The organism is Clostridium thermarum (assembly GCF_006351925.1).
Classification (GTDB): Bacteria; Bacillota; Clostridia; order Clostridiales; family Clostridiaceae; genus Clostridium_AU; species Clostridium_AU thermarum.
Genome location: NZ_CP040924.1, coordinates 12501 through 70171, shown reverse-complemented (window position 1 = coordinate 70171; position 57671 = coordinate 12501). Strand labels below are relative to the sequence as shown.

The 57671-nt window shown below is 36.3% G+C and carries 50 protein-coding genes, 5 tRNA genes, 2 rRNA genes, 1 riboswitch and 1 other annotated feature (2 of these 59 cut by a window edge); of the genes, 11 read left to right on the top strand and 46 right to left on the bottom strand.

Going from position 1 to position 57671, the window contains the following annotated elements; genetic code table 11:
* Together FHY60_RS00310 and FHY60_RS00305 are read right to left on the bottom strand one after the other, a co-directional pair.
* Window positions 1–475, bottom strand: partial view of an HD-GYP domain-containing protein gene (locus FHY60_RS00310; RefSeq protein ID WP_139902103.1) — the start only. It extends 593 nt beyond the left edge of the window; 475 of the gene's 1068 nt are visible here — the first part of the coding sequence; its start codon is at window positions 473–475; its stop codon lies beyond the left edge, outside the window.
* A 236-nt stretch (window positions 476–711) separates the two neighbouring features.
* Entirely contained in the window at window positions 712–2175 is a 1464-nt protein-coding gene (locus tag FHY60_RS00305; RefSeq protein ID WP_139902101.1) for a methyl-accepting chemotaxis protein, read from the bottom strand.
* A gap of 314 nt (window positions 2176–2489) precedes the next feature.
* Here FHY60_RS00305 and FHY60_RS00300 point away from each other — a divergent pair, with 314 nt between their 5' ends.
* Window positions 2490–3488, top strand: a complete 999-nt coding sequence (locus tag FHY60_RS00300) for a ketoacyl-ACP synthase III (RefSeq protein ID WP_139902099.1) — start codon at window positions 2490–2492, stop codon at window positions 3486–3488.
* Window positions 3489–3583: 95 nt separating this feature from the next.
* Here FHY60_RS00300 and hypB read toward each other — a convergent pair whose 3' ends face one another.
* The 10 genes from hypB to FHY60_RS00250 form a co-directional block, all read right to left on the bottom strand.
* Window positions 3584–4249: a hydrogenase nickel incorporation protein HypB gene (gene hypB / locus FHY60_RS00295; protein WP_139902097.1), complete on the bottom strand. Its 666-nt coding sequence runs from the start codon at window positions 4247–4249 to the stop codon at window positions 3584–3586.
* Window positions 4250–4316: 67 nt separating this feature from the next.
* Window positions 4317–5075 (bottom strand): energy-coupling factor ABC transporter ATP-binding protein, encoded by a 759-nt coding sequence (locus FHY60_RS00290; RefSeq protein WP_139902095.1) that lies wholly within the window; start codon window positions 5073–5075, stop codon window positions 4317–4319.
* 3 nt (window positions 5076–5078) lie between these two features.
* The gene (gene cbiQ, locus FHY60_RS00285; RefSeq protein ID WP_139902093.1) at window positions 5079–5885 is read right to left on the bottom strand and encodes a cobalt ECF transporter T component CbiQ; all 807 of its coding nucleotides are present in this window, start codon (window positions 5883–5885) and stop codon (window positions 5079–5081) included.
* A gap of 36 nt (window positions 5886–5921) precedes the next feature.
* A complete protein-coding gene (locus FHY60_RS00280; RefSeq protein ID WP_139902092.1) occupies window positions 5922–6974 on the bottom strand; it encodes an energy-coupling factor ABC transporter permease in 1053 nt (350 codons plus the stop codon).
* Window positions 6975–7154: 180 nt separating this feature from the next.
* The gene (locus tag FHY60_RS00275; protein ID WP_139902090.1) at window positions 7155–8009 is read right to left on the bottom strand and encodes an ATP-grasp domain-containing protein; all 855 of its coding nucleotides are present in this window, start codon (window positions 8007–8009) and stop codon (window positions 7155–7157) included.
* A gap of 1 nt (window position 8010) precedes the next feature.
* A complete protein-coding gene (locus tag FHY60_RS00270; RefSeq protein WP_139902088.1) occupies window positions 8011–8904 on the bottom strand; it encodes an ATP-grasp domain-containing protein in 894 nt (297 codons plus the stop codon).
* Between the two features lie 138 nt (window positions 8905–9042).
* A tRNA-Arg gene (locus FHY60_RS00265) sits at window positions 9043–9119 on the bottom strand.
* 122 nt (window positions 9120–9241) lie between these two features.
* Window positions 9242–10507 (bottom strand): sensor histidine kinase, encoded by a 1266-nt coding sequence (locus tag FHY60_RS00260; protein ID WP_139902086.1) that lies wholly within the window; start codon window positions 10505–10507, stop codon window positions 9242–9244.
* A 128-nt stretch (window positions 10508–10635) separates the two neighbouring features.
* Window positions 10636–14172: an AAA family ATPase gene (locus tag FHY60_RS00255; protein WP_139902085.1), complete on the bottom strand. Its 3537-nt coding sequence runs from the start codon at window positions 14170–14172 to the stop codon at window positions 10636–10638.
* Complete coding sequence (locus FHY60_RS00250; protein ID WP_139902083.1) at window positions 14169–15404, bottom strand: exonuclease SbcCD subunit D; 1236 nt, start codon at window positions 15402–15404, stop codon at window positions 14169–14171. Before FHY60_RS00250 ends, FHY60_RS00255 begins: the two co-directional genes overlap by 4 nt.
* 209 nt (window positions 15405–15613) lie before the next feature.
* Here FHY60_RS00250 and FHY60_RS00245 point away from each other — a divergent pair, with 209 nt between their 5' ends.
* Together FHY60_RS00245 and FHY60_RS00240 are read left to right on the top strand one after the other, a co-directional pair.
* Entirely contained in the window at window positions 15614–16531 is a 918-nt protein-coding gene (locus tag FHY60_RS00245) for a ribonuclease Z (RefSeq protein ID WP_139902081.1), read from the top strand.
* Window positions 16528–16734 carry a DUF4250 domain-containing protein gene (locus FHY60_RS00240; RefSeq protein ID WP_243122186.1) on the top strand — a complete coding sequence of 69 codons (207 nt, stop codon included), beginning with the start codon at window positions 16528–16530 and terminating at the stop codon, window positions 16732–16734. The genes FHY60_RS00245 and FHY60_RS00240 overlap by 4 nt, the downstream gene beginning before the upstream one ends.
* Window positions 16735–16831: 97 nt before the next feature.
* On the opposite strand, the gene FHY60_RS00235 is transcribed toward FHY60_RS00240, so the two are convergent.
* On the bottom strand, window positions 16832–17614 hold the full coding sequence (locus FHY60_RS00235; RefSeq protein WP_139902077.1) for an ECF transporter S component: 783 nt from the start codon (window positions 17612–17614) through the stop codon (window positions 16832–16834).
* 176 nt (window positions 17615–17790) lie between these two features.
* Window positions 17791–17894: riboswitch (THF riboswitch) on the bottom strand.
* A 114-nt stretch (window positions 17895–18008) separates the two neighbouring features.
* Complete coding sequence (locus tag FHY60_RS17640) at window positions 18009–18146, bottom strand: hypothetical protein (protein WP_163215910.1); 138 nt, start codon at window positions 18144–18146, stop codon at window positions 18009–18011.
* Window positions 18147–18436: 290 nt separating this feature from the next.
* Between FHY60_RS17640 and FHY60_RS00230 the strand changes: the two genes are divergently transcribed.
* The gene (locus tag FHY60_RS00230; protein WP_139902075.1) at window positions 18437–18658 is read left to right on the top strand and encodes a helix-turn-helix domain-containing protein; all 222 of its coding nucleotides are present in this window, start codon (window positions 18437–18439) and stop codon (window positions 18656–18658) included.
* A gap of 36 nt (window positions 18659–18694) precedes the next feature.
* On the opposite strand, the gene FHY60_RS00225 is transcribed toward FHY60_RS00230, so the two are convergent.
* Window positions 18695–19225: a GNAT family N-acetyltransferase gene (locus FHY60_RS00225; protein ID WP_139902073.1), complete on the bottom strand. Its 531-nt coding sequence runs from the start codon at window positions 19223–19225 to the stop codon at window positions 18695–18697.
* A 1-nt stretch (window position 19226) separates the two neighbouring features.
* Window positions 19227–19967, bottom strand: coding sequence for a DUF2161 domain-containing phosphodiesterase (locus tag FHY60_RS00220; protein ID WP_139902071.1), 741 nt, complete (start codon window positions 19965–19967; stop codon window positions 19227–19229).
* Between the two features lie 151 nt (window positions 19968–20118).
* On the opposite strand from FHY60_RS00220, the gene FHY60_RS00215 reads away from it, so the two are divergent.
* Complete coding sequence (locus tag FHY60_RS00215; RefSeq protein ID WP_139902069.1) at window positions 20119–20991, top strand: DegV family protein; 873 nt, start codon at window positions 20119–20121, stop codon at window positions 20989–20991.
* Between the two features lie 195 nt (window positions 20992–21186).
* On the opposite strand, the gene pepT is transcribed toward FHY60_RS00215, so the two are convergent.
* Complete coding sequence (pepT, locus tag FHY60_RS00210; RefSeq protein ID WP_139902068.1) at window positions 21187–22413, bottom strand: peptidase T; 1227 nt, start codon at window positions 22411–22413, stop codon at window positions 21187–21189.
* 28 nt (window positions 22414–22441) lie between these two features.
* Window positions 22442–22597: a hypothetical protein gene (locus FHY60_RS17635; RefSeq protein WP_180375441.1), complete on the bottom strand. Its 156-nt coding sequence runs from the start codon at window positions 22595–22597 to the stop codon at window positions 22442–22444.
* A 316-nt stretch (window positions 22598–22913) separates the two neighbouring features.
* Between FHY60_RS17635 and FHY60_RS00205 the strand changes: the two genes are divergently transcribed.
* The 3 genes from FHY60_RS00205 to FHY60_RS18155 all read left to right on the top strand — a co-directional run bounded on the left by FHY60_RS00205 (window position 22914) and on the right by FHY60_RS18155 (window position 24565).
* Window positions 22914–23846, top strand: a complete 933-nt coding sequence (locus FHY60_RS00205; RefSeq protein WP_341472538.1) for a patatin-like phospholipase family protein — start codon at window positions 22914–22916, stop codon at window positions 23844–23846.
* A 156-nt stretch (window positions 23847–24002) separates the two neighbouring features.
* A complete protein-coding gene (locus FHY60_RS18160) occupies window positions 24003–24215 on the top strand; it encodes a PDDEXK family nuclease (protein WP_243122185.1) in 213 nt (70 codons plus the stop codon).
* Window positions 24116–24565: a Uma2 family endonuclease gene (locus FHY60_RS18155; protein WP_341472551.1), complete on the top strand. Its 450-nt coding sequence runs from the start codon at window positions 24116–24118 to the stop codon at window positions 24563–24565. The genes FHY60_RS18160 and FHY60_RS18155 overlap by 100 nt, the downstream gene beginning before the upstream one ends.
* Before the next feature lie 297 nt (window positions 24566–24862).
* Here the strand turns inward: FHY60_RS18155 and gtfA are convergent, their stop codons facing one another.
* The 9 genes from gtfA to FHY60_RS00155 form a co-directional block, all read right to left on the bottom strand.
* On the bottom strand, window positions 24863–26332 hold the full coding sequence (gtfA, locus tag FHY60_RS00195) for a sucrose phosphorylase (protein WP_139902066.1): 1470 nt from the start codon (window positions 26330–26332) through the stop codon (window positions 24863–24865).
* Window positions 26333–26351: 19 nt separating this feature from the next.
* On the bottom strand, window positions 26352–27344 hold the full coding sequence (locus FHY60_RS00190; protein ID WP_243122184.1) for a carbohydrate kinase family protein: 993 nt from the start codon (window positions 27342–27344) through the stop codon (window positions 26352–26354).
* An 18-nt stretch (window positions 27345–27362) separates the two neighbouring features.
* Window positions 27363–29042, bottom strand: a complete 1680-nt coding sequence (locus tag FHY60_RS00185; protein WP_139902064.1) for an alpha-glucosidase — start codon at window positions 29040–29042, stop codon at window positions 27363–27365.
* A gap of 35 nt (window positions 29043–29077) precedes the next feature.
* Window positions 29078–29914: a carbohydrate ABC transporter permease gene (locus tag FHY60_RS00180; RefSeq protein WP_139902062.1), complete on the bottom strand. Its 837-nt coding sequence runs from the start codon at window positions 29912–29914 to the stop codon at window positions 29078–29080.
* Entirely contained in the window at window positions 29914–30798 is an 885-nt protein-coding gene (locus FHY60_RS00175) for a carbohydrate ABC transporter permease (protein WP_139902061.1), read from the bottom strand. The genes FHY60_RS00180 and FHY60_RS00175 overlap by 1 nt, the downstream gene beginning before the upstream one ends.
* A gap of 124 nt (window positions 30799–30922) precedes the next feature.
* Window positions 30923–32239 carry an ABC transporter substrate-binding protein gene (locus FHY60_RS00170; RefSeq protein ID WP_139902059.1) on the bottom strand — a complete coding sequence of 439 codons (1317 nt, stop codon included), beginning with the start codon at window positions 32237–32239 and terminating at the stop codon, window positions 30923–30925.
* A gap of 225 nt (window positions 32240–32464) precedes the next feature.
* Window positions 32465–33442 carry a LacI family DNA-binding transcriptional regulator gene (locus FHY60_RS00165; RefSeq protein WP_139902057.1) on the bottom strand — a complete coding sequence of 326 codons (978 nt, stop codon included), beginning with the start codon at window positions 33440–33442 and terminating at the stop codon, window positions 32465–32467.
* A 328-nt stretch (window positions 33443–33770) separates the two neighbouring features.
* A complete protein-coding gene (locus tag FHY60_RS00160) occupies window positions 33771–35210 on the bottom strand; it encodes an MFS transporter (RefSeq protein WP_139902055.1) in 1440 nt (479 codons plus the stop codon).
* Window positions 35211–35317: 107 nt separating this feature from the next.
* Window positions 35318–36277: a 3'-5' exoribonuclease YhaM family protein gene (locus FHY60_RS00155; protein ID WP_139902053.1), complete on the bottom strand. Its 960-nt coding sequence runs from the start codon at window positions 36275–36277 to the stop codon at window positions 35318–35320.
* Between the two features lie 186 nt (window positions 36278–36463).
* Between FHY60_RS00155 and FHY60_RS00150 the strand changes: the two genes are divergently transcribed.
* A complete protein-coding gene (locus tag FHY60_RS00150; protein WP_139902052.1) occupies window positions 36464–37819 on the top strand; it encodes a CCA tRNA nucleotidyltransferase in 1356 nt (451 codons plus the stop codon).
* 1 nt (window position 37820) lies between these two features.
* Window positions 37821–38636, top strand: a complete 816-nt coding sequence (gene proC, locus FHY60_RS00145) for a pyrroline-5-carboxylate reductase (RefSeq protein ID WP_139902050.1) — start codon at window positions 37821–37823, stop codon at window positions 38634–38636.
* Between the two features lie 310 nt (window positions 38637–38946).
* Here proC and FHY60_RS00140 read toward each other — a convergent pair whose 3' ends face one another.
* Window positions 38947–39159, bottom strand: a complete 213-nt coding sequence (locus FHY60_RS00140) for an MBL fold metallo-hydrolase (RefSeq protein WP_139902048.1) — start codon at window positions 39157–39159, stop codon at window positions 38947–38949.
* A 50-nt stretch (window positions 39160–39209) separates the two neighbouring features.
* Here FHY60_RS00140 and FHY60_RS00135 point away from each other — a divergent pair, with 50 nt between their 5' ends.
* Entirely contained in the window at window positions 39210–39416 is a 207-nt protein-coding gene (locus tag FHY60_RS00135) for a VOC family protein (RefSeq protein WP_139902046.1), read from the top strand.
* Between the two features lie 89 nt (window positions 39417–39505).
* Here the strand turns inward: FHY60_RS00135 and FHY60_RS00130 are convergent, their stop codons facing one another.
* The 18 genes from FHY60_RS00130 to FHY60_RS00045 form a co-directional block, all read right to left on the bottom strand.
* Entirely contained in the window at window positions 39506–40036 is a 531-nt protein-coding gene (locus FHY60_RS00130) for an NUDIX hydrolase (protein ID WP_139902044.1), read from the bottom strand.
* A gap of 26 nt (window positions 40037–40062) precedes the next feature.
* Complete coding sequence (locus FHY60_RS00125; RefSeq protein WP_139902042.1) at window positions 40063–40731, bottom strand: zinc dependent phospholipase C family protein; 669 nt, start codon at window positions 40729–40731, stop codon at window positions 40063–40065.
* A gap of 28 nt (window positions 40732–40759) precedes the next feature.
* Entirely contained in the window at window positions 40760–41917 is a 1158-nt protein-coding gene (locus FHY60_RS00120) for a DUF4932 domain-containing protein (RefSeq protein ID WP_139902041.1), read from the bottom strand.
* Window positions 41918–42221: 304 nt separating this feature from the next.
* On the bottom strand, window positions 42222–46034 hold the full coding sequence (gene addA, locus FHY60_RS00115) for a helicase-exonuclease AddAB subunit AddA (RefSeq protein ID WP_139902039.1): 3813 nt from the start codon (window positions 46032–46034) through the stop codon (window positions 42222–42224).
* The gene (gene addB / locus FHY60_RS00110; protein WP_139902037.1) at window positions 46034–49507 is read right to left on the bottom strand and encodes a helicase-exonuclease AddAB subunit AddB; all 3474 of its coding nucleotides are present in this window, start codon (window positions 49505–49507) and stop codon (window positions 46034–46036) included. The genes addA and addB overlap by 1 nt, the downstream gene beginning before the upstream one ends.
* A gap of 316 nt (window positions 49508–49823) precedes the next feature.
* A tRNA-Ser gene (locus FHY60_RS00105) sits at window positions 49824–49914 on the bottom strand.
* Between the two features lie 34 nt (window positions 49915–49948).
* Window positions 49949–50039, bottom strand: a tRNA-Ser gene (locus tag FHY60_RS00100).
* Window positions 50040–50150: 111 nt separating this feature from the next.
* Window positions 50151–50561, bottom strand: coding sequence for a DUF2752 domain-containing protein (locus FHY60_RS00095; protein WP_139902036.1), 411 nt, complete (start codon window positions 50559–50561; stop codon window positions 50151–50153).
* Window positions 50551–50883: a DUF4234 domain-containing protein gene (locus FHY60_RS00090; RefSeq protein ID WP_139902034.1), complete on the bottom strand. Its 333-nt coding sequence runs from the start codon at window positions 50881–50883 to the stop codon at window positions 50551–50553. The genes FHY60_RS00095 and FHY60_RS00090 overlap by 11 nt, the downstream gene beginning before the upstream one ends.
* Before the next feature lie 100 nt (window positions 50884–50983).
* The gene (serS, locus tag FHY60_RS00085) at window positions 50984–52264 is read right to left on the bottom strand and encodes a serine--tRNA ligase (RefSeq protein WP_139902032.1); all 1281 of its coding nucleotides are present in this window, start codon (window positions 52262–52264) and stop codon (window positions 50984–50986) included.
* 49 nt (window positions 52265–52313) lie between these two features.
* Window positions 52314–52510 (bottom strand) — a binding site (T-box leader).
* 72 nt (window positions 52511–52582) lie between these two features.
* Entirely contained in the window at window positions 52583–52840 is a 258-nt protein-coding gene (locus FHY60_RS00080) for a DUF1667 domain-containing protein (protein ID WP_243122183.1), read from the bottom strand.
* A gap of 13 nt (window positions 52841–52853) precedes the next feature.
* Entirely contained in the window at window positions 52854–54248 is a 1395-nt protein-coding gene (locus tag FHY60_RS00075; RefSeq protein WP_139902029.1) for an NAD(P)/FAD-dependent oxidoreductase, read from the bottom strand.
* A gap of 38 nt (window positions 54249–54286) precedes the next feature.
* The gene (locus FHY60_RS00070; protein WP_139902027.1) at window positions 54287–54802 is read right to left on the bottom strand and encodes a transcription repressor NadR; all 516 of its coding nucleotides are present in this window, start codon (window positions 54800–54802) and stop codon (window positions 54287–54289) included.
* A gap of 24 nt (window positions 54803–54826) precedes the next feature.
* The gene (locus FHY60_RS00065) at window positions 54827–55342 is read right to left on the bottom strand and encodes an HD domain-containing protein (protein ID WP_139902026.1); all 516 of its coding nucleotides are present in this window, start codon (window positions 55340–55342) and stop codon (window positions 54827–54829) included.
* A 112-nt stretch (window positions 55343–55454) separates the two neighbouring features.
* A tRNA-Ala gene (locus FHY60_RS00060) sits at window positions 55455–55530 on the bottom strand.
* Window positions 55531–55533: 3 nt separating this feature from the next.
* A tRNA-Ile gene (locus FHY60_RS00055) sits at window positions 55534–55610 on the bottom strand.
* Between the two features lie 3 nt (window positions 55611–55613).
* Window positions 55614–55730, bottom strand: a 5S ribosomal RNA gene (gene rrf / locus FHY60_RS00050).
* Window positions 55731–55776: 46 nt separating this feature from the next.
* Window positions 55777–57671, bottom strand: a 23S ribosomal RNA gene (locus tag FHY60_RS00045) (it continues 1056 nt past the right edge of the window).

The window sequence follows — 57671 nt, the reverse complement described above, 5'->3', positions numbered from 1 at the left end:
ACCCTATCCATTTTCCAAGAATTGTACTGAGAGCGGTTACATTTACACCATGTCTATATATAGTATCGCTTCCGCTGCCATAGAGTACTATGTTCTTTACTACAGAACTTGTGGACTTTAACTCCCCTTGAATTTTGGCAGCGAACCGTCTCACCTCATCAATGCCGGAGATACGCAAATTGTCCACATTCTCTAAAACTTTTTCTACGTCAAAGGTTAGTTCATTAAACCTTTCTTCTATTTGCTCAACAGTTTTTATCTTTTGACGCTCACTGTTTTCTGTTTCCTCATCGTCTTCCTCATAGTAGACCTCAATTTTATTAAAAATATAATGTTCTTTGAGTTTTTTTATAGCATATTCTGTTACAGGAACGCCCTTACCAATAAGCACCTTACCATTAGACTTTATATCGTTAGCTACAACCATACCGGGAACCAAATCATAAACATGTAATTTCTTCTTTTTTTCTGTCATTTTCTCACCTACCACAATCACTGCTTTTAACCCTTATATATAAAATAGAGATAATACATCAATTGATACATTCGACAAGAAAGTTTTTTATCCTTCCCAATATCCAAAACTAATTATTGAAGACTTAAGTTATTTTATCGTCATTTTTCGATTATTATTGCAAAGTACAGCTTAATTTTCATCTCAATATATTAAAATACCTTCTCAACATAATGAAAATAGCCGGTATTTACCGGCTACTCTACTGAATTTAGTTCTTTACATATATCATCAATCTCATTATAACTGGAAGTTATTTCACTAATGCTGCTGCTAAGTTCATCAATGGCTGCAAAGATCTCTTCCATGGCTGCAGCCGTAGTTTCTACGTTCTCACTGATATCATTTACTGAATGTAAAGTGTCTTTTATTGAATTCTCCAATACCATGGATTGTAAATTAACATTTTTTGAGTGACTCAATACTTTTGAAGTATTTTTATTAATATCTTCAAATAGTTTTTTAACATCCTTTGTATGTTTGTTACATACCTCAATAGACTTCTGTTCTTTTAACACTTCATCGGCTACAGCCTTTGTTTTATTAGATATATTATTTAATATTGCTTCTACCTGATCAGTATAAAGCTTTGAGTTTTCTGCCAGCTTTCTTACTTCATCCGCAACTACCGCAAAACCTCTTCCATGCTCTCCTGCTCTCGCAGCTTCAATGGATGCATTAAGGGCCAATAAGTTGGTCTGATCAGAAATATTGTTTATAGTATTGATTATCTGTACTATCTTTGTATTTTCTTGACTTAACTGGTTAATTAAATTTACCACTTCATTAATATCTGAGTGAACCTTGGTCATCTCAGAAGAAAGGATGTCTACTTTATTAGCACTGTTTAAAACTACATTTTCAGTAGAAAGGGATAACTCTTCCATGGTTCTGATAGCGCTTGTAACCTCACTTACCTTTTCTGCACCAACAGCAATTGACTCCTTCATACTATTGGTTATATCAACTTCCTTTGTAGCTCTGTCGGAAACGTCACTGGTGGAGGATATGATTTCCTCGGTTATCTGACCTGTTGCAGAAATCCCAACCTTTATCTTTTCATTTGCCACAGTCAATCTCTTTATCACATCATATATTTTACTTAATAACCTTTCAGCTCTGGATTTAGCTTCTTCTGTTAACTTATAATTTTCTTCCATTTTCTTATAGATGTTTTTTGTCATAAAGGCATTTACGGATAAAACTGCTGACCCTGCTAACACATATAATATGTATAGCACCAACTCATTATATGAAACTGAAGCAAATAAAGTAACTTTTTGACTTATAAAGAAGTACAGCAACAGACCTGAACTGAGTACCGCATTTATAACCATGGCCCTTAAGTCCTGATACACACTTATCAATATAACCCCATAATAGATTAAGATAAAGTTTGCCCAGCAAGGATTTGATATAAACATTATCATTATAGCAAACGGATAAGCAAATACTGAGAAGTACATAGTAGCCATAACATATTTTTTCTTTATTAAGATGCAATATATTAACAATATGGGAATTGCCGCTATTATAAGCACCATAATAGTTTTAAATTCTGTCTTTAGAAAAATATCAAAAACCGTTCTTATAATCACTGATAATAAGAATCCTACAGCCAGTATCATATTTTTCAGCTCGATGTTTTTCCTATAGTCCATTAATATTCCCTCCATCCACATTTGTTCCATATTCTTTCATTATGACTATTTTATTCTATCATACAAAACAACATTTTTCTATATATTTTTGTGATATTTTGTCACTTTATGTTTCTTTATAATATTAAACTGCAAATGTTATAATATTTATTATAATAACAACCAACTTTTCGTTAATGTTGTAGCAATTTTAATAAAAATATATACTTCCTTGTATAAATTTGCTATAATAACCTTAAGTTTTTAAATTCAACCAACAAATCATAAACCAATTATTTTAATACAACTATATATTTGATAAAGGAGGTTGCAAATTGAACGTAAAGATAAACAGAATTGAGTATTATCATCCAAAATCAAAATTCTCTAACGACTACTTTTTAGAACATTTCTCAAAACAAGGGATAGACATTTCCGGCCTTTTGGCAGTAACCGGCAGAGAGCAGAGATACATTTCTGAGGACTTTTACGAGAACTCCTTAACCATGGCTATAAAAGCTGCACAGAAAACAGTTGATAAAGCCCAGATTAATGTCCAGGATATAAACTTAGTTGTATTTGTTTCTTCAACTCCAGAATACCTATCGCCTACTAACTCCATAAAAATTCATGAGGCCCTGGGCCTGGGAAAAAACGCCAATGCCTATGATATGAATGGTAACTGCGCCGGCATGATTATCGCCATGGATCAGGTTTGCCGGGTAATGAAAAGTAATAATTCAATAAAATATGCCTTAATTGTTGGTTCCGATCAGTTGGTCAGATACTCAAGGCCAACTGAAGCAATCACCTATGCCAACTTTGGAGAGTCTGCCTGCGCAATGCTGTTGGAGAATGTTGAAGATGGTGTATCCGACTTTATAGACAGTACCTCCTATGTGGACAGCTCCTTAAGCCCTTATATAAATTTCCCCCCCAAGGGATTTTCAACATTTCTTCCTTCAGAAAAATATATAGACAAGCATAATAGAATAATTGAATGGATAGATTTCAATACAGATGATGCCTTTGCCAGCTCTGTAGACTCAATAAATAAGTTACTGTCCAGGCACAATTTAACCAAGACAGATGTAAAACTATACTGCTTATCACAGTTTGCTAAGAAAAATGTTGATATGATTAGAGAGGCCTTAGAGGAGCCAGAGGATAAATTCCCCTTCATAGGAAACAAATTTGGGTACACTGGTGTAACAAGCCCCTTCTTAGCTCTTACTGAATCTATAGAAAACAATAATTTACAACGTGGTGACTATATAATATTATGGACTGTTGGAGCCGGTGTGGTAGCATCATGCATCCTTTTGAGGTATTAAGAAAAAAACAACTGGAAATTAATAAGGCTGTTGCCAATAGAAGAAAAGTACTACTAACTTTCACTATTGAACAACAGCCTCACTATATATTGAGCTTATACTGCATCCTGCAATTTGGCCTTAATCTTTTCCTTAAGATACTGGGCAAGTTCTCCTACCCCTTCCCCATTCTTTGAGGACACCTTAAATACACTTATATTGTTATTGTATCCCTTTGTAACCCTTTCTACCCTGTCATCATCAAAGTCAAAATACTTTATCATATCCTGCTTGTTTATAACCAGAGTATCCGTCTCGGTGAACATCAATGGATATTTTTCCGGCTTATCATCACCTTCCGGCACGCTGAGTATTGATACTCTCAGGTCTTCACCTATTTGAAATTCTGCCGGACATACCAAGTTTCCTATATTCTCTATAAATATTACATCTAAATTATCTAAGTCAAAATATTCAAGAATATTTTTTATAGACATAGCCTCTATATGACATGCTCCTTCAGTATTAAGTTGAACCACAGGAATACCTAAACTGTCGATTTTTTCAGCATCAATTTGTCCTGCTATATCTCCCTCAATAACACCAACTTTAAATTCTTCTCTCAACTGCTTTATAAGTTCTACTATTAAACTTGTTTTTCCTGCCCCGGGAGATCCCATTACATTTATCATATAGATATTCTTTTCCTTTAATATATCCTTAACCTCATTACTGCAGTCTATGTTCCATTCTAATATTTGTCTCACAACTTTGATTTCCATAAGTCCCACTCCTTTATTTAATCAGGTATTTATACTAAAAGTAATATTTAGCCTCACATTATTTGGTCTAACCTTTCACATTTCCACATAGATTACAATTCTGGACTGAAAGTGGAAGCTCCAAGCCACAGTCATGCATTAATTCTTCATCAGATAAGATTACAGAAGCCTCACCATCCGCAGCAAACTCTCCGTTTTTTATCACAATAACCCTTTTACAGGTATCCAGTACAAGATCTAAATCATGGCTGGTTATTATCTTTGTATGCTCAAAGCTATTTAATAACTTTATAAGTCTCCGTCTTGATTTCGGGTCTAAACCACCAGTAGGCTCGTCCATTATCAGCACGTCCGGCTCCATAGACAAAACAGAAGCAATAGCAGCAGCCCGTTTTTCCCCACCGGAGAGTTTAAAAGGCGCCCTATGCTTTAAGTGGGATATACCCACCAAGTCCAAGGCCCTTACTACCCTTTTTTCAACTTCCTCTTCTTCCAGCTTGTAGTTTCTCGGTCCAAAGGCTACATCATCATATACAGTAGTCATAAAAAGCTGATCATCCGAATTTTGAAAAACCATACCTAATCTTTGACGTATCATAGGCAGGGTCTTTTTTGTAAGGCGTATATCGCCTACAAGCACCTCCCCCTTACTTGGAAATATAAGGCCCATAAGCAGCATAAGCAGGGTGGACTTTCCCGCACCGTTTGCTCCAATAATCCCCACAGATTCACCATGGTGTATTGTAAAGGATAAGTCCCTTATAGCCTCGTATCCATCAGGATAGGAATAATGCAAAGATTTTACTTCAATTTTGTGATGGCTCATATATTAAATCACTCCTGTAAACAAAGAACCTATGATAATAGGTATGTTATAAAGTCTTGCTATTATAAAAAATATACACCATAAGGTCAAATATATATAGTCTTTAACGGCCGTTTTCTCTATACGTCCTAGGTTAATGTCACCGTTAAAGCCCCGTAAGCTCATAGCTTCATAAACTCTTTGTGCTCTGTCCAGGGTTCTCAGAAGAAGCTGTCCCGCAAAAGCCCCCCATGCTTTCATTTCTATGCCTTTCTGGCGGGGAGCTCTTAAGAAGTAAGCTCTCAGCATCCTTGAAACTTCCTCCATGAGCACTGAGATATAGCGGTAGGTCAACAACAGCTGCAAAACAAATATCTTGGGAATACGGAGCATACGCATTGCAGCGGCTAACTTATCCATTCCGGTAGTGGCTACCAAGAGGATACTTGCTGTCACCGTCAATCCGCACTTTATAAATATAGATACAAATGTAATCCAACCTCTGGAGATAGTAATTCCACCAAGCATTACAGTATAGTTATCAAAAATAGGATTTAGTATTCCAATGCCGATAATAAGAGGCTCCACCAGCAGTATTCTTCTTAAAATGGGAGCCATCGGTAGGTCAGCCAGTGAAAATACTAACACGGGATATAAAGCAAAGGGGATAAGCCCCATAACTTCATACCGTCCCATGGATATGAGGGAAGTAAGATATACCAAAGTTGTCACCAGCTTTATCAGTGGATGAAGCCTATGTATAAAGGTATCCTTACTTGCCAGTTCATCCATAAGCCTCATATTATGTATAGTGCTTATAACGTCAGCCATATTTATCAAATCCTTCTATAAGTTTGTCCGTTATAATTAAGCCGAAACCTTCCTTTTCTTTCTTTTAACCGCGCTGATAGCCACTCCTGTAAGTGCTACCAAACCTAGGGTCATGACTCCACCCACTATACCTGAAACACTGGTTCCGGCATCCACGACAGGCCATACCGCTTCGGAAGGCTCCGCTTTCTCTTCATTTCCGGATACCTCAGCCTTAAAGCTGTAATCCGGTAAAAATGCTATCTTGTCCTGAATTTTAGACAAGATTTCATGGATTCCACCCGGAGTTTCTAGCTCTGCAGTCCCTGCAGTTTTTTCCATGGACCATTCCAAGCCATCAGGATTAGTAGAAGCAAACCAGGAGAGTACACCCCCTATCAATATAACTGAAACCATTAGTCCTGTTAGAACTTTCTTCATGGAAATATTACCAAAGGCCTCACCGGCAGCAGATTTTTCAAGAATCTCCGGTCTTGACCTCCAAACAAAAGTTACTACCGCTGCGGTTATAAGCCCTTCACCAATACCAATAGCCAGATGAATTGGCTGCATTAACATCAAAAAGGTTCCAAAAGGCAGCTCAGTCTTTCCTGACAATAGTGTTTCAAGCACTACACTGAAGGACCCCATTTGAAGTGCAAGTACCACAGATATCATGGAAGCTAAGAATATTTTCTCAGCTTTAAAACCTCTACGGATAAACCCTTTATAGACCAAGGGGTAGGCAATAAAACATGTGTAAAAGCCCAGGTTAAATACATTGCAGCCAAAAGCCAGTAGTCCGCCATCCCCAAAGAACAAGGCTTGTATCAACAAAACAGCTGCCATGGTTAAAAAGCCGGCATAAGGACCCAATAATATTGCAAGCAGCATACCACCTCCAATATGGCCGCTGGAGCCTGTACCGGGTATGGAAAAATTGATCATCTGAGCAGCAAAAACAAAGGCCCCCATAACCCCCATCAATGGAATTTTCTTTTCATCCATATCGTTATGTATCTTCTTAACAGAATAGGTAGAAATACCTCCGGTGGCAGCCAGCATGGTACCTCCAACAGCGGCGGAAATCAAAGCGTCTGACATATGCATGATAAGCACTCCTTTACAAATAAAATAACCCACAATGGGTAAGCTTAATAAACTTAACCCTTCGTGGGTTTGAATTACATAAATTAAATATAATAACACTTGAAGCCTTCGTGGCCCAAATTTAATATATCATTGTTTTCTAGCCTTTGTCAACAAATTAACTATGTATAGGAATCACATTTATATATTTTTCCGCATATGTTCAAGATACATCTTTACAATATCTATATCATAGTGCTTATATAGTGTTCTGGTACCAACTACATCCTCTATCTCGTTAAATAGAAACCTATTTTTATTATCTAAAATAAAGTCTATGCCAACAAAATCAAAGTCTAAAATACTTATTATGCTTCTGACAGTTTCCTCTTCCACTGAGTTTAAATTATACTTCTCCGATTCGCCGCCCAAGGAAAAGTTAGCTTTAAAGCCCTTATCTGAATATCTCTTCACAGCTGCTATTATTTCTCTTCCAAGTACAAATACCCTTATATCCTTCCCAGGGTTAGAACAAAGCTCCTGTAAGATAAATTCATCCCTTTTTAACTCCGATACTTTATTATTCAATTGTTCTAAATTATCTAACTTGTATACTTCACTTCCACCATGTCCATCTACAGACTTTATAATTATGGGATAACTCAGGTTAATATTGTTTGTTTTAAAATATTTCTTGTTGCACAACAAGGTTTTCACTGATTTTATGCCCTTACTGTTTACTATTTGATGAGTTTTAGCCTTATTATTGCATATTTCGGTTACCAAGGATGAGTTAAAAACCCTACATCCCATTAATTCAAAATGCTTCCCTATAATACTGTCCCTGCTTCTATTAATGACAAAGGTGGGGTTATCAGCCTCTTTTCCATTTATATCTACCGAAAAGGAACTGTTTTGAATTTCAAGGGATATTTCATCAGTAAACACCAACTCTATATACATATCATATAAGCTGGCATTTTTAATAAACTCATTGGCAAACCAACTATTTTTCCCGTAATCTTCTCTGTTATATATTAAAAGTCCTCTCTTCATTTTAAATTCTCCACAGTATATATTCAAAAATATGTTCAGCTACATCTATGCCTGTACACTGATAAATGTTCTTAATGTGAGCATTGGAATTAACTTCACAAATAATTGGCTCCTCATCTTCACCAAACAATAAATCTACCCCTGAAAAATCTGCCCCTACTAATTTTGAAGCCCTAATTGCCAATTCTTGAAACTTGTCATCCGGTTCATATTGCTGCATCTTTCCCCCATTTGATATGTTGGCCCTAAAATCCGTTTCAGAGGTCCTAAGCATAGAGGCCACCACCTTATCTCCAGCAACATGTATTCGAACATCTCTGCCTTTACTTGTTTCTATAAATTCCTGATATAAATGTGGTATGTAAAGCAGTTCTCTTCTCTTTTCAAGCAGTTCTTCCCTGTTATTTACTAAATAAACTTGTGCTCCAAAGGAGCCGAAGGCCTCTTTAACTACTAGGGGATAGCCGCATTCACTCTCTATAAAATCTATAAATCCTGTGTCTGTTTCTACCGTTCCTTTATACATCATGGGAGAAATTATGGTCTTTGGCATTTTTATATTATTATTAGCAAGAATTTGATAGGTCAGTATTTTATCATCACAGTTTTCAATTGTCTTAGAACTGTTAAAAAGCTTATATCCCAATAGCTCCAGATGTTTAGCCAACCTTATATCCTTATCCATAAACAAGATGAAATCCGGTTCCTTTTTTACCCTCTCAAGCTTTACTGTAGCAGAATTATTTTCAATTGTGCTGTAAACTTCATTGTTTTTTAATAACTCTAATTCTATGCCCATCTTTGCTGCTGATTCTTTATACCAGTTATTTATCTCTTCAAATTTATGGGATATTAAGCCACCGTTATAAATTAACCATCCATACTTACTCTTCACTAAATTGCCCCCCTTGTTACTCATGTCTCTACTTAATAGAAATATTGTAGCAAGATGGGACATATTGTGCAATCCAGCAGTAGATATTAAAAAATACAGGACTTGCATTTCTGCAAACCCTGTATTTTCAATGCTTTATGGTGCAGCGGAGAGGATTCGAACCCCCGACCAACTGGTTCGTAGCCAGCTACTCTATCCAACTGAGCTACCGCTGCATAATTAACATAAATAATATAGCATAAAGGTTAAAAAATTGCAAATTTTTTTAGGTGGAAAATATGACACAATTATACTACTTGATTTTTTCGTATAATTGTGCCCTTAAATATTATTTTCACTATACATTTAAATTATATATGTCAGAAAATTCTATGGATACTCTTTCAACATTATTTTGACTGGGCATTTTGAAGTCTGATCCACTTTCCTTCTCTTCCACCGTATATACCGGCAAGGTTATGATAAATTCACTGCCTTTTCCAAGTTCACTCTTAAAGCTTATCTTGCCGCCATGCAGCTCCACAAGGGATTTAACTAAAGACAAGCCTATTCCGGTACCGGCTCTTTTCTTTTCCATATTACTGTGCCCTTGCATAAATCTTTTAAACATGAATTTCTGCTTTTCACGAGGAATTCCCTCGCCTTCATCTTTTATTGAAATCACTACATTTTCATCTTTATCTTTTACTGTTACATAAACGCATCTGCCCTCTGGAGTAAATTTAACAGCATTAGATAATAAATTTAAGATTATTCTTTCCATATTGTCTGCATCAAAAGCCATATACTTTTCTTCTACATCTGTATCAAAGATTATTCTTATACCAAGACTTTTGGCATAATCCACCACAGACATGGTTATATCCTCAACGGTATTGACAATATTGGCATTCTTCAAATTTAGAATCATATAACCGGATTCTATTTTGGTCATATCCAATACATTATTAATCATTCTCACAAGCCTGTAGCAATTTTGTTTTAGTATTTCATTATACTTTTTATAATTACTCATAACATTGTTAAAGTCGTTGTTTTTATATACGTGATCTTGAAGCTGTATGATGCCCAAAATCACATTTAAAGGAGTTCTGAATTCATGGGATAGATTTTCAAAAAACTCTGTTTTTATCCTATCGCACTCAAGGGCCTCTGCCAGCAGTTTCTTAGTTTTTTCGTTTTCCAATCTGTAAATTTCTTCTTGAGTTTCTTTAGATAAGGGCTTCATAACTTCAAGGTATAGGGTATTACCCTCGCAATATATCTTTCTACTAGAACATTCTAAGGCTATTTCTCTTCCATCACATTTTCTATAAAAGGTAATAGATGTAGGTAACACCTCTATATTAGTTTTTGTTTTTTCAAGATATTCTTCATATGTCTTTTGGTAATCGAAAGTAGGTGTAATCAGTTCACTTATATTCATACCTTCTATTCGTGCTTTGCAACGCTTATAAAGAATTTTCCTGGCTGACGGATTACAAAAGATAATGGTGTCCTCTCTTTTTATAATTACACCATCATTAATCATATCAAAAATACTTGTGTCGAAACTCAAAAGATACTTTTCATCACTATTAATAAAAGATCTTTTACTTTCCATAATAACCCCTCACGAAAAACATCAAGTTGAAATATTGCCTTTACTCCTATGTTTTTCCAACACATAAATATATTCTACATGTTACAGGAAAGTCCTTCAAAAAATTTCAATAAATCTAATTACTTTATTTAACTTAATTCGACCTTTACTTTGCTACCTCTTATTCCGTGCCGGGGCGGATCAACGAGAAGTTTAACCGGAACTCTGGCCTTTAATTCTTCAACATGGCTTATGATACCCACACAAAGCCTGTCAGAATGCAGTCTTTCAAGTGAATCCATTACAACATCCAGAAGATCATTGTCCAAGGTTCCAAAACCCTCATCCAAGAAGAAGAATTCCAGAGGAGCACTGCCCTTTAACTGTATTTGTGAAGACAGAGCCAGGGCCAGGCAAAGTGACGTTAAGAAGGTCTCTCCACCGGACAAGGTTCCGGTAGCCCTTCTGCAACCTCCGTTGAAGTCATCACGCATTATAAAGTTGCCTGAGCCATCTATTTCCAGTGCATATCTCCCGCCAGTAATGTTTTTCAGTCTTTTAGATGCTTCAATACAAATGTATTTCAGCTGATTCAATGCAACAAACTCAACAAACTTATTTCCTTCCACAAGTTTTGCAATATCATCAATATTGCTATAAATATGCTCCAGCTCTTTTTTGTTCTTCAGCAAGGACTTATACTCTGCCAAATTGCTCTCCATTTCTTTTATTCTGTGTGCAACAGCTGCAATCTCCTTGATATTTTCCTCAAAGGTAATGTTTATTTCTTCCCTATGACTGATTAGGGCCTTCCATTCTTCTTCTTTTAATCTCTTATCTCCAATTTTTAAGTGGATTCTGTCTATATTGAGTTTTATTTTATTCCTGCTGTTATCAAAGGATGTAATTTGTTCCTCCATGGCCTTCATAACTTCTTGGCTAAGCAGCTTTTCCTCTATGATACTTACATCTCCAAAACCATGGGTCTTCAGCTGTTCTTCAAGTCTTTCCTTCTGCTCAGCAGCCTGTATTCTCAATATGTTAACGTTGGTAGTCTCCTTTAGAAGAGTATCATTTAGCCTTCTATTCTCCTCACTGCAGCTTTCGTATTCCTTTCTGGCCTTAGCCTCAGCTTCAATGAGTACGGATTTGCTTGTGGTAACTTCTTCTACATACTTCTGCACATCTCTTCCTTCTGATAGCTGCTGTATATACTGATATTCCCTGTCTATAACAGTCCTTTTTTCCTTACCGCTTTCCAATATCCTTGCTATATCTACCTCTAAAGAAGACTTGGCCTTTACAAGCTCTTCCCTGTGATTTGTAATAGCAGTAATCTCTTCATTGATTTTCTTTACCTTAAGTTGAATTTCTCGTCCTTCCTTTTCCTTATCTCTTATTTCCTTCTGAAGCTTATCTGCATCTTCCACCTTATATAAGGCTTTTAGTCTGTTAACTTCATCAACTATTGGCTGCAGCTTGCCTTCATTATCTTTAATATCAGCAGAAATCTCTGAAAGGGCTGTTTTTTCAGCCTTCAGTTTTTCAGTCAGCATGATTTCCTTTTGTTCTACCATAACCTTGCTTTCCTTTACCAGGGTCAGCTGCTTTTCCAAGGTATCCTTGTTTTTATTCCAATTTTCTATGGAAGAACTTATACTTGCAAATTCCTTTTCTGCACCTTCCTTTTCTCTTACAGCCAACTCAAGTTCTAAGCCCCTGTACTGATTCTCAAGAGGTTCTAAGTAGGCTGCTACATAATCCCTGTTTTTCTTCTGCATAGTAATTTCTACTTCTATTTTTCTTATGCTTTCCTCTAAGTCCTTCTGTTTCTTTACAATGGTCTCTTTTTCCTTTATCAGTTCTGAATAAGCATCATTCTCTTCTATGGCCAATGCAGGATGGTGCTTTGATCCACAAACAGGACAAGGCTGATCCTCCTTAAGACCCATTGCCAAGGTATAGGCAGCATGTTTCAATTGCCCTTCAGCAATGTCTTTTTCCAAGGATATTATGTTCTCGGAAATAAACTTACTTTCTGACAACAGCCTCTCGTGTTCTGTATTTAAACCTTCCAGCTTTTTGTCTATATCCGCAAGTTCAGAATTTATCTCTTCCTTTTTAGCCTTAAAGGACTGTAACTCCTCTATGAGCTTTTCTAATTTGAAAATCTTATCCTTTTTTTCGAAAAGTAAGCTGTTATCAGGCGGAGGAGTAGTCATTATTTGGCACATCTTTTCCTCTGTTACAGCTATTTCCTTAAACTTTTCATCCTTTTGTAAAATAACTTCTTTTAGTTCAATCTCCAAACTGCTTATTAAAGATTTTTTTGTGTGAAGTCTTAACTTTAGATCATTTATTGACTTATTAAGCTTTATATGCTCCTGTTGTAAATTTGCCAACTTGTTTATATCATCCCTATAAGCAGGGTCCACGTTTAAGTCTTCTAGTCTCTTTTCTCCAAGCTGTCTCTCTGCAATCAAGGCTTTTAGCCTTTCATCGAAAAGCTCAATCTTCTTGTTGGTATCTGCAAGTACCTTATTCTTTTCACTATATTCCTTTAGTAGGCTCTGTCTATCTACTTCGATTAACTTTAGCTTACTTAATATTTCCATAGCCCTTGTAAGATCAGCTTCTTTCTGAATCAATTCCGGCAGTTCTTTTTCCTTCTTTTCATACCAGTACTTATATTCTTTGTCCTTAGCAGAAAGCTTAGTTGTACTGGCATCCAACTGCAGCCTAATTTTCTGTATTTCTTCTTCTATTTCTCTAACTTTAAATTCCGTAGACTTTAGCTCATCAAAGTAAGGCTTAACCTTCCATGCATTTTGAGCATCTGCAAGCTGCACTCTCTTACTTTCTATTTTAGATTCCTGTTCACTAAGCTCTTTATATTTATTTTCATACTCCGCAAGTTCCAGCTGCAGCTCCCAAACATTCTTATTTAATTCATATTCCTTGTCTAACCTTTCTTTCTCCTGCCTTATGTTTTCTCTCTTAGACTCCAAGGCAGAATACAGTTCCTTGAGCTCCTTATAGTTGTCCTCGCTTATTCCCTGCTCCTCGTAGGTCTTAACCCTGCCGATAACTATATTTAGGCTGTCATTCAATTCCTTCCTTCTGGCTTTTATTCTGTCTCCGAGTTTTTTACCAAACCTCTCTAAGCCAAAGAGCCTCTCCAGCATATTTCTCCTGTCCTTGCCGGTAAGCTTTAGAAATTCACTAAACTTGCCTTGAGGAAGCACTACGGAACGGGTAAAGTCTTCTGAAGTCAATCCAAGTATTCTCTCTACATTTTCCTTAACATCCGTTACACCTTCAGCAATAACAACCCTGCTGTTCTCTTTATCCTGCTCTGTTAATATTACATGCTTTGACTTATAGCTTCCGTTTTTATCCCTATTTAAAACTCTTTCCGCACAGTATACTTTCCTCTGTCCGGAATATAAGATCTCAAATTCATAGCTGACAGAAAGCATATCGCAATTGGTATTCATAAATTCTCTTGTATCCCTTGCAATGCTGCCGTACAAGGCTATGGTCATGGCGTCCAGTACTGTGGACTTTCCGCTGCCCGTTGGTCCAAAGATACCAAAGAGTCCCTTCTCTGTAAGTTGTGAAAAGTCTATTACCTGCTCTTCTACAAAGCTGTTTAAGCCTTTTATCTTCAGCTTCCTTGGCTTCATTCTTCCTCCACCACCCTTTCATCACTTTCTGCTTCATAAGCCAGTTCAGAGAAAAGCTCCATTATTTCTTCTGCAGGCTCAACCCCTCTTTGAACATAATAAAATTCTTTAAAGAGCTCGCCAATACTCTTCTCACCGACATTGTAGGTATGTTCCTCTTCCTCATCCAATCCCCTTATCTTAGGTACAATCTCCACAATATCCTTTTTATAATCATGCATCTGCTTAATATACTCTTGAGAGATATACTCATCCGTTTCTACCTCTAGGTAAACCCATATATCCCTGTCACTGTTCTCCTTGCACATTTCAACCCCTTCTTCGATGCTCTTGCACTTCCATATTTCTATAGGCTTGTAGTTACTCAGGTAAACTTCCTCAACCACCGCTTCACTGCCTGCCTTTACATCCACCATGTACATGGACTTGACATATCCGACTTCACTCTTACTGTATTGAATTGGAGAGCCGGCGTAGTAGGCCTTTAGAGTGGTACCCTTAACCCTCTGCGGCCTATGGAGATGTCCAAGTGCAATATACTGGGCTTTTTGAGGCAGTGCTGAAGGCTCTACAGCCAAAGATCCTCCTATCTCAATCTGTCTCTCGGAATCACTTCTGTCACTGCCAATAACATAAATATGTGATGCTGCTATATTTATGGTATCTTCTCTATAGTTTTCACTGAGCTTCTGGAAGAGCTCCCCTATTTTTTCCGAATAACTCTTCTTTCTGTCCTCATCAGACTCCTTCTCTACAAACACTTCACTGAGCCTTTTTTCACTGGGATAGGGCAGGGCTGCTATTACAACCTTCTCTCCTTTTAGGTGTATCTCTACCCAGCCTTCACCGGAGGCAGCAACTTCAAAACTTCCGTACCTGCCTGCCTCAACCATAGATTTTGGTGTGCCAAGCATCACTATTCCATGCTCGGAAGCCAAAGGTGCAGCTGCAATAAGCCTCTCAGGATTGTCATGATTGCCGGCAATAATCAGCACAGCCCTTTGCCCCTGGGCCGATACTTTTTTTAAGGTCTCATAAAACAGCTTTTCTGCCTTAGCCGGCGGATTACCGTTATCATATATATCTCCTGCAATTATTATCATATCTATATCATTTTTCTCTACAATCTCTGCAAATTCCAACAAAAACTTTTCCTGTTCCTCCAACCTGCTGTTCTTGGTACCGTCTAAGTTCTTTCCAAGATGCCAGTCAGAGGTGTGTAATATTCTCATAACTTAACCCCCTTCTAAAGTGACAAATCTCATTGATTCTCCCTTAATTATATGATAAATATTATTTAGTAAAATTTCTATGGGTAAGATTTAATTGTTGGAGAAAAATATGGTTATGATAAGGAAAAGAAGAAAAAACTTCATAGCGAAACACGCTGAATACACAGAGTGACGCGGATGAGTTTTATTAATTATTTTGAGGTGCGATTATGTTAGATATATGTTTACTAGGCTGCGGTGGTAGTTTGCCTGTACCGGACAGAAGCCTTACCGCCCTATTACTTAATTTCAAAGGTAAAAAGATTTTAATAGATTGTGGTGAAGGTACTCAGGTTTCCATGAAGATGGTGGGCTGGGGCTTTAAGACCATTGATGTGATTTGCTTTACCCACTCTCATGCAGACCATGTAATGGGGCTTCCTGGATTACTGCTGACCATAGCTAATTCCGGAAGAGAAGAAACTCTTACCATTATTGGGCCGCCTGGTTTTGACCGCATTTTATCAGGTCTTATGGTGGTATGTCCTCAACTTCCTTTTGAAGTAAACTTCATTGAAGCAAAACTGGATGGAAGTATTACCTTTAACATGGACGACTTACATATCAGCAGCCTTGGCCTTGATCATACATTAACTTGTGTAGGCTACAGTATATATGTTAAGAGAGGCAGAAGATTTGATCCTGAAAAGGCAAGGTGCCATAACATTCCTGTAAAACTATGGAGTAGGCTTCAAAAGGGTGAAACTACAGAATATGAAGGTGTTACTTATACACCAGATATGGTACTGGGTGAAAGCAGAGATGGTTTAAAGGTGAGCTATTTTACTGATACCAGACCATTTGAAGGCTTAGTAGAATTTATTTCTAACAGTGAACTTCTCATTGGAGAAGGTATGTATGCAAAAGTCAGTGAACTGGATAAAGCTCTTAAGAATAAGCACATGCTTTTTAGCGAAGCTGCAACAATAGCTAAGGAAGGTAAAGCAGGTGAGTTATGGCTTACCCACTTTAGTCCGTCCCTTTCAAACCCGGAAAATTATATTGAAAATGCTACTAAAATATTTAATAATACTATCATAGGAAGGGATAGATTAACCAAGACTTTAACCTTCAAAGATGATAAATGAAAGGAGCTTTGAAGATGGAACCGGACAGAATTTTAGCAATGGACCCCTATATGCTGCTAAGCATGGTAAATATGAAACTTAGAGATTTCTTCTCCTCCCTAGAAGCCTTATGTGAGGACTGGGATGTAGAACCGGCGCTTATCGAAAACAAGCTAAAGTCAATAAATTATACTTATGATAGAGAGACAAATCAATTTAACTAAAATATAAGCTTGCCCTAAACCCTATTGAATTTTCTGGTTTAAGTGCAAGCTTATATATATTTCAGTATATTCCCCGTCTTTGGCGATGGATTATGTTCTACCTCTTTGAACCAAATTTCTCATAAGCATATAATATAAACGGTATTGTATACGCCTGTATTATAGTCTGTCCTATCTGTTCAATAACTCTTGGTATCAAGAATACCACAAAAGCAGGAGTATTTTTTCCTGTCCAAAAGTTTATTATGAGGTAAGTATTGATGGTAGTCTCTATTAATCCCGATATACCTACAGCTATCAATAGCTTTAACGAATACTTGTGTATAAACTCTACCTTATACTTTTTCCTTATCAATGAGTCAATAAGGAATAACAGAATTCCTACCGCTGACAATATCTCAAAACCATAAATCACATTATATTTGTTTTTTCCTATGGAGGTAATTATTTCACCCCAAAAAGACTTCGGAAAAATATCAACGCTGATATGATTTATCAATCCTGCAGCACCTATAAGCACAAATATTACTATAAATAGCTTCTGGAACTTTTCTGCATTAAACCTTTTTAAATATTGCCATAATATGGCCGTCAACACTCCACTTAATACTGCGGTTAATGTATACCATGGTAAATAAGCTCCCATAGGATTCATAAGGAATCCCACAATATCTACAACCGCACCAGATAAGCCCCCAAATAAGGGACCAAAAAGTAAGGCTGGTACCTTGGAAAATATACCGGATATACCAACTCTCATAGCCGGTACGCCCCCGATATAGATCATCTGGCTGAAAGTCCTTACAGCCAACGCCATGGCAATGATAATGCCTGTGAATACAATTTTTCTTGTGTAAGCTTGTATCTTTTCTCTGTCCATGAAAATAACCCCCTTATTATTATAATTGGTGTATAGTAACCAGGTTATAATAATTAGGAATGCTTGCTGTTGCAAAACAAATTTTCAGGACTTCTCGCTTTAGAAATAACAGAGAAAAAAGCCTTTCTTTCCTTTTATCTCTGTTACATTAAAAAGAAAGAAAGACCTTTTAACGTAACAGTGGATGCAATATTACACCGCAAACCTCAATGTCACCGGTTTTTCGTTTAGAGGCTCTACTCCCATCCTCTAACACTTTACGCGTAATACCTGCTCTGCTACAGCTTTTTATTCCTATTTATTTTAACACATCCATATTATAACATAGGGAATCTAGGGATGTCTATGTAAATACAAATAAAAAAAAAAGAGCCTTAACCTTAGGCTCGGAGGGTTATACTTTTATTGGATTTGTAACATATATCCTAAAGGTGTCTCTAAACTCCATATCACTCTGATTCATATTAAATACCAATTTGGGCATAATATTCATACTCAAGGCTATAGCCATTATCATCATTATTTTTTTCATTTGTTTTTCACCTCACACTATTCATAATAGGCGGTTATATTTACTTACTTCTTAATTATATTATATCAAGTTTTAAAGTTATTATACCTTTTTCTAATTTCATTCAACCTTCCACAATATTTTCTCCGTATGATATAATAACTTAAGAAATTATTTTTAGGACAAGTTTTTTAGTAAAAATTGATTTTTGACGTAAACTGGAGACCTTATGTAGTTTTTGTATTGATTTTATAGGCATATTGGGCTTTATTCCTTAATACAATTAAAAATGTAAGGGGGTATAGTTTTTTATGGTAGATGGTTCTAAAATCAGAGAAATAAGACTTAATAAAGGTCTTACTTCACTAGATGTATCTAATCTGTCAAAAAACTTCAGTGTTCCTGTGTCAAAAAGCTATCTTGAGGAACTAGAAAGAGGTGCCAAAAAGAACCCTTCGTTTAATGTCATCGAAACAATTGCACTTGTTTTAGGAGTAACAATAGATGATTTGAGAATTAACATTAGTGTGTAAGTAATACAGTATCGGAAATTTTTCCGGTACTGTATTTTATTTGAAACTAACTTTAGAAATGCTCATGTCATATAAATTCCAGTAACCATCACTTACTTCAACATACTTTTCTGTTAATCTATCGATTTGAAAACCCACATTTTTATAGCAGTCTATGGCAGGCCTGTTAAAATCAAAAACACCTAAGCATATTTTATCGTATTTCAATTTTTCAAAGCCCATTCTGACAACTTCTCTAAGGGCTGCTGTCCCTATGCCCATCCCCCTAACAGATTCTTCTCCGATCAAAAATCTTCCGACCCTTCCGGTATTAGATTCCTTCTCATATTTTCTTATCTCTATCATACCAACCATCTCACCGGAGTTCTCCAGTATTATTTTGAACAAAAGCCTGCTGGTTTCGTTAGGCATATTGTACTCCTTGAAAAATTCCCGAAGTTTATCTTCTGTAAGTGGATATTCAAGGGCCGGTCCTGCCCACTGAACTAGAAATTCCTTGGACTTTCCCTTATTCCACTGAACTACTTTACTGAAATCATCCTCTTTCATAAGTTCTAGTTTAATCATGTTAACACCCCCCTTCTATTTCCTTTGAAACTAGTTGTGACCTATAGTATTCGGTCAGTTCACCATATTCCTGCAAATCCCTTTTGCCTTCTTCGGTAAGACTGTAAATCCCCTTCTCTATCCTTTGAAACCATCCATAGTGGTTTTCATATAATATAGAGTTTGTCTTCTTTTCGTCACAGCCAAGTTCTCTGAGCTTTTTAGGTGAAAGGGCTCCATACTCCTTCAGACAACAAGCTATAAAAATAGCAGCTTCCCGGTAAGCAGTAACAAGCTTTTTACCTCTGCTGCCCCCCTTGTTTAAGTCCCGTTTTCTGCCTTCTATCTCCTTTATCAAAAGATTTCTTTTTTTCTTATTTATCTGCATGCTTTTGTTTCTGTCAAATGGAAGAGGATATTGAACAACTTCAACAATATTCAAGCCTTTTTTAAAGGACACAAATATGAGGCCCAATTCCAACCTTTTCAAGAGATGGAGAGTATCTTTCCACTTAGCATTCAATTTAAATTTTATTGGTTTTGGTATAGCTATATAAACCAGATCTGCAGTTCTTTGCCGGTCAACTGCTTGACTCAACAGTGCTACGGTGAGATTTTTCTTGAGCTCCACTACAATTAGCTGGTCTTCCTTTAATGCTGTTACATCACAGTTTTTAACTTCTCCATTAACCTTATATCCAAACCCCTCAAAATAATCCTTTATAGGAGCGTACAAGTCCTCTTCTTTAATTTCTTTATTCATTTCTTGTATACCTCTGCAAGTTTATTTAACATGCTTTAATTATATATCAAATTATTAATAAAATCTTACCAAAATGGGAAATAATAAAGAAAAATATGGTATAATTAATTAATTTATTTGTACTTTTATTAATTTATAAGGAGAGTTTATTATGAAGACTATATTGATAACAGATTCCTGTTCTGACTTACCAGTTAAGTACACTACAGAAAATAATATAGTGGTAGTTCCTCTTAGTTTTCAATTTAAGGGCGCTGACCACGTTGATGACTTTGGAAAGTCCATAAGCTATAGAGATTTTTATGAAGAACTAAGAAAAGGAGAAATGTCTTCTACTTCTCAGGTAAATGCCTATACTTTTGCAGAAGTTTTTAGAAAATACATTTCTCAAGGTTTCTCTATTCTTTACATAGGATTTTCCTCTGCACTAAGCGGAACATATAACAGTTCCTGTATGGCAAGAGAAGAAATCCTTGCAGAAAATCCCTCTGCAGACATTTCTGTAATGGACTCAAAATGTGCCTCTATGGGACTTGGTCTTCTTGTGTACTACGCCTGTGAAAAACTAAAATCAGGAATGTCTAAAGATGAGGTTGTAAAGTGGATAGAGGAAAATAAACTTAAATTAAACCATTGGTTTACTGTTGATGATCTGCATCACTTAAAAAGAGGTGGAAGAGTTTCCGCTACCAGCGCTGTAATAGGAACACTTTTAGATATAAAGCCTATACTTAATGTCAACAAGGAAGGACGCCTTATTCCTATAACCAAAGTAAAAGGGAGAAAAAAGTCAATTAAATCCCTGGCTGAAGAGTTAAAAAACAGAATTGTTGATCCTGAAAATCAGGTTATAGCAATTAGCCATGGGGACTGTGAAGACGAAGCAAGGCTCTTGGAGAAGTTAATAAGAGAGTCTGTTAATGTTAAGGATGTAATAATAAACTATGTAGGCCCTGTAATTGGCTCTCATTCCGGCCCGGGAACTATTGCATTATTTTTCTTTGGTGTGGAAAGAACGGAGTAGTTTAGTTTAATTATTGGATTGGGGTTGTCCAAGAAATTGAAATCCATGGTTGAATAAAGTTGGATAATTTTCATATAAAAATCACGAAAGGCGCAGAAATACACGAAGGAAGCTTATTTAAACGTAATAGGCCCCTTCGCGTATTTCCACGTCTTCAGTGCCTTCCATGATTAATTATTCTGTGTGCTCTTTTCTCTACCTCTTACCAAATAACTCTGCTATTTTAACTATAACCTCAACAGCCTTTTCCATGGATTGTATTGGAACATACTCAAACTTACCGTGGAAGTTTTCTCCTCCGGCAAAGATATTTGGGGTTGGAAGGCCCATAAAGCTTAGTCTTGAACCATCAGTCCCACCTCTTATAGGTCTTATAATTGGTTTAATACCAACTGATTCCATTGCTTCGTGAGCAATATCCACTATATATTTCACTTCATCAATCTTTTCTTTCATGTTGTAGTATTGATCCTTTAGTTCAAGAATTGCAGTACCTTCTCCATACTTCCTGTTTATTTCTTCAATAACATGCTGTACAAATTGCTTTCTTCTTTCAAAATTTTCTCTGTTGAAGTCCCTAATTATGTAGTGAAGGGTTGTTTCTTCCACTTCTGCCTTCATTGAGTTTAGGTGATAGAAGCCTTCGTAGCCGGCAGTTCTTTCCGGAACTTCGTCAGCTGGAAATCTGCCAACTAAATCATTTGCTATAAGTATGGAATTTTTCATCTTGCCTGCTGCGTAGCCTGGGTGCACGTTTCTTCCCTGAATCTTTATCTTGGCTGCAGCAGCATTAAAACTTTCAAATTCTAATTCACCTATTTTCCCACCATCTATAGTGTAGGCAAAGTCTGCTGCAAAAGCTTGTACGTTAAAGTGATCAGCCCCTTTTCCAATCTCTTCGTCAGGAGTAAAGCCTATCTTTATAGTGCCATGCTTTATTTCCGGATGTTTTATAAGATATTCTACAGCAGTAAGGATTTCTGCTATACCTGCCTTATCGTCAGCTCCAAGAAGAGTAGTTCCGTCAGTAGTTATTAAATCCTGGCCAACATATTCTCTTAAATCTGGGAATTCCATTGGTGATAATACTACATTTTGTTCCTTATTAAGAACGATGTCTCCGCCGTCATAGTTTTTTACTATTTGTGGGTTAACATTTTCCCCTGACATATCCGGTGAAGTATCCATATGTGCAATAAAACCTATTACCGGAACCTCTTTATCAATGTTAGAAGGAAGTTCACCTATGATGTATCCATTTTCATCTAAGGATACATTCACTAAGCCCATTTCCTCCATTTCCTTTACCAATACCTTGGCTAATTCCAGCTGTTTTGCTGTACTTGGAACTGTAGTGGACTCCTCATCGGATTTAGTATCCATTTTTACATATTTTAAAAATCTCTCAACAACACTTGTCATATACATTTCCCCTTTTTTATATTTTTATTTATTTGTCCTTCATCCTTGTAATGGCGAAAAAACAATGATACTCTTTTACATTATTTTCTTGAAGCCTCTGCTTTTTATTATTTTTTTCTGTTAATTCATTAATATACTCAATAAGATTATCCGCTTCCTCATGTGTAAGAAATATATTTTCCATAGATACAAAAGTACGATTAACCCTTTTATTCTATCCAGAGTAAGAGTATGAGTTTAATGTTATTATACCACCCATTATAGCAAATATTGTAGTCATGGGTAAATTATATATTGTATGCCATCAGCTTTCTTATTGCTCCTCTTTTTTCTCAATACTCACTTCCATAATTACAAGCTTGTTTAAAATATTTATAACATTAAATTTATTTTAACGTTGTGTTCAATAACTATCAATATTTTTTATATTTACTTTGTAACCTTTTAAACCATCTAGGAATATCATGTATATAGGAATTTTTACCCCTCATATAAAGGAGGTGTTTAATATAATTGCCGATGCTGTTTTTGAAGGTGGGGGAATTAGAGGTATAGGTTACGTAGGTGCACTTAACTATATGGAAGAACGTGGTTACCGGTGGGTCAGAGCAGCAGGGACCTCAGTGGGCGCACTGATAGCTTCACTGCTCACTGCGGGCTATACTGCAAGAGAGTTAAAAAAAATATTGATAGAAACTAACTTTGAGAAGTTCAGAGATAGAAGCGGCTATAGAAGCATTCCCATCATAGGGAAGCCCCTTGGTGTATTGGTTGAAAACTCTATTTATTCCGGCGATTATGTAGAAAAATGGCTGGAAGATCTCTTAGATGATAAAGGTGTGCAAACCTTTGGTGATATAAGTGAAAATGGAGAAAGCCCGTTAAAAATCATAGCCTCTGATATAACAAGACGCTGCATGGTGATATTACCCGACGATTTAGTATATTACGGAATAGATTCAATGGAGTTTCCCATTGCAAAAGCTGTACGAATGAGCATAAGCATTCCCTTTTATTTTAAACCGGTGAAACTTCGATATAAAAACGTTATAAGCCTAATTGTTGATGGCTGCATCTGCTGCAATTATCCCATAAACATATTTGATGTCCCAGGTATACCACGATGGCCTACCATAGGTTTTAAATTTGATAGTAACCGTTCCAGCTTTACATCCACCGGCAGAACGGATGCCCTTTCCTTCCTGATGGATGTAGCCCACACAATGTCACAGGGTCAACTTACAGAACATATGCTGGAAAAAAACAAAGTCCGTTCCATAGAAATACCTACTGCTGGAGTAGAAGTCACGGACTTTGATATATCTAAGGAACAGATCTATCTTTTATATAAATATGGCTATAGAAGTGCTATGGAGTTTTTAAAAAGTTGGAATTTTGAGGATTATGTTAGAAAGTATAGAGCAGAAAACTAATGGCTGAAGACACTGAATAAGCGGAATCACACGGAGCTTTTTTTCTTGAAGAAATATTGTGGCTATATTTATAAAGCAATCCTATATATGCCTCAATGATTAACTAGACTAAATTATGATATAATATAAGATAATACAAAATGAGGAGTGAATATTATGGGATTGGCTCAAAATAATTTTATATCTTATGAAGATTATTCAGCTATGCGTGAAAAAACCGAAGACTTATTAGAATATATAGACGGAATAGTATATATGTCACCCTCTCCATCAACCAAACATCAAAGAGTTTCCGGAAGACTTCAATTAAAGTTGGAACATTTCTCCAGAAAAGTCCCTGCGAAGTATTTAGCCCTTCTTATGATATAGAATTAAAACGTAAAGATATAGAGGGTACCAAAATTGTAATACCGGATATAAGTATTATCTGTGATAAAAAAGGATTTACTGAATCAAAATATATTGGTGTTCCTGCTCTCATTGTAGAAATACTTAGTCCTTCGAATCAGTCACACGATTTAATTACTAAGCTGAATTTATATATGAAATACTGTGTTAAGGAGTATTGGATTGTAAACCCAATGCTCGATTTTATTACGGTATATACTTTAAATGATGAAGAAATGTATGAACAATTTGATATAAAGACTACAACCGGTCAGGTTTCATCAAAACTTTTAGATGGTTTTTCCATAGATTTATATTATATTTTCAGTTAACTCACAATACTCATTTCCTACAAAAGGAAGGTAATACATTAACCTTCCTTTTATCTTATATCCTTATGAATTATGACTACCGTTTCCTTTGAAATTTCATCTATTCTGTCCATCCTCCTGTTAAAGCTTCACCCACTAAGGTATTGTGCCTCTCCATGTCTTATTATATACAATTCCTTAATCAATACCTCTCCCCCAATCACCCAATTAACAGAGATTCTGCTTTTGAATTTCTAAAAGACCTTCTACTCTGTGATTCATATAGTTATAGATGGAGTTTTTTTTATAGATATTTTATTAAATTTTGAATTGAACGTTATTTTCAGATTCATCAACATAATTAATTATTGACTTATAAGTTTTCAAATCTACAATGAGAGTACACTCTTTATTATCCTTTGTCCATTTCATAATAATTTCATCTCTTTTACTTTCTATAATCTTAAATTCTCCATCAAAAGCAGGATATTCATTTCTGAATTTTATAAGCCTGAGTAATCTCTTCACTACATCCTTTTCCAAAGCTTGTTCTACCTCTTCGATGCTGTAATTATGCCTATTTATTTCTCTTCCTTCTCCTGTAGCCTTTACTGCCTCATAGTCATTTTCACCTGCCAACAGGCCCACATAGTACACCTGAGGAATCCCTGGAACAAAAAATTGTATAGCTCTGGCAGCTAAATATGCCTCATCATCACAATTTAACATAGAGTAGTAAGAGCCTCTTATTTGATGAACATCAAAGCCATCTTCAGCCTTATGTTGCTGAGATAATATAAGACTTAGGTTTGCTCCTCTTTCCAAGCATATTTCAACCAGCTTTCTTGCTTCTTTAGTATCAATAATTCCATCCATATCTGGCTTTACAGGAATACCGTCGTGGCAATCAAGCATTGTAAACTGTTTGTGAGGACGAGTCTTTATATATTGGTTTAGTTTCTCGCTGGATTTATTTATTAGTGCTTCCAATATGCTGTATGGAAGAATAAAGTCATAAATCCAGAACCCCTTTTCCGATAACTTGTATTGAATAGAGTAATGTGAATGAACCTCAGGAAGTAATTCTATTCCTAATGAGTTAGCCACTTCCTTTATCCAATCCAGAAATTCATAGATCTCCGGTTCAACAAAAAAGCAGCTAGTACCAAGTTTCTTTATAACATATCCAACAGCATCTAACCTTACTATTTTTACATTGTTTTCACTAAAATTCATAAATAACTGGGTTAGGAGTTCCCTGGTAATGCTAGAATTAATATCGATATCGATTTGCTCTGAAGGGTCTGTTTTTCCAAAAGTTGTCCAAACCATTTCTACATTACCGGTTTTCTCTATTTTAAAAGTAGAATATGGAAGTGCTCTCCTAAGAAACATTTTATCAATATCCTCCTTAAGAGGCTTGCCATCCTTCCAAAGCTTATCCAAGGTAATAAATAAATCTATATACTTTGACTCTCTTCCTTTTTTTAAAAAGTCCTGAAAATACTCTGACTGTCTTGAGATATGATTTACCATCAAATCAACCATAACATCAAAACTCTTTCCGATTGTCTTTATATCCTCCCAAGTACCAAATTTAGGCTCTATCTCTAAATAGGTTAGCGGAGCGAAGCCTCTGTCACCTGAAGAAGGAAAGGGTGGCAGTATATGAACCCCACCTTTAAATATATCTAAAAAATATTTTTGCAGCAAGCTATTTAAACTTTTCAGATTGCCCCCTAAAGAGTCCGGGTAAGTAATTAGCTGCACCATATTTTTTACCGTCATGTTAAATTTCCTCCTTCTTTTATAAATTGTATACTTTTTTAATTACCTCAAGTTTTGGCAATTCCACCACTGCTCCAACATACCTTAATTTATATGCGCTTACTGCAAATCCAAAATTTAAAGCTTCTCTAATTGTATATCCTTTTACAATAGCTGCATAAAACCCTGACCAGAAGGCATCGCCTGCACCGGTGGTATCTACTATTTCCGATGCAAGAGTATCAAATTTGATAGTTTCCACACCATTTGATACTACAGCACCTTGACTTCCCATGGTCATTATGACAAGCTTAGCACCAAGCTTTAAGAACTTTGCAACTTGCTTTTCACTAGAATCCTTACCAAATATTCTTTCTGCATCGTCTTCTGATGGCTTTATTATATCAACTTGAGCTATTAACGCTTTGATATATTCAACTCCATCTTTATCCGATTTCCATAGCATAGGATGGTAATTAGGATCAAAACAAATTATATTATTGTTCTTCCTTGCTTCCTTAATTGCCCTTTCTATTGTATCTCGTGCAGGTTGCCTTGATAATGGCCAACTCGAAAAGTGAACTATTTTGGAGTTTTTAATCATCTCCTCCAGCTTCGGATTGTAAGATAAGTGATAGTCAGCTCCCCTGTAAAATATTGGGATTGGGCTATTCTTACTCTTTGTGACTATAACCAAGCTTGTTGAACTATCAACTTTTTGAATACAGCCGGTATCTATTTTTGAGGCTTTAAGCTGCTTAATTAAAAAATCTCCAAATCCATCCTTACCTACAGCCGCTACTATATTAGCACTTATACCTAACTTTTTTGTATTCATCGCTATATTAGCCGGTGATCCACCAAAAAATTTATTATAGGTTTTACCTTCAAACATATCATCATAATTCTCTGATATCATATCAATAAGAAGCTCTCCGATAGTTAAAAGATCATATTGTCTATTTTCTAACTTTATTTTATTATCAAATGTAAAAATCCAACTCACCACCTTATCAATATACTGTTTTGACATTACCATTCTCGTTCAATGTTATTCGAGTACCAGTGGGTCATCTTTGGTGGATTTACATACAAGTGCCTGAAAAGGCTTAAGTACACCCTGTTGATGTTCACTTATATTGGTTAGTACAATATATTTGTCAGCTATCTTAGGAATATGAACTAGGTTTCCTGTAAAATTACATATTACAGTCCAGATTTCATTCTCAAAGGTTCTTATATATCCTCCAATAATATCAGAATCCTCAAACACTTCCTTAAAGGATCCATATATTAACGCCTTGTTCTCCTTGCGGAGCCTTATGATCCTCTTATAGAAATTTAAAACAGAATTGTCATCCTTTAGTGACTGCTCAACATTTATAAGCTTATAGTTAGGATTCACCTTAATCCAAGGCACTCCCCTTGTAAATCCCCCCATAGGCTCCTCGCTCCACTGCATAGGTGTCCTTCCATTGTCACGGCTCCTTTTAGCCAGGTAATCCATTATATAATCTTTACTCCTGCCACGTTCTGTTTCAATCTTGTAAAAGTTTATTGCATCTACATCCCTATATTCATCAATAGAATCAAAACTGCAATTTGTCATGCCTATTTCTTGCCCTTGATATATAAATGGGGTTCCCCTCATCAGCATATAGTAAGCCGCAAGCATTTTTGAAGATTCTACCCGATATATATCATCATTCCCAAACTTGGATACTGACCTTACTTGATCATGGTTTTCCATATATAGAGCCATCCACCCATAATCTTGTGTAGCCTTCTGCCATTTAGCCATAGCCCCCTTAAATTCACTCAGTTTCCACTTTCTTAACTCTCCTTTAGGTACACCTTTTATATCAAGATCTATATGATCAAATTGAAAAAGCATATTGAATACACCTTTTTCTTCATCCAAAAAATCTTGAACTTGTGTGATATCCACACCTGGAGCCTCTGCTACTGTTACCGCTTCTCTAGGCATCAATACTTTCTGTTTCATCTCCTGAAGAAAGTCTAAAAGCCCTGGTTGATTTAGCCAAGCATCACTAGCCCCCACATATGGACGGTTGTCAATTAACTTTAGCTGGGGATATCTCTGATCTTTCTTTAAGAATGTTATGGCATCCAGTCGAAAACCCGCTATTCCCTTATCAAGCCACCAATCCATCAGTGAATATACAGCATCTCTCACATCAGCATTTTCCCAGTTCAAGTCCGGTTGTTTCTTAGAAAAAGCATGGAGATAATATTCTCCTGAAGCTTCATCATATTCCCATGCAGAACCACCAAAAATAGACTCCCAATTTGTTGGTTCATTACCATCCTTACCTGGTCTCCAAATATACCAATCCCTTTTACTGCTATCCTTTTTTCTAGACTCCATAAACCATGCATGTTCATCTGATGTATGATTAGCAACAAGATCCATAAGTATACGGATTCCACATTTCTTTGCTTGACTTATAAGCTCAAGCATATCTTCCATTGTTCCAAACTCTTTCATAATTGAAAAGTAATCACGTATATCATACCCATTATCATTATTAGGTGAATCATAAACCGGACACAACCATATTGCATCAATGCCAAGTTCCTGCAAATATGGTAGTCTGTTAATGATTCCACGCAAATCTCCAATTCCATCATCATTTGTATCCTGAAAACTACGTGGATAAATCTGATATACCACACTTTCCTTCCACCAACTTCTTTTATGGTTATCCATACTCTGTTTCCTCCAGTACTTCTACGATATGTTAATTATTTTATCGATCCCTGCATTACCCCTTCAATAATATATTTTTGAGCAATGAAATAAACTATGAGTATTGGCAGTATTGTCAAGAGAAGTGCAGGTATGAGCAGCTCCCAATTATTCATATAAGTTCCATTAAATACTTTCATCTGTATTGGCATAGTGTAAAGATTCCTTTTATTGAGTATAAGTGATGGCAGCAAGTAGTCGTTCCAAATCCACATTACATTTAATATGGCAATGGTCATAGATGTTGGTGCAAGTATGGGGAACACAATTTTGAAAAAGGTCCTTATACGACCACATCCATCTATTAAAGCCGCTTCTTCTAATTCAAGAGGGATTGATTTTATAAAGCCGTGGAATATAAAAACTGAAAGGGCACTTCCAAAACCTGCATAAAAAACAATCAATAGATGTACTGGTACCTTCTCAATTAGATTTAGTTTTGCTCCGTATATATACATCAGCGGAATCATAATAGATTGAAACGGAATTATCATTGAAGCCACCAATATTGAAAAGAGTAATTTATTAAACTTACTGTTTTTTCTTACCAGGTAATAGGCACACATAGCTGAAAATAACAGTATTAATATTGTACTTATAACTGTAATAACGAGACTGTTTATAAATGTAACACCAAAATTCATCTTCTGGATTACTTCAATAAAGTGATTAAAGTTCAATGTTTTAGGCATGGCAAAAGGATTTTCCAGTATTTCACCATTACTTTTAAAGGAATTAATAATCATTAAAAAGAATGGGAAAACAAAGATTATGAAGGAAAGGACTAAAAATACATAAACTAAGGTTTTATTTATTAACTTTCGCTTTTCCATTATGCTTCTACCTCCCCTTTTTTCCCAATATATACTTGTATTCCAGATACAATAGCCACTATTATAAACAGAATTATTGCTTCTGCTTGTCCTATACCGTAATTATTCTCGACAAAGGCTTTATTTACAATATTCATTGTAACCATCATTGTACTATTGTATGGTCCACCCGCTGTCAGTGAGTAATTAATATCATATACCATGAAGGTATTTTTTAAGGTCATAAATATAGTAATAACAAAAGCCGGTCTCATCAAGGGCAGTGTTATTTTAGTTAGTCGATGCCAAGCATTAGCACCATCTATAGTTGAAGCCTCAATGACATCCCTTGGAACATTTACCAGGCCTGCAATAAAAATAATCATCATATAACCGGATAATTGCCATACTGTAACTATTACAACCGCCCAGAAAGCTAACTTTTCATCCCCAAGCCAGCCCAGTCTAAATATTTCAAGGCCAAACTTTTGACCAAAGGCTGGTAAGGTCTGAACAAAAATAAACTGCCAAATGTAACCAAGCACTAATCCTCCGATAAGATTGGGAGTAAATAAAGAGGTTCTAAAAAAGTTCTGTCCTCTAATGCCTGAAGTAACAAGGTATGCTAAGGTAAATCCCAAAGCATTTACAAGAAAAATAGAAGATAAGACATATTTTACTGTTAACCCCATTGATGACCAGAATTTAGGATCCTTAATTGCAGCTATATAATTGGATAGACCGGTAAAAACCGGCGTACTTATAACTGTTGGCATTTTCATAAAGGTTAGATATATACCATATATAAAGGGAATTAATACAGTAATAGAAAATACCAATATGGTGGGAAGAGTGAAGAACATCTGCTCACCAAGTTTTTTCAATGGCTTTTTTTCCGATATCATAAGCTACCTCCACTTCTAATTTGAATAAAAACTTGTACGCTGCAAAACTACCATTAATTTCTCTACTAAACTGATGGGTGAGTTTAAAACTCACCCACTTTTTCAATTCAATTTGTTATTTTAATTACTTTTTCTTTGACTTGTAATATGTTTCAAAGGCTTTTGCCAAATCTGCACGTGTACTTTTCTTGCCAATATACTTTTGAACTTCAGGTCCCAATGTATTCATATATTCAGCAGTGTCAACGTAGTTCGTACTGAAGGATATTGTCTTATCTTTTTCTATAGCCTCAGCTATCGCTTTTCCTAATGGATTTGTTACCTTATTAGGGTTGTTCTTGAAAGCAGATACTATTTGGGACTTGTTAACAATGAAATCTTGTCCAACTTGATCATATACCAACCAGTTCAAGAATTTTTTCGCTGCTTCTTGCTGTTGAGGAGTTGCATTTTTATTTACTATCATAATTTGAGTTGGTCCGGCAACAATTTTATTATTTAAAGGATTGTTCGGATCGTTGTCTACCGGAACCGGTATAAATCCAAAGCTATCACCTGCTACAGCCTTTAGGGAATCATAAGCCCAGTTTCCATTAAATAGCATAGCACTTTCACCTTTACCAACGGATAGATGAGCATCATCATAATATTGACCAAGTGGACGCTCTCCATATTTGTTATATTGGGTGGATGCTAATAAATCCATAGTGTCATAGTATCCATTCCATATTGCGTTATTAGCAAAATCAAATTCACCATTAATCATCTGTTTGTTTAAAGCAACTGGATCACTAGATTGATTTATGAATTGTGAACTGTAATGATTAGCAACAGACCAAGCCTCTGTCTGATACGCTATTGGATATTTTATACCGCTGGCTTGAATTTTATCAAGCAGCTCTATAAGTTTATCTCGTGTATTTATTGTAAATGGATCAAATGTACCACCAACTGCTTTATCTAACACCTTTTGATTGTAAACTAGTCCAAAACCTTCTATAGCAAAGGGAAATCCAACAATCTGCCCTTCATCGTTCTTAAACCCATATACTGTTTCCTGATTCCACTTTTCATTTGACAAATCCGCTGCCATAGCTTGGTACTTACCACTTCCAGATACAGAGCTTGGTTCCACCATAGCAAGTGAGACAACCTCTCCTGAAGCTGTAAGCTTATCAAGAATGTTAACAGAGTCTCCTACCGCCACTGAATAAGGCTCCACAATGATATCTGGATTTGCAGCCATAAAGTCTTTTGCTGCCTGTTCAAACTGCTGGGCAATTTCACCCTTTCCGTTTGTTACTATTATTTTAACTTTTTCATTTGTCGTGCCTTCTGATGTATTTTGAGAGTCCTTTGAGGTTGAGGTTGATGCTGAGCTACACCCTGCCATTGATGAAGCAAGGGCCACTGCCAGAACAATTGATAAAAACTTTTTCATATTTTACCCCTCCATTTTTATAATATATTAAACGATTAACATATCACCGTAAAAAATATGTCAAACGTTTGATATATTTTTAGTATATACTTATTTTTTTCATATGTCAACCGTTTACATAAACTTTTTTAGTTACATTTAATTATAAATAGCAGCATATAAAAAAGGCTGTGCTGAAATGATATAAATTAATCATTACAGCACGCCACTTTAATCAAATACCTTTTATGTTGTTTTGCGTTCAACTAGACTTACCGGTAATATGTTGCTTTTAATAACCTCTGTTCCATTGAGCTCATTTATTATTACCTCAACTGCCATCTCTCCAATTTTTTTAATAGGCTGACTGATGGTTGTTAGTGCAGGAACAATCAACGATGCAATATAAGTATCATCATATCCGACTATCTTTATATCTTCAGGGATCTTCTTCCCCAGGGCACTTGAAACTTCAACTATACAAGCTGCAATCAGATCACTGCTGGCAAAAATACCATCAATATCAGGGTGCTCTTTAAATAATGTATAAATCATTCTCTTATATCCCTCCTTATCGAAACTATTAAGTTTTGTTTCGATAACTACATAGGGCTTATTATTTTTTCTTACAACATCAATAAAAGACTCATACCTTTTATTTGCAGGTGTATTTAATCTTAATGGACCACTTATGTGGGCTAACTTTTTACAACCTTTATCTATGAGAAGGCTTGTAGCAATTTCTCCACCTTTATAGTTATCTGATGTTATATATGGAATGTCCTCTGATAAAAACCTGTCTATAGCTACTATAGGCATATTCAAATTTTGATATTCATCTGTCTCAAGAGTATGACTTCCCATTATAATACCGTCAACTTGATTTCTCTTTAACATATTAATGTATTCTTTTTCTTTTTTACTATCTTGATAGGCATTACATAGCAATACCTTGTACCCGTTTTTATACGCATAATACTCGACGTAGTTTGTAAGCTCAGCAAAAAAAGGGTGCGATACATTAGGTATTATAAGTCCAATTAAATTTGACTTTCGTTTCAAAAGAGCTCTGGCTATTTCATTTGGTTGGTAGTTTAGTTCCTCCATAGCCTTATAAACCTTTTGTCGAGTGTTTTCACTAATATATCCCCTATTATTTAATACTCTTGAAACCGTAGTTACTGTAACCCCTGATCTTTCAGCCACATCCTTTATACTTGCCATAAAAATCCTCACTCTAATTAGATTTGATTTATATAAATCTTCGTTATATACATTGATTTTAGCAAAGTAAGGTGTATTTATCAACATTTTAACAATAAGGAATTTTTCTGTTTTAACGCTGAATTAAAATAAAAATATATCTTACTTACTCTTCTATTCTATATAAAAATTACATAGGGGAAATTAAAATCAAGTAGTAGCTGACAATAAAGATAAACGTATTCTGTGTATCGTTGGTGCAGAACGTGCCTATTTTATTACAAAGCTCTATCCCAATCCAATATTTCAGTTATTTATCCAAATATAGAAATCCAGCTGCTACTGGATTTCATTTTTTAAATCTGATTTTTAATTTTTTATTTTGGTATAATCTCACCGCCGTCAAAAGTACTCCCACAGAGCAAATTAAACCTGCAGTTATATAAACATATCTCATACCATAAACAAATACATCATCTCTTCCTGCAACATATCCTGATACCTTTGTTCCAAGCTTATTACTCATTGTACTATATAATAACGTTGTGGATATGGATACTCCTGTGACCATTCCCAAATTTCTCACAAAGGCATTTATGCTTCCGGCAATCCCTAGCTTGCTTTGTGTTGCAGCAGACATTACTAAGGAGTTATTGGGAGATTGAAACAGGCCATTTCCTATACCTAAAATAACTGTAAATATTGCCATTGTTCCTATGCTTGAATACTCATTAAGTGTAGACATTAAGAAAAGTCCTGTCAATGTAAATAATAGACCTAAAAAAGTCAAGAACTCTGACCCTACCTTATCGGATAGACTTCCGCTGATAGGGGCCACAATAGAAACTGTGATTGGATATATCATCATAACCAAGCCTGTAGCTGCAGCAGTAAGCTTAATCACATTTTGCAGGTAGAAAGGCTGCAAGATATTTACACTTCCTATGGAAGTAAAAGATATAAAGGCTGTAAAAATACTTAAGGAAAATATGGTATTTTTAAATATAGTTAAATCTAACAGTGGGTGTACAATTCTTCTTTCAAGCATGATAAATGCTATAAGTAATACCATGGCTGCAGCAAAAGCTGTAATGATCATAGAATTTCCATAACCAATCTGCTGACCCTTTGAAAGTGTATAGAAAGTAAGAGCAATAGATATTCCAAATAATATGGCTCCTTTTAAGTCTATACTTTCATCTTTTCTGGCCCCCTTAGGCAGTATTCTCATAGCAGCAATAATAGCAACAATTCCAACAGGTACATTAATTAAAAATATGTACTGCCATTTAAAGGCTGATACTATTAAGCCCCCTAGTGGTGGTCCAATCATAGTTCCAAGGGCAACGGCGGTTGCAGATATTCCCAAAGCCCGGCCTCTCTCCTTTGAAGGAAATATGTGCGTAATAATTCCCTGGCTGTTTGCCATAGTTCCTGCAGCACCTATAGCCTGTACTACTCTTGAAATTATAAGCATGGGAAGAGTTTTTGCTATCCCGCAAAATAGTGAGCCAAGGGTAAATATAAAAAATCCCCATTTGAACACTGTGGTCTTTCCTTTTATATCTCCAAGTCTCCCAAAAAACAATATGGTTCCGGATATTACAATTAAGTAACTGGTAACTACCCATTCTATAGAAGCCATATCTACGGACATCTCATCAGCCATTACCGGCAGTGCCACATTTACAATACTGCTGTCCAGGGTTGACATAAAGGGTGAGATTACCACTATCAATAGAATCCACCAACGGTCCTTAAATACTTTTGCTTCTCTTTCTTCCGTCATAGTTAATCCTCCAATTTGTAAACTCTTTAGTTTCTCATATATATCTTTTTCTATGTAAAATTTTTAATGCAATTTTTAAGGACATCAAATGATGTCCTAATTGTGAATTATTCTTCTCTTTCCAGCATCGGTTTATATATTCTTCTGTTTTCCAATGACCATAGCCTTTCAGAGAAGGTTCCACCGCTGATTTCTTTTGTAACTCTGGTCATATCAAACATTCTTGCATCTATGATATCCAGATAGTGCAGTATCTCAGCCTCTGGAAGCATTGGTTTTACAGGACTACCGTACTCAGGCTCATAATGATGGGACAGAATCATATGTTGAAGGAGCATAATGACCTCTTTATCAGCTCCAAGTCTTTGGCCAACAACCTCTACATTCTTGATACCCTGAATTATATGTCCAAGCAGTGTACCCTCTATAGTGTAGTCACTTACTATACCCAGTTCGCTGGAGTCCATTTCTTCCATCTTTGCCAGATCGTGAAGAATTACTCCAGCATATAATAAATCCTTATTTAAAGAAGTGTATATTTCACATAGCTTTTCTCCGGCCCTCAGCATTGTAGACACATGGTATAGCAATCCTGATCTTATAGAATGATGATTTTTCTTTGCCGCAGGGTAGTACATTATCTTATCTTTATATTCTTCCAGGATTATATCCACAATCATCCGTATATCAGAATTCTTTATGGAATCTACATAGCCCTTTATTACTGCATACATTTCCTCTGCCGGATATGGAGCTGTAGGAACAAATTCTGATACATCCAGTTTATCTTCAGGTGTTGTAGTTCTAATCTTTTCAATCTTTAATTGAAGAGAACCCTGCCAAGCTAGAACTGTTCCTCTGACCTTTATGACTGTATTGGCTGAATACTTGCTTTCCTCTCCTTCTGCCACTTCCCAGAGCTTAGCATTTATTTCACCTGTTTTATCCCATAAGGTAAAGTCCATGTACTTTTTATTATTGCTGTTTGTGGTTTTACAATCAACTGATCTAATAAGATAAAAGCCCTCTATTCTTTTACCGGCCTCAAACTCATTTATATTTGCCATCTATATGAATCTCCCTTCAAAACTTATACTATTATATTATTATTTACCTTGTTTTTAATTATAAATTATTTATTATTAAAAAGCACTAATCAATACATTATCTCAGAAACTTTATTATATAAACCTATATTTTATTGATATAATAATACTATGAAGATATACCAAAACTTGAATTGAGGTGTACCTATGAATATAACCATACCAAAGAAGGTTGAATATATAATACAGCAGCTTGAGAAAGATGGCTTTGAAGCTTATGCTGTAGGTGGTTGTGTCCGGGATACCATCCTAGGCAGAACACCAAATGACTGGGATATTACAACAAATGCCCTACCTGAGGTTATTATTCGTACCTTTAAACATACTATTCCTACTGGCATAAAGCATGGCACCATTACCGTCATGATTGAAAATGAGCCCTTTGAGGTCACTACCTATAGAATCGATGGTGAATATACCGACAATAGGCACCCAGATGAAGTTATTTTCACCACAAAACTTGAGGAGGATTTAAGCCGCAGGGACTTTACCATAAATGCCATAGCTTATAATCCTACCAATGGCATTTCAGACCCCTTCAATGGAATAAAGGATATAAAATTGAAAATTATCAGGACTGTAGGAAATGCCCATGACAGATTTAATGAAGATGCTTTGAGAATGATTAGGGCTATAAGATTTTCCTGCCAATTAGGTTTTCACATAGAAGAAAAGACCTTTGAAGCCATAAAACTAAATTGTGAGCTCATAAAGAATGTCAGCAGAGAAAGAATACGGGATGAATTTTCAAAGATACTTCTGTCCAAAAAGCCTTCTCTTGGAATAGAAAATCTACGGTTAAGCGGTCTTTTGCAGTACTTCTTGCCGGAGGTTCTCCCTATGGTTGGCTTTGATCAGAGAAATCCTCATCACCATAAGGATGTATATCATCATACTCTGATGGTAATAGACAACACAGAACCTAGGCTTGCCTTGAGACTTTCTGCCCTGCTTCACGACATAGCAAAGCCCGTTACCTTTTCCATTGATTCCAAAGGCATCGGACATTTTTATGACCATAATACCAAAGGTGTGGAGATGAGTGAGTACATATTAAAAAAGCTTCGTTATGACAATGATACTATAAAAAAGGTAACAAATCTGGTTTATGATCACATGTCCAGATATGATAATCTGAGAAATTCTACAATAAAAAAGATAATCACAAGGGTAGGAGAAGAGAATCTAGACGATCTCTTCAATCTTCAGGAGTCTGATGTACTATCCAGTGCTCCCCCCTTTGATTTCTCGGGCATAGACTACTTAAAAAGAAAGTCCAGGCAAATTTTAGAACAAAGGCAGCCCTTAAGCTTGAAGCACCTTGCAATTAATGGCAGTGACCTTATAGCCCTTGGAGTAAAACCCGGTAAGTTTATGGGTACTGTACTTAATCACTTATTAGAAGTGGTTTTAGAATCACCGGAATTAAACAATAAGGAGCTGTTAAAAGATATGGCTCAAAAATATATTTCAGAAAATCAAAAGGATGAGAGGAGCAATTAAGATGAATAAAAAGATTGGATTTATTGGCTGTGGAAACATGGGCCAGGCAATGATAGGCGGAATAATCAAGTCCGGTATAACTTCACCGGAAAATATTATAACCTCCGATATGAACGAAAGCTTTTTACATAGTATGAAAAACAAGTATGGTTTGTTGACTACTCTAGATAACACTGAAGTGGCTTCCTTCAGCGATATAATAATCCTTGCAGTAAAGCCAAATATCTACGAGAAGGTAATAAAGGAAATTTCGCCGGTTGTAAAGCAGGATGTTCTTATAATAACCATTGCAGCAGGTATCACCATTGACTTTGTTAAAAGAGCCTTTGGCAGAGACATGAAAGTAGTAAGAACTATGCCCAACACTCCTGCCCTGGTGGGAGAAGGAATGACCGCCCTATCTAAAAACAGTAGTGTGACAGATGAAGATCTGAAAGATGCTATATCCATTTTTGAAAGCTTCGGCAAAGCAGAGGTCATAGATGAAAAGCTTATGGATTCCATACCGGCAGTAAGCGGATCCTCTCCTGCCTATGTATTTATGTTTATAGAAGCCCTGGCTGACGGTGCGGTACTGCGTGGAATGCCAAGGGATAAGGCCTATAAGTTCGCAGCTCAGGCTGTATTAGGAGCTGCCAAAATGGTATTGGAAACCGGAGAACATCCCGGCAGCCTAAAGGATAAGGTTTGCTCACCGGGAGGCACAACCATAGAGGCGGTATATTCCTTGGAAATGAATAACTTCAGAGGAACCATAATCTCTGCTATGGAAAGTTGCACAAAGAAGGCCGAGGCTATGAGCAAAGGGGAAAAATAATGGTTTTATAACAAAATATAATAGATATAATATATAAAGAAGGTCTGGATTTATACTGGAGCGGCTACTATAAAGAGGCCTTAGTCAAATTTAAGACGCAGTGATTTATATCCTGCGTCTATATTATTACATATTAAATTTTTGTGGACAACTTTATTGACTCCTGTGGATAACTTGTTAGTTTCCCCAAAAAATCTGTTGATAACTCTGTGACTAATGTGACTAACTTTGTTCTCAAAGCCTTATTTATAAATATATTGGTAAATTTCGCTATAAAAAGCCCATTTATCCACATGAAATTTTATCCATATCATCTGTTGATACTTTCTACGGTTAACCTAAACTCTTGTCCTTTTTTCTCTATTTCAATAATTTTAGTATTTTTTGCTTCTGTTTCAGCCTTAAATTTCGAAGTGGTTTCATATACCTCTCCAAAATGCATTGGTATTAAAAACTTTGGTTTTAGTTTCTCTATAAAGTATTTTGCTCCAATACAGTAATTATGCTCAAGCCTTTGATCCACAGGGAAGATTTATTAAGCCTAAAAAATACTATATATTGGAGGTTTTTATTATGAAATTCAAATTTGATCATAATAACATAAATGTCCTAGACTTAGAAAAAAGTCTTGCCTTTTATAAAGAAGCCCTAGGTTTTGAAGAAGCTCATACCCATCATGAAAAAATGGGCTGTATTTGCTATGAAAACCCCAGCATGGGAATATATTTCATCAATGACCCTGATGAATACTGGATTGAGATACTGCCTACTAAATTATAATTAATTGCGGAATATGCTGAATTTACTGAGGATGCCAAGAGATTTTATTATTTTACTTCTAATGCTATATTGCAACTATAAGGCAACCTTTATTGGTTGCCTTTACAATTTAAAATTGAACTCAATGCCTTTAAAGCCAAATTTTCCCTATATACCCATGGATTTTTATCTATATTGTCTTGCTTAAGAATTTCTTCATTCAAATGAATTACTTCTCCTAAAGTCATCCACTTAGGACAAAACTCCAGATTTGCCTCATAGTCATCCAATTGTTGATGTGTTTGTCCCTCTGACACTTCACATAAATAATAATTAGATATCATTTCGAATACAGCATTTTCTTCATACTCGTCTATATTCCTTGATATAATTGTTCCTATTCTGGCTTTTATATTATTGATAATATATCCGGTTTCTTCCCTAACTTCTCTCTTTAACGCCTCTTCATAGCTTTCTCCACTATTTATACCACCGCCGGGAAACTTATAATCTCCTTTATTTGAATGCACCATTAGAAGTTTATTATCTCTTATAATAACTGCCCTAACCGCTTCCCTATGATTTATTTTCATATTTTCTGGGTTAAATTCTTTCAGACCTATTTCATAATTAAAAAGCATCTAATTCCCCTCTCTCATCCTATGGCTTAATTATCTTTTAAGATCCTCTTTTCTATCAGCTTATTCTTGATATTCTCACAAGCCTTATAAAAAAATGCTTCCGTTTCCTCCGGCGTCAAGTAGGAATACTCCCTATCCAAATTGCCTTCAAAGCTTTTATAGAAATTTGTTATATATTTTATCTGTTTTATAATAGCCGTCTGTGAATAATAATCCAAATAATCATTTGGAAACTCCTCAATTTCTGAAAATACCTTAAAAGCATAAAATTCCGGATGGTTCCTTAAGTACAAATGATCTATATCATACCAGTCTTCCTTCATAGTGCAAATAAAATTCCGGTCTTGTTCAAGCTCCTTGGCATACTTTTCAAACTTAGGAACAGCCACTAGTTTTGTAAATTCTACATCCGTTAATAGGTGGAGATAATATCCAATATAAAAAGAGTACTTCTTCTTGCTTAACGATTTAGAATCTATGAGATACCTATTATAAAAGGCCTCCGGGTCTATCTCACTCTTCTTTCCACTTGTTGTCCAATGGGTAACGCTGCTTGGAGGTGTGAACTTGCTCCAATCTTCATTGGGCTCCCCACAGTCCGGTCCAATATTACCTACTATAAATTCCTTTTTCTCAACATCCAGCTTATTTAAGAAATAATCTGCTATTCTAAAATGACTTATCCATGTAGCCATGATTTTCCCCCTTGTAAATTAACTTTTTTTACTTCTCTTCACTCAATACTTTAAAAACTTCAATTAACTCCGGATAAAATTCCTTAAAATCTTTGTACTTATCTTTATTCCTCTCGAACTCCTCAAGCTTATTAGCCAAATCTTCTACATAGATAAATCCCTTGGATTTCTCATAGGCAATAGCACTTTCATATTTATCCTTTCCTTGATGAATATAGATCAATCTCGAAGTTACAGCTCGTACAATGTGCTCATTTACGCAAACTTCCCAAGTGTTATATGCTTGTTTACCCATTACATCAGCTAATGGATCAAATAACTTTATATATTTATTAACTTCGTTTATGTTTTCTTCGGTTAATGTATTTACAAATGAATGGCTAAACTCATGCCATACCAGATACATAAAGTTATCCTTATCCCCAAACATCGGTATATTATCTTGTACAAACATTGGTCCCTGAATGCTATATACATCATGTGACCCATTTTCACTTTTTACTTTGGGCCCAAAGCCGCCGGGATGAAATATTGGTGCTAAAATTATATTATAGCTATTATTTTTTAAGTTATAGTATTTTTCTATGTCATTTATATAACTTGTCCCTTCTAACAACTTAGCATTTTTCTCAAGTATGTTCTTATAAACCTCTTTATTATCATTGTAGAACTTATCAAAGGAAGACTCAATAGCAAACTCCCTTAGCTGAGAAATAAACTTTTCAAATTCCTTCCCGCCTGATCTTTTTTTAAGGTAGTTATTTAATTCATGTACTTGAAATAGTTCTAAAGGATTGGATAAGTAAAGCATTGCTGTTGGAGGAGCATCAAAACAAAAACCTTCACTGCTCATCTTGTCAAAAGTTTTAATAACTTGATGATTTGAATACTGGGAAAAGTAATTATTTATTACATCCTTGTAAGCAAAATTCTCATTAGTTATTAAATCATACTTTTCATCATAACTACTTAAAAATTGAACTACTGAAAGAAGTTCTATTCTTGGATCTATCATAATGTTTATCCCATTAAGGTTAATCTTTATAGGCTCAAGTACAACCTCAGATTTGAACTTATTAACGCTAATATCTCTATGATTGTACTTATTTATATAAATACCTAATGCTATAAGTATAAATATACTAAAGGAAATAACAAAGTATTTTAGCCACTTTTTCGTAACCATACCCACGCAAAACCTCCCAAAACATAATTCCACATTCAATATTTAAGTAATGTTTACTAATCCATATTCAGTATAAATTTCTGATTCAAAAGTTAAATCTAAATAATTCATATAAAACTTATTATAAATAAATTTTGTATTTTTTTCAATTATTTTACATACAAGCTTTACCAAAACTTTCCTGTAACAGAGCTTAATATTAAAATATGTCCATATGCTCTGAAGTATTTATAAGAAACAAGCTTTGTATAAGTCATAAAAAAAGACAGCTCAAGTTGCTGTCTTAAACTGCTTAATCTCATTTTTACTTCATGTCAACAATATCTCCGCTATAAAATAAGTACAAGTACTTCTCTTTCACTGGTATCCCCATAATTTTCTCCAAGGTATCACTGTAATACTTAATTTGTATTTTATAACGTTCCTTAATATCCTCTACAGTTACATCTTCTCCCACATAGTCGGTCTTATAGTCAAAAAGTACTAGACCGCCGTCTTCCTCAAAAAATCCGTCAATAACCCCTTGAAGTCTCACCATTTCTTTTTCGTATATTTCCTTTGACAGGCTAGGATCTATTGTTGTGGCAGGCATATCTATATAGAAAGGAACTTCTCTATGAATTTTTACCCCAGCCTTATAAGCCTTAAGCAATCTCTGCCCAAGTGAACTATTAAAGAATTTAAGTATTCTGTAGGGTTTTATAGCAGCTGCTTGTTCTTCGGTGATAAAGGCTTTTTCAACCATTAGGTCTATTTGAGCCTGTATTTCCTCTGTAGTATTAACCTTATTCAAATCCAAGTACTGCATAGCAAAGTGCACCGCTGTACCTTTTTCCGCTGCAGAAAGACCCTTTTCCTCTTGCAGGAACTTTGGCTTTCGAATGCTTTGAGTTTTATATATGCTCACTACATTTCCGTCATCTATGTCCTCTGCTGCTGCCCGTTTTAATTCCGATACGCTGACATTGGCAGGAATTTGAGCAGCCTCTATATATTTATATCTCCAATCCAGCCTTCTTTTTATTTCCTCAGAGTATTCTGGCATGGTTGGCCTGTTGATAAACAGGTTCTTTTCCTCCTGAGATTCATCCACAGTCTCAATTTTTTTATCCACAGTAATGTCACTTTTACTCCAAATCTTTACCTGCCATGTGGATGATTCATCTTCTGGAGTAATATTGACATAGCTGTCTGCTGCTTTTCTTATACTTTCTCCATCCTTATGCTTTGCCAAGGCTATACCAATCCAGTCTATATAGGTTCTGCACTTAACAACCTCATATTCCGGTACCCTTTTTTCACTTTGATTAGCTGCATTGCACCATCTTGCCGCTGCCTTCTCTAAGTTTGCCACAGAACCGGTTATTATGAGTTTCTCTTTAGCTCTCGTCAAGGCAACATAAAGTATTCTCATTTCCTCCGATAGGCTCTCTAATTTGAATTTCTTCTTTATAGCCATCTTCTTAATAGTTGGGAAGGTAAGCCTTCTTACATAATCCACATAGTCCGGTCCATAACCTAATTCCTCATGGTATAATATTCTCTTGTTTAAATCCATAAGATTAAATTGTTTTCCGCAACCCGCCAGTATTACCACAGGAAATTCAAGTCCCTTGCTCTTGTGGATACTCATAATTCTAACTACATCTTCATTTTCTCCAAGGGTCTTAGCACTTCCCATGTCGCCTGAATTGCCTCTGAGCCTGTTTATAAAGTTTATGAAATTGAATAATCCCTTAAAGCTGGTCTGCTCATACTGTTTAGCTCTTTGGAACAGGATCCTCAAATTAGCCTGCCTTTGTGCTCCGTTGGGCATAGCCCCTACATAGCCATAGTAAGAAGTATCCATATAAAGATACCAAATAAATTCATCTATTGGCATATGAATAGATAACTTTCTCCATTTTTCTAAGGAGGTCAAGAAATTTTTTGCCTTTTCCTTAAGACTCTCCTCATAGATTTTAACCTTTGAATCAAGACCTAGGGCAACCTCTGATTGTTCCTCATCCAAAAGTGACTTTATATTTTCATAAAGGTATTTTTCTCTATCCATCATTCTGATTTCAATCAAATCCTCGGGAGTAAAGCCAAAGATAGGTGCTCTCATTACAGCCAGCAGCGGTATATCTTGATAAGGGTTATCTATGATTTGCAGCAGGGACAGCATAGTTCTAATTTCTACGGTCTGAAAGTAGCCTGTGTTAGAATCTGCATATACCGGAATTCCTTCCATTGTCAATTCCTCAGTAAATACTGGAGCCCACTGAGAGGTTGCTCTCATCAATATCACTATATCCCTGTATCTCACAGGTCTATATCCTTTAATATCCTTATCGTATACCTTAAACTTGCCTTCCTGAGCCGGTGACATAAGTTCTTTAATTCTCTTTGCTACAAGTCTGGCTTCCAGCTGGATATTATCTAATTCCTCCTGTTCCAGCTGATTGGCCACTTCTGCCACTTCTTCACCATAGTACTCTTCTTGGCCTTCTTCATCTTCCTCTCCAGCTTCACCACTTCTATCTATTATATGAAGCTCCGTTGGACCTCCCACTACAGTACCCTCTTCATGAATTTCTTCAAAGTTGGCACCTAAATTTAAGGCCTCTATATCCGTATAGTCTAATTCCCCCACAGTCTCGGACATAAGCTGTTTAAACACATAGTTTACAGAACTAATAATGCCAAAGCGGCTTCTGAAGTTTTTAAAGAGCAGTATCTTTCTTGCTAGGCTTCCATCTTCAATAGAATATGTATTATACTTTTCAAGGAACAGCTCCGGCTTTGCCTGTCTGAACCTATAAATACTTTGCTTAACATCCCCAACCATAAATACATTAGGTCTGTCGGTGAGCTTTCTAGATACCATGTTTATTATGGTTTCCTGCACATTGTTACTGTCTTGATACTCATCCACCAACACTTCTTCAAACTTCTCTCTAAAGCTCTCAGCTACCGGTGAAGGTACTATTTCTCCTGCCTCATTTACCTCTGTTAATATCTTGAGGCAAAAATGTTCTAAATCATTAAAATCCAGCATGCCTCTTTCCCTTTTTCTCTCTGAGTACCTTCTGTCAAACTCTATAACTATTTCTGAAAGAGCCTTCATCACAGGATACATGGCCTTTATACTTTCTCTCATTTCCTCCGGCGAAAGGGTAAATATATCATTTCTCATACCGATTATCTTTTTCTTTACGTCATTTCTTAAATCTTTCACTTCCTCTTGGGCCTCTTTATCCGCATCCTTGGACGCCCTCTTTAAATTGGCGAAATCAGCAGTATTAAATTCCTTAAACAGTTCCATAAAGTCTTTATCCAGAGCACCAATAAGCCTATTTATAATTGCAATATCCTCCATAATAGTAGCCCCATAGCCCTCAAGTCCCTGAGCCTCACTGCAGATCTCCATAGCCCTTTTAAGCTTATCTCTGGCACTAAAAAGCTCTATTTTTATATCCTGAAGCAGTACCTTTCCCCAGGGTGTTGTGCTGATATCAAGGTCGTCATCTATATTAAACTCTTCCGCTTTTTCTCTTAGCCATTTTTCTGGCCAAGGGCCGCTCATGGAAAAGCTGTACAGGTTATCAATAAGCTCTGCTAATGGCTTATCGTCCTTTGATCCGCCAAAGCATTCCACCAATGACAAAAAGCCCCTATCCTTTTCGTCATATTTGTCCTCCATTAGCTCCTGTAGAATTTCCTGCTTCAAAAGTACCGATTCAGTCTCATCAGCAATTCTAAAATCAGGATCTAAATCTATCTGATGAAAGTTATTTCTTATGGTGTCTAAGCAAAAGGAGTGCATTGTTGTTATATTAGACCTGTTTAGCAAAGTAGACTGCCTCTGCAGCATCTTAGAGTCAGGATTCTTATCCATTTCCTTAGATATAGCCTCTCCTATTCTTTCTCTCATTTCACCAGCTGCTGCACTGGTAAAAGTTACTACCAACAACCTATCAATATCCACTGGATTATCAGGGTTAGTAATTATCTTAATAATTCTCTCAACCAGGACTGCAGTCTTACCGGAACCGGCGGCTGCCGCCACTAACAGGTTACAATTTCTCGTATCTATAGCACTCTGTTGCTCTTTTGTCCATTTAGTGTCTCCCATTAACCTTCACTCCCTTCCTCAGCTTCTTCAATTTCCGTTGCCCTTTCCATCAAGCTCCATATCTCTTCATCTTTTTTCTTATTCACATATCTATACTTATTATCCTTTATAGAAGAATCAAACTGGCATATAGCTGAAAAGCTGCAATAATTACAGGCTGTATGCTGCTTATCCTTAGTTGGCCTTATCTCAATATTACCGTTAAGCATATCCTCACAAAGTCTTATCATTGTATCTCTGACATACTGTCTAAGAATCTCAAACTGATGCATAGTTACTACAGAAGAAGTATCAGCCAAATCTCCTCCTTTATTCAACCTAGCTGGTATAATCACTGAAAAACCATTAATGTCTTTATCCATATTCCTTACTAACCTGGCATCCTTTAATATTAAACCATTCATCTTTAGCTTTTTTAATATAGCCTTTTCTATTTCTTCATCAGTCATATTGGCAGTACCATTAACCATAGGATCATCTACTCTAAAGTAAAGTATTGCTCCAGGTATCGCCTGCTTATGGATATATACATCAGCATTAGATAATAAAGCATCTAAATATACTAACAGTTGTAGCTGTAAGCCGTAGTATACCTCTGATAGTGAAAAGCTCTTATTTCCGGTTTTATAGTCTACTACCTTAAAGTAAGTCTCTCCATCCAATTCCATGGAGTCAACCCTGTCTATTCTACCTCTTAGCTGAATTTCTTCTCCTGAAGGTAAGCTTAGCTTTATAGGCGGAAGGTCTCCTCCCTTACCAAAAACAAGCTCATTGGCCAGGATATCAAAGGAGCTCCTCTTTACATGTTCAGTCATTATGATAACAGACCTGGTTAGAATTCTTTTTAACTTATCTGTTATGTACTTATATCTGGAGGAGCTGTTTAGTATTAAATTACTCTGTATCTCCAGTTCTTGGTCAACAAGCATTGAGATAGTCTCCCTGCACCATTCTTTGGATATTTTCTTCCACTGTATTCCCTCAAGCTTTATAACTTTTGCGAATTTATCCAATATACCGTGGATAAAGCTTCCGAAGTCCGGTGAAGAGAATTCATAGACCTTTCTATCCTTCGCCTTTAATCCATACTTTACAAAGTAGGCAAAAGGACATTGGGCATATTGTTCTATTCTTGAAACGCTGAAATTCAGCGGCCTTCCATAAAGATTTCTTATCTTTTCCGAATCTACATTTTCTACTACATTACTGTATTCCAAGCCTTTAAATATTCTTGAAGCCTTCATTTTCCACTCTTCTTTGCTGTCATACCACTTATAGATTTCTCCCCAAATATCTTCTACTTCTTCTCCCTCATACTTCCTTCTCAGTGCCGATACTAATTCATTGAAGGTAGGTTCCGGCGCTGCAATGGCCTCTATTCTGGAAGCAGGGTTCTTCAGCTTTACTAATTCACTTTCCTCTTGAAGCTTTGGAAAGATCTTCTTCATTCTGGATATGATAACCGAAGGTCTTAGTGTTTTTCCTTCAAAGTTTGCCATAGGATAGGTCAATATTAAATAATTACATGGGGTAGTTAAGGTTGTATAAACTAAAAACTGTTCTTCAAAGACTTTAGTCTTAGTGTCTGCTGCCAGCTCTACTCCACTGTCTCTTAAAATTTCTCTGTCCCTATCAGAAAGTATTCCCTCTTCCTTTGAAACCTTAGGAAAAACACCATCATTAACCCCAATAATATATAGGGCTTTTACCCCTTGGCTTCTTATTCTTGCAATGTCGCCTATCATAACCTCATCTAAAGATATAGGTATAAGTCCCATTTCTCTCTTTTGGAAGCCTACAGCTAGGATCTTCATAAATTTATCAATGCCTAGCTTTTCCTCTCCCATAACTTCCACCAAAGAATTTAAAGTCTCCATTACTATATCTACAATTTGATCATACTCATTGGAAAGTTCCATCTGGCCTTGTTCCCTAAAATGATTTGTCCAAGCTTCTATCCTTTCAAGGGCACCGCTTTCTATCAAAAACTCATACAGTGATGTACATATACTCTTCACATTGTTATTGGTCTTTAAACTCTTTTGAAGCTTTATTAGAGGTGCGGTTATCATTTCCTTTGCCTCATTTATTTTGTTTAATATTGCTGTTTCATACTGGGTTAACTCATCTTTTTCATAACCATAGTTAATCCTATAGTTCCAGAATTCATGACTTGTCCACTGGTTTCCTCTTATACCGTTAGCTAAGACATAGTTTTCTAATAAATCAAGACTTTCATTATCTATACCGGTTAAGCCAGTTTTCAGATATCTAAACACAGTCTCATAGGACCAATTCTTCGTAAAAATATCAAATACAGAAGTTATAAACACCACTAAGGGATTTCCGCTGACAGTTCTTTTCATATCTAAAAAGTACGGAATTCCATATTCTCTAAATATGGCAGCAATTATTTTCTCATAGCTTTCAAGCTCCCTGCATACTACTGCAATATCTTTAAATCTATAGCCCTTGTCTCTTACGAGCCTAATAATGTCTCTTGATATCATCGCTATCTCATCGTAATTGTCAAATGCCTTATATATCCTTAAATTTTCTATCTTTCCCTCATAATATCTATAGGGAGCTGCATAGAAATATCTTTCAATATGCTGTAGTTCCTTATTATCAGAAAAACGTGGGCAACAATCCTTATTTAGGTTTACAGCTTCTTCAAAGCCTACATTATTTTCCTGTATAAGCCTCATAAACTTTCTTTCAGTATTTTTTGTAACGGAAAAGATATCAGTATTGTCTACAGTATGGATGTTATCTAATTCATCACTAGTGAGAGTAATGTTCACCCTTTTGCACTTTTTTAAAAGCTTTTGAAGAACGGTATACTGCTGAGGGGTGAATGTTGAGAATTCATCAATCCATACCTCTGCACCATCATAAACAGAACATTTGTCCAGCTTTTCTGCCAGTAGCGTTAACTCATCTTCTGAATCTATGTACTCCTTATGTAGAGCTTCCTGAAACCTTTCATATATAGTTTTTAAATCTTGAAGCTTATACTTTAGATCCTGCTGTTCTAAATCTTTCATAGAACCTTCTATTATTTCCGGGGTAATATTATAGCGCTTAAATTCCCCTATGGTATCCGAAACTATATCTATAAAGCCTTGCTGCTTACTTGCTCTGCCAAAGTACTTCAAATTACCTCCTAGTTCCTCCAAAATGTTATATATAAGCATTGACTTTCCTGTATCATCTATCCTTCTTAAGGTAACACCGCCAACTTCATTAAAAACTCTATGAGCTAACCTTTTAAAACTTAGAACTTCTGCCTTAGTAATTCCTGTAGCTCCTACAACCTTTAACAGATTTCTCTCTGATTGGAATGAAAATTGTTCCGGCACTAACAATACAAGTTTGTGATTAGCTCCTCTTAATATATTTTCCTTTATCTCCTGAAGACAATAGTGGCTTTTCCCGCTGCCTCCTCTTCCATATATAAATCTTAAACTCATATAATCAACTCCTGTTAATACTTTTTTCCCTTATATTGTGTAATAAAAAAGGTACGAGAAATACCTTCTCATACCTTAGATATCCAATATCTCTACCTCACTGAAATTGGATAATTGTATTTCTCTTATTTAATTATAACCTATTCTGCATAGTTTATATATACATTACCACAGCCCTATAATATTTCTATTTATTTTATATTATATAAATCAAAAACTATATTAACAAGTTTCAAAATTTTAATTTTAGCCCTAATTACTTTTTTATATATTAACAAAAAATAAATAGAAGCTTACATCTTGCAAGCTTCATATTTGGCGGAGAAAGAGGGATTTGAACCCTCGCGCCGGTTACCCGACCTACGCCCTTAGCAGGGGCGCCTCTTCGACCACTTGAGTATTTCTCCATGCTCTACAAACTATATTATATTAAATAAAATATGGCGGAAAGAGTGGGATTCGAACCCACGGTGCGGTCACCCGCACGCCGGTTTTCAAGACCGGTGCCTTAAACCAACTCGACCATCTTTCCATATCAGTCACCTCAGTGACAAATACTATTATAACAAGGTGACTATGTTATGTCAACATAAAAAATAATATTTTTTTATTTGTAATACACGGATTAAATTCCATATTACTTCTAAAAAGCTTTTTCTATTAATGATTTTATAAAAGTAAATAAGTTATCTTCATGATAAGTCATAGGTTCAACATCAGGATAATATAGCTTTAACCTAATTAACCATACAGCTATGAATATAGATATGGTGCTGTATAAGTATATCTTTTTTTTATTGGTCATTAGAAAAGGTATAAATAATACTAAAGGAAATAGTGGATGGAAATGAAAAGCTTCCGAAATATGGCCATTAAATAAATTAAGAAACGCTCTGGTCATACCACAGCCGGGACATGGTACTCCGGTAGTGTTGTAAAACAGACAAGTACTTCTGTCTGTAAGAAAACCAATAAGGATACTTACAGCACCAATTGCTGCAAGTATCCAAAAGGTCTTAATATGCTCTTCTTTTATGAAATTCTTATAGTTCATTGGCTTGTGATTGCATAATAGCAACAGAAACTATAGATAGACCAAAAATGCTAAGTAATAAGTATAGAATACTATTGTCTTGAGCATATTGTCCTGCTCTCTGCTTAGCCCTTAAAAGTTTCTGTCCCATTTTATAGTGCCAATAAATTCCGTATATACCGCAAGTAACCAACATTAATAGAAATTCCATTCCACCCTCCTGGTTTTCTCCATTATACGCGGATACTTCATTACTTAAACTTATCATCCAAATAATAAAGTAAATACCACAAGTCAGTAATGAGAGTATTATTGCAGTAGCAACACTTCTTTTAGCAATCATTTTTTGGCTCCTCCTTAAATATTATTCCATTACCATTATAACATCTCATCAATATGGTTTTCTACTGGAAGATGCCATCTGACACTACTCTTTAATCGATTTATTTTGATATTTTCTCACATCCCATATATGATCTTAGAACCTTAGGAATCAAGATTGATCCGTCTTCTTGTTGGAAGTTTTCCAATATAGCAGCTACTGTTCTTCCAACTGCCACTCCTGAGCCATTGAGGGTATGTACTAGCTGTGGTTTATCCTTTGGATTATCCTTATATCTTATATTTGCCCTTCTGGCCTGGAAGTCCTCAAAATTACTGCAGCTTGATATTTCTACATATTTGTTGTAACTTGGCATCCAAACCTCTATATCATAAGTACAAGCTGATGAGAAGCCTAAGTCTCCTTTACAAAGCTTAACTACCCTATATGGCAAGCCTAACCCCTGTAGTACTCTTTCTGCATCATTTGTAAGCTTTTCTAGTTCTTCATAGGATTGTTCTGGTTTTGTGAACTTAACAAGCTCCACCTTATTAAACTGATGCTGTCTAATGAGTCCCCTTGTATCTCTTCCTGCAGATCCTGCCTCTGCTCTAAAGCATGCGCTGTAGGCAACATGTTTTATTGGAAGAGTATCCCCCATCAAGACTTCATCTCTATATAAATTTGTTACAGGTACTTCTGCTGTTGGTATTAAGAAATATTCTGTGTTAGTAACCTTGAAAGCATCCTCTTCAAATTTAGGAAGCTGTCCTGTACCTGTCATACTATCTCTGTTAACCAAGTATGGAGGCAGTATTTCTGTATATCCCCCAATTTCTGTATGAGTGTCTAAAAAGTAGCTTATGATAGCTCTTTCCAATCGTGCTCCCAAACCTTTATAAACAGTAAATCTTGAGCCTGTTATCTTTCCAGCTCTTTCAAAGTCAAATATATTAAGATTTGAACCTAGATCCCAGTGAGCTTTTGGTTCAAAATCAAACTTTGTTGTTTCTCCCCATCTTCTAACTTCCAAGTTATCAACATCAGATTTTCCGTCAGGAACATTTTCATTTGGAATATTTGGTATACTTAAGATAATTGCCTTTATTTTTTCATCTATCTCGGATACTTTGGCATCCATAACCTTTATATCTTCACCGATATTTCTCATTTCTGCCATTATTGGCTCAACATCCTGTCCAGCCTTTTTAAGCTTTGGAATCTCTGCAGAAACTTGATTTCTTTTACTTTTTAAATTTTCTACATCAACTAAGATCTCTCTTCTCTTCTCATCTAGTTGAATAACTTCATCAATTAAAGATACATTGAAATCTGAACTTCTGCCTAGCATCGCCTTTTTTATTTCATCTGGATTAGTTCTTACTCTTTTTACATCTAGCATCTCTTATACCTCCTACATTTCTATCTAAAAATAAAAAGTCTATCATCCCAAAAGGGACGAAAGACTCCGCGTTGCCACCCTAGTTGACCGAAAAATATTCCGGTCCTCTTAATTATTTTAACGGCTTACCGTACTGCTCTTCGCAGTCCCTCTGAGGTGGATTCTCAAATATAGTATACCAGCTTTCACCAACCGCTGGCTCTCTTAAAAACTATATAAGTTACTAGTCCTCTTCAACAGTTATATGTTTATTTTGTTTACATAGATACATTATATACATGTTTTATAAAAAAAGTAAATAAATTTGTTGAACTATTTTTATATCTTATCTATATTTCTAGTACAAACAATATCTACACCGGTATTAAGTATGTTTTTGCATACTGTATCACCAATCATTATAGGTACACCTACATATATTCTGCTTAGAGCCTTTGAACACTCCAGCCATAAGCTTCTATCTATTGGTGCAGTACTTTTTACTGGTACAACCTTAACGGCTCCAGAACCTTTTACCCTCACAAGGGTAGTTAATACCTCTTTTCTCTCTTTATCATTTTGCTTCCCATATTCCATACCCATACATCCCTCACACACTGTCAAACTCCTTAATTCTGTTTAATATAATTTTAGACTTCTTTGAATCCAAAACAATCTCTGTAACATGCCTATTAGTTTCCCTAGCTAATATTGAAATTATTTTATTTAAGCAATAGGATCCCTTACATCTTCCTAAAGTTGCTCCAGTTCTTCTCTGTATTCCTTCAAGAGTTCTTGCTCCTAAAGGTCTTCTAATGCTGTCTACAATTTCTCCCTCGGTTATCATTTGACAGGTACATATAATATTTCCGTATTTTTTATCTAACTTTATTAAGTTTTGCCTTTCATCGTTAGGTAATTCTCTAAACCTAAATACATCTCTTCGGCTATCTTTAAAGTTTTTTCTTAGCTTTGCATTTAAATTGCCAACTATAGTTTCGCATACCATCTTTGCTATAGAAGGTGTCATAGTTACCTGTCCATAATGGTTACCGGTTATCCTAACATAACCATTGTTTAAATAACTGTCATCAATTATCATTACATCACTCCTATAAGGTGAAGAATAAAAGCTATCGATTTGATTTTTATCTACCTCACCAACTAGACTCACAGCCTTATTCAGTGTTTCCTCAAGATTTAGTACTTTCTTTGTCCTTACAGAAACCAAGTTATGTTCCATTAGCGTATTTATGTAGTATGCCGTATCTCCATCTTCTCCAAGTGAAAATACTATTTTTGAATAGGTATCCTTCTCTTCCTCTTCTAATACAAAATAATTAATATATTCTTCCTGTTTATAGGCTAGTTTTCTGTCCGCATCGATACTATAATGATCACCAGGTGTAGTATTAACCACTACCTTACAAGTGAACTTATTTTTATTTGTAGTAACCCTTACTCCTTTAGATATACTTTCTATGTCAACGACCTCTTCAGATAATCTGAAAATGACTCCATTATCAAAAGCTACCTCTCCATAGGCTATAGCAAGGTCATACGGGCATACAACCCCTGTATTTGGCGAATATAAGGCTTTTACAACACTTTTACTCAGAGATGATTCCTTTGTCCTTGCTTCATCTCCTGAAAGTAGCTCCACGTAATCAATGCCTCTTTGTTGAGCACTTTTATACATTTTTTCTATTTGTTCTACACCTTTAGCCCCTTCTGCTGTTATCAGTGAACCACATCGTTTAAATGGTATGTTAAATTTCTTAGTTATTTCACTGAACATCGAATTTCCCATAAACTCAAGCTTTGCCATTAGAGTATCTTCACATTCCATTCCGTCATAAACAATAGCTGTATTGGTCAAAGCTACATCATCGGCAATATCATAATCCTTTTCTATTAATGCTATATTTAAACTATATTTTGATAGCTCATAGGCTACAGCACAGCCTATGATTCCTCCACCTAGTACTAATACATCATAATCCATAGTCGTCCTCCTATTTATAGGCTTAGCAATTCTGCAAATTAATCACAGGCTAAGTATCCCTTTTCTTTTAATTCACTTAATACGGCGTCTATGGTACCCTCACTGTCAGCTACAATTGTATGCATATGAACCCCGCCGGTTAGTCCCGATAAGGGCTGGGCCTTTTCTTTATTAAATTTCTCCATAAAGCTTTCAACATCTTTTAAGTTCTTAACCATCAACATTCCTTTTATTTCACCATATAGAGGGTGTTCAACAATAACATCCTCTATAGTTGCTCCATACTTAGTTATAATTTTTAGCTCTTCCTCAATATCCTCTCTTTTATGGCATACGGCTATTAATCTTTTAACCTTATAAGAATAATTCGATGGTATAATGTAACCTTCTGGTGTAGCTATAATATTTTCTCCCTCTGCTCTTAATATGGCAATGTCCTTTACAATTACTTGTCTTGTTACCCCCATTTCTGAGGCTAGTATATGTCCTTTCTGAGGTTCATTATCGGATCTCAACTTATTTAATATATACTTTCTTCTTTCCTTTGAATTCATTCTCTCACCACCCTATTATCTTATTTAGTTTAGGCCATCCGCATGCTTTAATATATCTAATTCCTCATCATTTATTATACCATTGTTATGATGATTTCTCACTAAGTATAGAAATCTATCATCATATCTCTTTAGTTCTTTTAGAATTTCATACCCCTTTTCAGCATGGTTAAAGTATACATCCACTTTTTTAACCTTCGTTAACCTTCTGAGATTACTTGGTGAAATTTTGTTCATTATTACTAATAACGATTTATCTATTATATTTATTCTTTTCTCTATTTTACCTATATCATGAAGCAAAGCAACTTTTTTAAAATCTTCTTTACTTATAGACAAGGCTGATTTATCCTTGATATCTTCTAAAAACTTTTCAACATCATGGGCTACTCTAATACAGTGCTTTTGTTCTGATACTGATAACATGAAAAATAACTTTTGCTCTTCAGTATCTAGAATACAATTCACATATTCTATGTCATCCTTTGTTACTTTACTAAAGGCAGCCCATATAAATTGCTTTACCCTATAAAGTCCCATAATTCACCTCATATTTGTTAGTATTTAAATTGCTATAATTTTATTTTATATTTTTTAATATATATTAACAAATAAAATAAAAAACCATGAACAAAAGTTCATGGTTTTCTTATGGTGGAGATAAAGAGATTCGAACTCTTGACCCCCTGCGTGCAAGGCAGGTGCTCTCCCAGCTGAGCTATACCCCCAAATGGTGGACCTTCAGGGACTCGAACCCCGGACCAACCGGTTATGAGCCGGTTGCTCTAACCAACTGAGCTAAAGATCCATAACCTGGCAACGTCCTACTCTTCCACTCAGTCTCCCGAGCAGTACCATCGGCGCTGTGAGTCTTAACCATCGTGTTCGGAATGGGAACGGGTGTAACTCTCACGCTATTATCACCAGATACTAGAGAAGCTTGTTCTCTGAAAATTGCACATAAGAATGTGTTTTAGGTCAAGTCCTCGACCTATTAGTACTAGTCAGCTTAACACATTGCTGTGCTTACACCTCTAGCCTATCAACCTTGTGTTCTTCAAGGGGTCTTACTGACTTACGTCATGGGAAATCTTATCTTGAGGTGGGCTTCACGCTTAGATGCTTTCAGCGTTTATCCCGTCCCGACATAGCTACCCAGCGGTGCTCCTGGCAGAACAACTGGTACACCAGAGGTCAGTCCATCCCGGTCCTCTCGTACTAAGGACAGCTCCTCTCAAATTTCCTACGCCCGCGACGGATAGGGACCGAACTGTCTCACGACGTTCTGAACCCAGCTCGCGTGCCGCTTTAATGGGCGAACAGCCCAACCCTTGGGACCTACTTCAGCCCCAGGATGCGACGAGCCGACATCGAGGTGCCAAACCTCCCCGTCGATGTGGACTCTTGGGGGAGATCAGCCTGTTATCCCCGAGGTAGCTTTTATCCGTTGAGCGATGGCCCTCCCACGAGGTACCACCGGATCACTAAGTCCGACTTTCGTCCCTGCTCCACTTGTGGGTGTCGCAGTCAGGCTCCCTTCTGCCTTTACACTCTACGAACGATTTCCAACCGTTCTGAGGGAACCTTTGAGCGCCTCCGTTACTTTTTAGGAGGCGACCGCCCCAGTCAAACTGCCCACCTAACAATGTCCCGTCACCAGCTTCATGGTGTCCGGTTAGAATCTCAGTATCATCAGGGTGGTATCCCAAGGTCGACTCCACAAAGGCTGACGCCCTTGCTTCCAAGTCTCCCACCTATCCTGTACAGATAATACCGAAACTCAATGCTAAGCTACAGTAAAGCTCTACGGGGTCTTTCCGTCCAATCGCGGGTAGCAAGCATCTTCACTTGCACTACAATTTCGCCGGATTTGCAGTTGAGACAGTGCCCAAATCATTACGCCATTCGTGCGGGTCGGAACTTACCCGACAAGGAATTTCGCTACCTTAGGACCGTTATAGTTACGGCCGCCGTTTACTGGGGCTTAAGTTCATGCCTTCGCTTGCGCTAAGCAATCCCCTTAACCTTCCAGCACCGGGCAGGCGTCAGCCCCTATACATCAGCTTACGCTTTAGCAGAGACCTGTGTTTTTGCTAAACAGTTGCTTGGGCCTATTCTCTGCGGCCTACTCGCGTAGGCACCCCTTCTCCCGAAGTTACGGGGTCAATTTGCCGAGTTCCTTAACTGCAATTCTTCCGCTGGTCTTAGGATTCTCTCCTCACCTACCTGTGTCGGTTTGCGGTACGGGCACTACTTCACTCCCTAGAGGCTTTTCTTGGCAGCGTGGAATCAGATACTTCGCTACTAAATTTCGCTCCCCATCACACCTCAGCATTGAACAGACGGATTTGCCTATCTGTTCTGCCTAGATGCTTAGACCCACATCCAATAGTGGGCACATCCTATCCTCCTGCGTCACCCCATCGGTAATAACGCGTCATAGTGGTATCGGAATATCAACCGATTGTCCATCGCCTACGCCTCTCGGCCTCGGCTTAGGTCCCGACTAACCCTGGGAGGACGAGCCTTCCCCAGGAAACCTTAGGTTTTCGACCAAAGAGATTCTCACTCTTTTCTCGCTACTTATTCCAGCATTCTCTCTCCTGTACAGTCCACCACTCCTTTCGGTATGACTTCAGCCCGTACAGGATGCTCCTCTACCGCTGACGCGCAAGCGTCAACCCGTAGCTTCGGTGGTAAGTTTGAGCCCCGGACATCTTCGGCGCAGGATCTCTCGACTAGTGAGCTATTACGCACTCTTTAAATGAGTGGCTGCTTCTAAGCCAACATCCTAGTTGTCTTAGAAATCCCACATCCTTTTCCACTTAACTTACACTTAGGGACCTTAGCTGACGGTCTGGGCTTTTTC

What these genes read in the sequence shown, in the direction of transcription:
- FHY60_RS00305 (WP_139902101.1), bottom strand. Translation starts at nt 2,175, where the DNA reads ATGGACTATAGGAAAAACATCGAGCTGAAAAATATGATACTGGCTGTA.
- hypB (WP_139902097.1), bottom strand. Translation starts at nt 4,249, where the DNA reads ATGGAAATCAAAGTTGTGAGACAAATATTAGAATGGAACATAGACTGC.
- FHY60_RS00290 (WP_139902095.1), bottom strand. Translation starts at nt 5,075, where the DNA reads ATGAGCCATCACAAAATTGAAGTAAAATCTTTGCATTATTCCTATCCT.
- cbiQ (WP_139902093.1), bottom strand. Translation starts at nt 5,885, where the DNA reads ATGGCTGACGTTATAAGCACTATACATAATATGAGGCTTATGGATGAA.
- FHY60_RS00280 (WP_139902092.1), bottom strand. Translation starts at nt 6,974, where the DNA reads ATGCATATGTCAGACGCTTTGATTTCCGCCGCTGTTGGAGGTACCATG.
- FHY60_RS00275 (WP_139902090.1), bottom strand. Translation starts at nt 8,009, where the DNA reads ATGAAGAGAGGACTTTTAATATATAACAGAGAAGATTACGGGAAAAAT.
- FHY60_RS00260 (WP_139902086.1), bottom strand. Translation starts at nt 10,507, where the DNA reads ATGGAAAGTAAAAGATCTTTTATTAATAGTGATGAAAAGTATCTTTTG.
- FHY60_RS00255 (WP_139902085.1), bottom strand. Translation starts at nt 14,172, where the DNA reads ATGAAGCCAAGGAAGCTGAAGATAAAAGGCTTAAACAGCTTTGTAGAA.
- FHY60_RS00250 (WP_139902083.1), bottom strand. Translation starts at nt 15,404, where the DNA reads ATGAGAATATTACACACCTCTGACTGGCATCTTGGAAAGAACTTAGAC.
- FHY60_RS00245 (WP_139902081.1), top strand. Translation starts at nt 15,614, where the DNA reads ATGTTAGATATATGTTTACTAGGCTGCGGTGGTAGTTTGCCTGTACCG.
- FHY60_RS00240 (WP_243122186.1), top strand. Translation starts at nt 16,528, where the DNA reads ATGAAAGGAGCTTTGAAGATGGAACCGGACAGAATTTTAGCAATGGAC.
- FHY60_RS00235 (WP_139902077.1), bottom strand. Translation starts at nt 17,614, where the DNA reads ATGGACAGAGAAAAGATACAAGCTTACACAAGAAAAATTGTATTCACA.
- FHY60_RS17640 (WP_163215910.1), bottom strand. Translation starts at nt 18,146, where the DNA reads ATGAAAAAAATAATGATGATAATGGCTATAGCCTTGAGTATGAATATT.
- FHY60_RS00230 (WP_139902075.1), top strand. Translation starts at nt 18,437, where the DNA reads ATGGTAGATGGTTCTAAAATCAGAGAAATAAGACTTAATAAAGGTCTT.
- FHY60_RS00225 (WP_139902073.1), bottom strand. Translation starts at nt 19,225, where the DNA reads ATGATTAAACTAGAACTTATGAAAGAGGATGATTTCAGTAAAGTAGTT.
- FHY60_RS00220 (WP_139902071.1), bottom strand. Translation starts at nt 19,967, where the DNA reads ATGAATAAAGAAATTAAAGAAGAGGACTTGTACGCTCCTATAAAGGAT.
- FHY60_RS00215 (WP_139902069.1), top strand. Translation starts at nt 20,119, where the DNA reads ATGAAGACTATATTGATAACAGATTCCTGTTCTGACTTACCAGTTAAG.
- pepT (WP_139902068.1), bottom strand. Translation starts at nt 22,413, where the DNA reads ATGACAAGTGTTGTTGAGAGATTTTTAAAATATGTAAAAATGGATACT.
- FHY60_RS17635 (WP_180375441.1), bottom strand. Translation starts at nt 22,597, where the DNA reads ATGGAAAATATATTTCTTACACATGAGGAAGCGGATAATCTTATTGAG.
- FHY60_RS18160 (WP_243122185.1), top strand. Translation starts at nt 24,003, where the DNA reads ATGGGATTGGCTCAAAATAATTTTATATCTTATGAAGATTATTCAGCT.
- gtfA (WP_139902066.1), bottom strand. Translation starts at nt 26,332, where the DNA reads ATGACGGTAAAAAATATGGTGCAGCTAATTACTTACCCGGACTCTTTA.
- FHY60_RS00190 (WP_243122184.1), bottom strand. Translation starts at nt 27,344, where the DNA reads ATGTCAAAACAGTATATTGATAAGGTGGTGAGTTGGATTTTTACATTT.
- FHY60_RS00185 (WP_139902064.1), bottom strand. Translation starts at nt 29,042, where the DNA reads ATGGATAACCATAAAAGAAGTTGGTGGAAGGAAAGTGTGGTATATCAG.
- FHY60_RS00180 (WP_139902062.1), bottom strand. Translation starts at nt 29,914, where the DNA reads ATGGAAAAGCGAAAGTTAATAAATAAAACCTTAGTTTATGTATTTTTA.
- FHY60_RS00175 (WP_139902061.1), bottom strand. Translation starts at nt 30,798, where the DNA reads ATGATATCGGAAAAAAAGCCATTGAAAAAACTTGGTGAGCAGATGTTC.
- FHY60_RS00170 (WP_139902059.1), bottom strand. Translation starts at nt 32,239, where the DNA reads ATGAAAAAGTTTTTATCAATTGTTCTGGCAGTGGCCCTTGCTTCATCA.
- FHY60_RS00165 (WP_139902057.1), bottom strand. Translation starts at nt 33,442, where the DNA reads ATGGCAAGTATAAAGGATGTGGCTGAAAGATCAGGGGTTACAGTAACT.
- FHY60_RS00160 (WP_139902055.1), bottom strand. Translation starts at nt 35,210, where the DNA reads ATGACGGAAGAAAGAGAAGCAAAAGTATTTAAGGACCGTTGGTGGATT.
- FHY60_RS00155 (WP_139902053.1), bottom strand. Translation starts at nt 36,277, where the DNA reads ATGGCAAATATAAATGAGTTTGAGGCCGGTAAAAGAATAGAGGGCTTT.
- FHY60_RS00150 (WP_139902052.1), top strand. Translation starts at nt 36,464, where the DNA reads ATGAATATAACCATACCAAAGAAGGTTGAATATATAATACAGCAGCTT.
- proC (WP_139902050.1), top strand. Translation starts at nt 37,821, where the DNA reads ATGAATAAAAAGATTGGATTTATTGGCTGTGGAAACATGGGCCAGGCA.
- FHY60_RS00135 (WP_139902046.1), top strand. Translation starts at nt 39,210, where the DNA reads ATGAAATTCAAATTTGATCATAATAACATAAATGTCCTAGACTTAGAA.
- FHY60_RS00130 (WP_139902044.1), bottom strand. Translation starts at nt 40,036, where the DNA reads ATGCTTTTTAATTATGAAATAGGTCTGAAAGAATTTAACCCAGAAAAT.
- FHY60_RS00125 (WP_139902042.1), bottom strand. Translation starts at nt 40,731, where the DNA reads ATGGCTACATGGATAAGTCATTTTAGAATAGCAGATTATTTCTTAAAT.
- FHY60_RS00120 (WP_139902041.1), bottom strand. Translation starts at nt 41,917, where the DNA reads ATGGTTACGAAAAAGTGGCTAAAATACTTTGTTATTTCCTTTAGTATA.
- addA (WP_139902039.1), bottom strand. Translation starts at nt 46,034, where the DNA reads ATGGGAGACACTAAATGGACAAAAGAGCAACAGAGTGCTATAGATACG.
- addB (WP_139902037.1), bottom strand. Translation starts at nt 49,507, where the DNA reads ATGAGTTTAAGATTTATATATGGAAGAGGAGGCAGCGGGAAAAGCCAC.
- FHY60_RS00095 (WP_139902036.1), bottom strand. Translation starts at nt 50,561, where the DNA reads ATGAACTATAAGAATTTCATAAAAGAAGAGCATATTAAGACCTTTTGG.
- FHY60_RS00090 (WP_139902034.1), bottom strand. Translation starts at nt 50,883, where the DNA reads ATGATTGCTAAAAGAAGTGTTGCTACTGCAATAATACTCTCATTACTG.
- serS (WP_139902032.1), bottom strand. Translation starts at nt 52,264, where the DNA reads ATGCTAGATGTAAAAAGAGTAAGAACTAATCCAGATGAAATAAAAAAG.
- FHY60_RS00080 (WP_243122183.1), bottom strand. Translation starts at nt 52,840, where the DNA reads ATGGAATATGGGAAGCAAAATGATAAAGAGAGAAAAGAGGTATTAACT.
- FHY60_RS00075 (WP_139902029.1), bottom strand. Translation starts at nt 54,248, where the DNA reads ATGGATTATGATGTATTAGTACTAGGTGGAGGAATCATAGGCTGTGCT.
- FHY60_RS00070 (WP_139902027.1), bottom strand. Translation starts at nt 54,802, where the DNA reads ATGAATTCAAAGGAAAGAAGAAAGTATATATTAAATAAGTTGAGATCC.
- FHY60_RS00065 (WP_139902026.1), bottom strand. Translation starts at nt 55,342, where the DNA reads ATGGGACTTTATAGGGTAAAGCAATTTATATGGGCTGCCTTTAGTAAA.